Below are 57671 nucleotides of genomic sequence, written 5' to 3'. Positions count from 1 at the left end.
AGCCTGAAGGTAAAAAGGTAAAAGTAACAGGTAAAATTACCGAAAAAGTAAGTAATCTACCCTTAGAATATTCTACAATATCGTTAGTAAATACTACAACAAACAAAATTACTGCCGGTGGAATTACAGATGCAAAAGGTGATTTTAGCTTTGATGCTTCTCCAGGAACTTACAATGTAAAAGTAGAGTTTATTTCATTCAAACCACTCGAAATTAAAGGAAAAGTTATCAAAGAAAACACAAATTTAGGTACAATTTCTCTTGAAGCTGAAGCTACAAAACTAGATGAAGTAGTAATTCGTTCAGAAAAAACATCCGTTGAAATTAAACTAGACAAAAAAGTTTATAATGTCGGACAAGACTTAATGGTAAAAGGTGGAACAGTAAGTGATGTTTTAGACAATATTCCCTCTGTTGCAGTAAGTGCTGAAGGTAATGTAAGTTTAAGAGGAAACGAAAATGTTAGAATTCTTATAGACGGAAAACCTTCTAACGCCATTAATATCAATGATGCTTTAAGAATGATTCCTGCTGATGCCATTGATAAAGTTGAAGTTATTACCAATCCATCAGCAAGATATGACGCTGAAGGTGGTGGAGGTTTATTGAATATCATCCTTAAAAAAGGTAAAACCAATGGATTAAATGGAGTAATCATCGCAACAACAGGTTATCCTGATAACCATGGTTTGAGTGGAAACTTGAATTACAAAACAGGCGAATTCAACTTATTTACAACACAAGGTTATAATTACAGAAATAATCCTGGTAACTCTTTGTTAGAAACTAATTATTTGAATGTTGGTGCATCTTCTCCTAATTTTATTAATGAAACAAGAGATAATGATAGAATAAACAAAGGTTACAACGGAAACTTTGGTGCTGAATGGTTTTTAGACAAAAATACTACTTGGACAAATACTGTTAACTATCGTAAAATATCTGGTGACAACCAAGATAATGTTTTCTTTGATAGACAATATGCTAATTCGAGTTTGAACAACAAACAAACACGTATTAACTTTGAAGATGGGAAAAGTGAAAACATTGAATTTTCATCTAATTTATTGAAAAAATTCAAAAAAGATGGTCATAAATTAACTATAGATACTCAGTTTTCTAAAAACAACGATGACAACATAGCAACAATTATAGATAGTCAAGATGGTACTGATGCAACAGTTAATATTCAAAGACAAAGTCGTAATTTAATTCAAGCAGATTATGTTTTGCCATTAGGTAAGTCAATGCAACTTGAAGCTGGATATCGTGGCGATTTTTTAGAACAAGGTACAGATGTAACTGTTTTTAATGAAGGAGTTGTAAATACTCTTTTCACAAATAATTTAGTTTACAAAGAAAAAGTACATGCACTTTATTCTCAATACGGATTTAAAGTAAAAAAATTATCTGTTTTATTGGGTATGCGTTGGGAAGATTCTGATATTGATGTAAATCAAATTACAACAAGTGATTTTAATAACAAACGATATAATAATTTCTTTCCAAGTGCTTTCTTTACTTATGAAATATCAGATAAAACAAATGCTTCTATCAGCTATAGCAGAAGAATTCAAAGACCAAGAGGAAGACAAATTAATCCTTTTAGTAACTACTCAAGTAACATCAATATCTTTCAAGGAAATCCTGATTTAGATCCAGCTTTTACAGATGCTATAGATTTAGGATTCTTGAAAAGTTGGGAGAAGTTTACATTAAATACTTCTTTATATGTAAATAAAACAACTGATGCATTTCAATTTGTAAGAAAAGAATCTGGTGCTTTTGTAAATGGAATTCCAGTTATCTTAAGTTCACCTATAAACCTTGCTACAGAATATAGAGCTGGTTTTGAATTCACTTTAAATTATTCTCCTTACAAATGGTGGAAATTAAACACTAACTTCAATTTATTTAGAGTAGAAACACAAGGAGATTTTACTTACACTAATTTCTTAAACAATCAGGTAACTCAAAACTTTGATAACGTTGCAACCTCTTGGACAGCAAGACTAACATCTAAAGTAACTTTGCCTAAAAAGATTGATTGGCAAACCAATGCAACCTATAATGGTCCGCAAACCAATGCTCAAGGTAGAAGTTTAGGTGTTTTTGCTATGAATCTAGCTTTCAGCAAAGATGTTCTTAAAGATAAAGGAACACTTTCTTTAAATGTAAGTGACGTTTTTAATTCTAGAAAAAGAATTATGGAAACTAATATTCCTAATTTTATAAACTCTTATGCTGAAATGCAATGGAGAGTGCGTCAAGTAACGCTTTCGTTTACTTACCGTTTCAACAAACCTAAAAATGAAAAAGATAGACAACCTAAGAGAAATCAAGACGAAGGTGGTGGAGATTATCCAGGTTAATAATAACCAAACTGCATAAAAAAAAGTCCCAATTACTTGGGACTTTTTTATTTTTAAAACAAAACAATTAAGCTTGTTCTAATTCTCTGTTAGCTTTTCTTTCTTTCAATAATTCTCTTGTAGCACCAAATATCCAATAGAATACGAAGTGAATTAAGAAAATCATTAACCAAAAACCAATGGTTAAAATGGTTAAGAAAAGTAAGAAGCCTAAATACTGTTGTAAAGTAAACATGTTTTACAGAATTTAATGTATATACAGGTCAAAGGTAATTGATAATTTTCTTATGAGCAATAATTCTCAAATAATTATTAACTACTTTTTAAACAATCAATACCATTTCTTCTTTTTAAAATAATAAATCATTCCCAAAAGCAATAAAAACATAAATCCGAGAATGATAAAATAACCATATTCCCAATGCAATTCTGGCATATTGTCAAAGTTCATTCCATAGATTCCAACTATAAAAGTTAGAGGCATAAAAAACACCGAAACCACAGTTAATGTTTTCATTACTTCATTCAACTTATGATTTTGAGTGGAAAAATAAAAGTTAGAAGCGCTATCTAATGAAGCTGAATCATATTCTATTTGCTCTAAAAGTTCTAAACACTTTTGATGCAAACGATCAAAGAAACTATAATTTTCTAATTCTATACTATTAAAAACATTGTCGTCTTTCATACTTTTTATAGAATACAACGAATCCCTTAAAGGAATAATTGAACGTTTTAGAAAATTAAAGTTGTCTCTATGTTTTTCAATTTGAATTAAAATATCTGGACTTATACTTGTTTTAGAAATATTAATCAACTCTTCTACTCTATCTTCTTCATTTTCTATTGTAATGTAGAAATTTTCCATTACAGCATCTAATAATAAATAAAGTAAATAGTCCGCTTTTTTCTCACGTACAATTCCAGAATGCGTTCGAATACGTTCGCGAATATGAGTAAAAAAATCACTGCGTTTCTCTTGAAAAGATACTAAAATATCATTTTTTAAAAGAAAACTAATTTGCTCGACATTAATATTATCCGAGTTTTCAACTGGCAACAACGATTTGATATTAAAAAACAAAACATCGTGGTATTCGTCTAGTTTGGTTCGTTTTGTGGTGTTTAAAATATCTCCAAGCATAAAATTGTCTACTTTCAAATAGTCTCCAACAGATTTTATAACTTCAATATTATTTAATCCATGAACATTAAGCCAATTTACTTTATTCAAGTCTACATTTGCGCCTATTTCATGAACGTTTAATTCTTCAAATTCCGTAATATCGTTAGTATCATAAACAAACAATTGCAATTCTGTTTTTATTTGCTTGTGAACTCCAGTGTAGTCAAAAAAACTAGGGATTACTTTTCTTCCTTTTTTATATTTAATTTTTCTCACGAATTCAAATTTTGTCTAAATTTAGAAATTATTATTATTTAAAAAGTAATTTTACGGAAATTTAGTTTCATGACAACACTAATCACCAACATTCAAGAGTTACTTCAAATTAGAGACGCATCCATAAGAAAAGTTTCTGGTAGCGAAATGGCTGTTTTACCTTCTATAAAAAACGCTTATTTATTAATAGAAAACGACCTAATTGCCGACTTCGGTTTGATGGAAAATTGCCCAAAGATTAATGCTGATGAAACTATTCATGCTACCGGAAAAGTAGTGCTTCCGGCTTGGTGCGACAGTCATACACATATTGTTTATGCTGGCAATCGCATTCAAGAATTTGTAGATAGAATCAACGGATTGAGTTACGAAGAAATAGCCAATCGTGGTGGTGGCATCTTAAACTCTGCCAAAAAACTAAACGAAACTTCAGAAGAAGAACTTTACAACCAATCGAAAGCACGCCTTGAAGAAGTCATGAAACAAGGAACTGGAGCAGTCGAAATAAAATCAGGTTACGGTTTGACTGTTGATGGCGAAATCAAAATGCTTCGTGTGATTAAGAAACTTGCTCAAAATTATCCTATTGCCATAAAAGCTACTTTTCTTGGCGCTCATGCGTTTCCTGTTGAATACAAAGAAAACCATTCTGGTTATATCGATTTGATTATTAACGAAATGCTTCCAAAAATCGCTCAAGAAAACTTAGCTGATTATATCGATGCTTTCTGCGAAACTGGTTATTTCTCTGTAGAAGAAACCGAAAGAATCATGGAAGCTGGAAAAAAATACGGATTGCGTTCCAAAATTCACGTTAACCAATTCAACGCTATTAACGGAATTGCAGCTTGCGTAAAACACAACGCTCTTTCTGTAGATCATCTTGAAGTAGTTACCGACGAAGACATTGAAGTTCTAAAAAATACCGAAACCATGCCAGTGGCTTTGCCTTCTTGCTCCTATTTTATCAGCATTCCTTACACGCCAGCACGCCGAATGTTGAACGCAGGTTTGCCTTTAGCGTTAGCCACCGATTTTAATCCAGGAACTACACCATCAGGTAATATGAATTTTGTAGTTGCTACAGCTTGTATCAAAATGAAAATGACACCAGAAGAAGCTATAAATGCAGCTACAATAAACGGCGCCTACGCCATGGGATTAGAAAAAACTCACGGAAGTATCACTTTAGGTAAAAAAGCCAACATCATTATAAGTAAAGAAGTTACCTCTTTCTACCAACTACCCTATTGCTTTGGAACCGATTTAATTGATAGCGTGATTATTGAAGGTAAAAAGATGGTGTAGTTTTTAAATTTTTAAAGATAATTATAGAAAAATAGTAATTATATGAAAACCTATCTCTTAGTTATAACATTATGTGTTTTATTTTATAGTTGTTCTGAGAATAAAAAACGTTGTTACTCCAGTTTTACTTATTTCAAAGGAAATATTAGGTATAGTTATTATTTAAAGTTTACATCATCTGATACAGTTTATTTCTATGACAGATATCCTTTTGGTAAAAAAGGAACTCACTACTTTTTACTTGATGAAATTACCAGAAATGAATTAGATAAAATTGTTTGTAAATTTAGATTCCCAAAAGATTCTGTTCAATTTAGTAACAATGTAGAAGATGGGACAACAATAGCATTTGATGTAGACAAAAAAAGAGTAATGTTGCATAGTAACAAAGGACCAAAAGAGTTTTGGAACTTTGAAGAAACTATGAATAGTATTCAATTTTTAGATTTACTGAAGCCATTAAATAGAAATGTGAAGTTTGAAAACTTTGATAAAATGTTACCTGCTCCACCAATTCTTGCCCGAAGTTCTAGTTTAAATTAAAAAAAACTGATTAAATGAACTTATATAATTTATTATTTGGTCTATTTTTATCGATTGTTTCTTTTTGGCTTTTTGTGAGAGAAATGACAAAAATTAAGAAACCAATAGATGGTAATAAAATTCGAATAATTAGAAGTCTATTTGGACTTTTCTATTGGGATTCTATGTTTTACTCTCTGAAGTAACAAAATTATTATGACATATATTTTGGAAGCAACTAAAAGCGAAAAGAAATGGTTGTAAATTATTTTTTACCTCTTTACGGTTTTCCGTAAAATACTATCAAAACACTTTTATATCTTTGAAAAAAATAGGTAGTTCTACGTGGTTTTAGAAATAAAAAAAGAAATACTTTAGCGACCTAATCACTTAGAAAAAATCAGTATATGAATAAAATAATTTACCTTAAAGAAGTACCACTTTTAAAAAAGATTCTGGGTTATAGCATTGTTGTGCTTGGATTATTATCTTTTACAGCCAGCATTGTTTTTGGCGCTATTTTTATTGCCATAGGTATTAATTTCTTGTTAACCGAAGGTTCCGAAATTGATTTAGATAATTCCACTTATAGAAGCATTCATTCCCTATTTGGATTTCATTTTGGCAAATGGAAACCTTGTCCTAAGTTTGAGTACGTATCGGTTTTTAAAACTAGCGAAAACCAAACCGTACGAGTGATAACCGCCGAAACCACCTTACAAAACGACATCATTTTGCTCAACCTATTTTACAACGGTAACAAGCACATTACCTTTTACAAAACACAAGATAAAAACGACGCTTTCAAAGTAGCCGAAAAGTTTAAGTTAATCTTTAATATTGATATTTTGGACGCTACTGAAAGCGAAAAGAAATGGTTGTAAATTATTTTTTACACTTTACGGTTTTCCGTAAAATACTAACAAAACACTTTTTTATCTTTGAAAAAAATAGGTAGTTCTACTTGGTTTTAGTAGTTGAATATTTATTAGATAGCGGAGTTAAATATAGTAATAACTCTAATTATGACTAATTTGGCTATATATGCAATATAAAATCATACATATATATAATAGTTATAGGTAATGCGAGATAAAAAAATATCGTAAAAAAGAAAAATCATGGATTTAAATAAAGTTAATAGTTTTATCGAAAACAAAATTGAAGAAAATCTGAATCTTGATTACAAAGCTTCGGGCTCATTGCAACGGAACGATGCAAAAACAAATGAAATTTCAAAAGATGTTTCCGCATTTGCAAATTCTGATGGTGGAATAATAATCTACGGAATTAAGGAAGACCAAATCAATAGACATTTACCAGAATCAATAGACCCAATTAATCGAAACGAAATATCAAAAGAATGGTTAGAGCAAATTATTCAAAGTAAAATAAGACCGCGAATAAACGGAATAGTAATTCATTCTGTATCTGTTGATGAACAAACTAATAAAGTAGTTTATGTAATTGAAATCCCGAAAAGTAATACTGCACATCAAGCAAATGATAAGAAATACTACAAAAGGTTTAATTTTAATTCGGAACCTATGTATGATTATGAAATCAGAGATATCCTAAACAGAACTAAATCACCAATAATTGATCTCGAATTAGAAATTCAAAAATATACATATGAGGTTAATCAACAAAATTTTGTATTACCTGCATTTACAATAGGATCTAACGGAATGTATCAAAAGGCTGAACCAGCAAAAAAATATAAAACGAATTACACGTTACGAATATTTGCAAAAAATAATGGAAGAGTTTTAGCAAATTACGTTAACGCTTATATTGAAGTTCCTAAAAAATATTTAGATGAAGATGAAGAAGAAGAAAACGGAATTTCTAATATTTTTATGGAGAATACAATTAGAGATGTTGTCGATTCTACATACATTCCGACTATGAATGGTGGTTATTCAAGTCCAAAATACGGACCTTCAAGATATGACCCAATTCTTCCAACAAGAAGTTTTTTATTGAAAAGTATAAAATTATACGAGTCATTTATTGGTTCAACTGACATTTTGGAATGGAACGTTTATTCAGACAATGCAGAACCAAGAAATGGAAATATATGTCTATCTGAAATTAAAATATTTGAAAAATAAGCACTACCTATTACAGCGGTTTCAAGAAATGGAGAGACAAGGAATTTATTAGAAATTGAAAAGGTTTTTAATTTAAAGTTTTGTTATATTTGTGTAGGCTTGATCTTGGTTCATCGCCACTTTATGAAGCCACGACACTCTACAAACAAGCTAATCCGAAATGACAAAACCTTGTGCTAAAAGAAAATAAAAGAAATTAAAAACAAAAACTTAAATTAACAAAATGAAAAAAATTATTTTTTTAGTCCTTTTAGGATTTAGTATTTCAACTTCAGCACAATTAGCAGATACATTATTCGTATCAAAATTAAATGACGCAGAATGGGTAAAATCAATTCAGAATTCTACAAAATTTAAATATTTAAAATTTGCAGATGGCTCAACTTTACAAATTGGAGATAAAATGTTGTTAGGAAAACCAAGTGGAACTAATACATCAAATCAACAAACACCGGGAATTTTTGGTTCGACAAACCAAACTGTAAATAATTTTACTTATTTAATGTTAGGCAGAATGGGAAGTGCAATATTAAGTGGTATAACTTATTTACCCGAAGCTTTTAAAGGAAGAGAAGTAGAAATTGAGGATATAAAATTTGCCAAAAATGGAAAGAAGGCAACAAACGCAAGTGTAATAGTTATATTTAACAATCCCGGAATGGACATTACTGTTTTGAATTTAGACTTTGCACTACAATATGGAGAATTAATAAATCCGAAAGCTTCAATGACAAGCGACCAAGCACTTGCAGAATTACAAAAAGCAAAAACTAAACTCGACTTGGGTGTGATTACTCAAGAAGAATATGAAAATATCAAAAAGGAATTAATGAAAGTTATTAAATAAATAAACCCAAGCAAAGCAAAGTGTTACCAGATTGCGCGGATTTTCAATCCGTGCCAAAAGTACACGATAAGTTCTAATCACAACCAAAGCAAATGTCTCTTGATTTTGCGTTTTTTTATTTCCAAAAACCCACAAATAAATTTCCATTCCAAGCAATGCCAATTCTACAAAAATCACTATTTTAGCGCCTCAAACTACAAACTAAAATAGGTAATGAAAAATACAGCTTTAACGCACATTCACGAAGGATTAGGAGCAAAAATGGTTCCGTTTGCAGGTTACAATATGCCTGTTTCATACGAAGGAGTCAACGCAGAACACGAAACAGTTAGAAATGGTGTTGGTGTTTTTGACGTGTCTCACATGGGTGAATTCCTAATTTCGGGTGAAAATGCTTTGGCTTTAATCCAAAAAGTTACGTCTAACGATGCTTCAACGCTTGAAAACGGTAAAGCACAATATTCGTGTTTACCAAACAACGATGGCGGAATTGTAGATGATTTAATTGTTTACAAAATTAAAGACGAACAATATTTATTAGTAGTAAACGCTTCTAATATCGATAAAGATTGGGATTGGATTTCGTCACACAATACATTTGGTGCTGAAATGAAAAACCTTTCTGATGATTATTCATTACTTGCTATTCAAGGTCCTAAAGCCGTTGAAGCTATGCAAAGTTTGACTTCTATAGATTTATCGGCTATAAAATACTACCATTTTGAAGTAGCTGATTTTGCTGGAATTGAACACGTAATCATTTCTGCAACAGGTTACACTGGTTCAGGTGGATTTGAAATTTATTGCAAAAATTCAGAAGTAGAACAAGTTTGGAACAAAGTTTTTGAAGCTGGTGCAGCATTCGGAATCAAACCAATTGGTTTAGCTGCAAGAGATACATTACGTTTAGAAATGGGATTCTGTTTGTACGGAAACGACATCAACGATACTACTTCTCCATTAGAAGCAGGTTTGGGTTGGATTACAAAATTCACCAAAGATTTCACCAATTCAGAAAACTTAAAAGCTCAAAAAGAAGCTGGAGTTTCTAGAAAATTAGTAGGTTTTGAATTAATCGAAAGAGGAATTCCAAGACACGATTACGAAATTGTAGATGCAGACGGAAACAACATAGGAATTGTAACTTCAGGAACACAAGCACCAAGTTTAGGAAAAGCCATCGGAATGGGTTATGTAAAAACCGAGTTCGCAGCAGCAGATTCTGAAATTTACATCCTAATTAGAGATAAAAAAATTGCAGCAAAAGTGGTGAAAATGCCGTTTTATAAAAAAGCATAGGTCAACTTCAAAAATCAATTGCAATAGCAATTAGAAGATTTGATTTTACTAAACATCAATAGTATTATAGCGTCACTTCGAGTATTTCATAAAATGCGATTAGCTTTTTATGAAATGTATCGAGAACTCGTTTAAGACAAATTTGTAGTTTCAAAAGTTCTCGATACAATTTTTTAAAAATAGCTTATCGCAATTTTTAAAAAATCACTCGAAGTGACGTCGAGATAAATTGTAGCTTTTGAAATTGAAATTGAATTTTGAAATTGATATTGAAAAAAGTACTTTTGCAAATAGTTAAACCGATATATGATTGTTGATTAACGATTTTAGAATTTAGAATTAAAAAAATGGGAAGAGCGTTTGAATTTAGAAAAGGTAGAAAAATGAAACGTTGGGCTGCAATGGCTAAAACGTTTACAAGAATTGGAAAAGATATTGTAATGGCTGTAAAAGAAGGTGGTCCAAATCCGGAAGCCAACTCTCGTTTACGTGCAGTAATGCAAAATGCGAAGGCAGCAAACATGCCAAAAGAAAACGTTGAGCGTGCCATTAAAAAAGCAACTGACAAAGATACTGCCAACTATAAAGAGCAACTTTTTGAAGGTTATGCACCACACGGAATTGCACTTTTAATTGAAACAGCAACTGACAATAATAATAGAACGGTTGCAAACATTAGAAGTTACTTCAACAAATGCAATGGAACTATGGGAACGCAAGGTTCAGTTGAATTTATGTTCGATCATACTTGTAATTTCAGAATTCCGAATAACAATATTGATATTGAAGAAATGGAATTAGAATTCATCGATTTTGGAGCAGAAGAAATCTTTGCTGACGAAGACGGAATTTTAATCTACGCACCTTTTGGAAGTTTTGGAGCCATCCAAAAAGAATTAGAAAACAGAGGAATTGAAATATTATCTTCAGGATTTGAAAGAATTCCACAAGTAACAAAAAAATTAACCGCAGCTGAAATTGCTGATGTTGAGAAACTAATCGAAAAGATTGAAGAAGATGATGACGTAATGAACGTTTATCATACTATGGACGAATCGGAATAGATTTGATTATAGATATTAGATTTTAGATATAAACTTCAGGGAAACTTGGAGTTTTTTTTTATTTATAAAATATTGATAATTAATTTATTATATTTTTTATAAAAATAATTGTATCAAAAATTTGTAACTTTTTAACAAGTACATCGTATAATTAGAGATTTAAAAATAGAACTAGAATGACACAATAAAGTGTTGTAATTCAAAAACTAAATTCAAAACCAACTAGTACTTTGAATTTGTGGTAAGCAAACTACCTGATTTACTATTTATTTCCAAATCGGATTCTATCAAAATCAAAAACCTTTTTTTTATTTATTAAATTTTATAACATGACAACATTTTTTACTTTGTGGTGGTTGATACCTATTGTATTATCTATTATTTTTTACAAATTTGTTTTAAGAGTTTTCTTCGGAATGGTCATCGTTCCTGAAGACAAAATTGGTTTGGTTACTAAGAAATTCGTGCTTTTTGGAACAGACAAATCGTTACCTGATGGAAGAATTATTGCTACCAAAGGTGAAGCTGGTTTTCAAGCACAAACACTAGCTCCAGGTTTATATTGGGGAATGTGGATTTGGCAATATTCTGTTGATATGACAGCGTTTACCATCATTCCAGAAGGGAAAATTGGATTGGTTTTAAGTAAAGACGGAAAAGAAATTCCAACAGGGCGCATCTTAGCAAGAAAAGTGGATAGCGATAACTTTCAAGACGCAACAGCTTTCTTAAACAATGGTGGACAAAAAGGACGTCAATCAGCTTTTATTACTACTGGTTCGTATCGTATTAATACCTTTTTATTTGAAATTGTAATAGCTGACCAAATCAAAATATTTGAAAACATGGTCGGAATTGTAACAGCTCTTGATGGTGATCCAATTCCACAAGGACAAATTGCTGGTAAATATGTTGAAGGCCACAATAATTTTCAAGATTTTGATTACTTCTTAGAACAAGGTGGAAACCGTGGTTTGCAACCTCAAGTGATGTTGGCTGGATCTTATTACATCAATTCTTGGGCAATTCAAATTGAGCAAAACCCAATGACCGATGTGCCAATTGGTTATGTAGGAGTAGTTATTTCATATATTGGTGAAGACGGAAAAGACGTAACAGGAGAAACTTTCAAACACGGAAATATCGTTTCTAAAGGACAACGTGGTGTTTGGATGGAACCTTTTGGACCAGGAAAATATGCCTTGAATAAATACACAACAAAACTTGAACCTGTTCCAACAACAAACTTAGTTTTGAATTGGGCAAATGCTAGAAGTGAATCGCATGATTTAGATAAAAACTTATCTACTATCACAGTACGTTCAAAAGATGGTTTCCCATTTAATTTAGATGTGGCACAAATCATTCACGTTCCAGCAAATGAAGCGCCAAAAGTTATTGCACGTTTTGGAAGCATGACCAATTTAGTTTCACAAGTTTTGGAACCAACTATTGGTAACTATTTTAGAAACTCTGCTCAAGATAGCGATGTGATTTCGTTCTTAAGTACACGTAAAGAGAGACAAGAATCGGCTAAGAATCATATCAAAGCGGTTTTAGATGAATACAACGTAAATGCAGTAGATACTTTGATTGGAGACATTGTTCCACCAGATTCATTGATGAAGACTTTGACCGATAGAAAAATTGCTGAAGAAGAGCAAAAAACGTATCAAACACAAAGAATGGCGCAAGAGCAACGTCAAGGTGTTGAGAAAGAAACTGCGATTGCAGATATGCAAAAAGAAATTGTAAAAGCTTCTCAAAGTGTTGAAATTGCTCAAAGAACTGCGGATGCAACCGTTAAAAAAGCAGAAGGTGATGCAACAAGTTTAAAATTAAACGTAAATGCTGAAGCAGAAGCTACAAAAATGCGTGCAAATGCAGAAGCAGAAGCTACAAAAGCAAGAGCAGGAGCACAAGCAGAAGCTACAAAACTTAATGCAAGCGCAGAAGCTGAGAAAATCTCGAAAACAGGTTTGGCAGAAGCTGAGAAAATTATGGCAATTGGTAAATCAACTGCAGAAGCTTATCAGTTACAAGTTTCAGCAATGGGTGGCGATAACTTTACTAAATATAAAATTACCGAAGAAATTGGTAAAGGAAACATCAAAGTGATTCCAGATGTATTAATTTCAGGTGCAAATGGTTCCGAAGGTGGAATTAGTGGTTTACTTGGAATGAAATTAATGGAAATGATGGATACCAAAAATGATAAAGACGAAACTAAAAAGAAATAAGTAGTTTCTGAGTGAATTCAAATCCGTTTTGTGAAAGCAAAGCGGATTTTTTTTGTTCCTGCAAACTCGGAAAATAAACTAAAACACATAAAAAGAAGCAGACTCTCTCCTACTTCATTTGTTAGAACCACTAAACGAAATATTATCGCTACCGTCACTTCGAGTGATTTTTTGTTTTAAAAACGTTAGTTTTTGAAATAGAAAATTGTATCGAGAACTATAGAAATAATAGTGTTGATGCTACAAAAAACGGATACCAAGTTTTCGATGAAAGTTATTTTTTTTATTCCTATCCCAACCTTTTCAAAAAATTATACCTCTATATAAGAAACCAAACACTATAAAGATGAAAAAAATTAACATTCAAATCGACCAACCATGCGCTGAGGATTTCAAAACCTTTAAAAAAACAGAAGAAGGTGGTTTCTGTAAATCTTGTAAAAAAAACGTAGTAGATTTTACTAAAATGAACGATCAAGAAATTTTTAATTTCTTTAGTAATGAAAAAAATAAAACTTGTGGCATATTTCTAGAATCACAATTAAAAAGCTATTCTAATCCAAGTCTTTCTTCAAATAGAACTAAGTCGACTTCCTTTGCTTCAAGTCTATTTGGGTTGTCTCTTGTATCACTCCTATCTTTAACCAATGTTTACTCGCAAGAGAAAAACAATACGAATACAATCGTAAAAGAGGAAAATAGTGCGACTAAAAAAGATAATAAATCTTCAGAATTAAATGAAAAGTTTACAGTTAGTGGCATTGTTTCAGATGGAAAAGTTCCTTTACCAGGAGCCAATATTTATTTGAAAAATTATAACATCAGCACACAAACTGATATGGATGGAAAATTTACCTTTCCAAAGCAACTAGAAGCTGGAGATGTGTTAGTTGTGAGTTATATTGGTTATAAAGCAAAAGAAATTAAAGTTACACGTGAAAATCAGTCGATAAAAATGGACTATATTATTAAGCTTGATAACTGCCAAATTGTTATGTTGGGAGAAGTTGCAACAAATAAAGTTTATCAATCTAAACGAACACTATTTCAGAAAATAAAATCTTTATTTACCAATGAATAAATGGATATTTTTAATCATTACGCTACTAAGTCAATTAAAAATTGAAGCGCAAATTTCAGATTTTAAAAATGTAAATTTTAAAAATGCTGATGCAATTGCCTATGCTTTTAAAGGTAATGATTTATCCAATTTACCACAACTTGCTCATAACTTGACGAGTAATTTGTCTAATGATGTTGAAAAATTTAGAGCAATATACACTTGGGTTAGCACCAATATCGAAGGTGATTACTATAGTTTTATAAAAAATAAATCCAAAAGGAATAAACACCAAAATGATAGTTTAGAACTTAATAAATGGAACAAATTGTATAGTAATCAAGTTTTTAAAAAACTCGCAAAAGAAAAAAAAACAATTTGCACAGGTTATGCCTATCTAGTTAAAAGTTTAGCCAATTTTGCAAATATTAATTGCGAAATTATTGACGGTTTTGGTCGAAATGAGAGTTCGATTGACTCAAATTTAAAATTCCCTAATCATTCTTGGAACGCTGTACAACTCAATAATAAATGGTACTTGTGTGATGCAACTTGGTCTAGTGGTGCATATAATTTAAATACTTTTACTTTTGAATTTGATTATAATGATGGGTATTTTTTAGCTGATCCAGAATTGTTTGCAAAAGATCATTTTCCTAATGATATCAAATGGTTATTAAAAGATAAAAAAACAAATTTATCGGAGTTTTTGAAAGCACCAGTAGTATATGATTATGCGTTTAAATATACTGTTTTTCCTATCGAACCTTCTCTGATGCATTTAGAAATCGAAAAAAATAAAGAAGCTACGTTTCTTCTAAAAGATTTAAAAGGAATTGATATAAATACCATTTTTCTACAAATCAATTATGGAACTCGAATTGAATACATCAAACCGACAATAGAACGTTTGGAAAATGGTACTATAAAAATAAAATATACTTTTCCCAAAATTGGCTCCTATGATGTCCACATCAATCTAGGAACTCATTCAATCTGTACCTATGTAGTGAAAGTAAAAAAAAAAAAAATCAAATCCGTTTTGTGAAAACAAAGCGGATTTTTTATTTAATATTTAGTTTGTACTTTAGTAAAAAATATCCGCAATGGAAAACCAATTTTCAGTATTCAAAAAATATTCCTCAATTGATCAAGCACAAGAAGTGGTTACTTTATTAAATTCTAATAAAATTGAAACCGAAATTGGAAACAATATTCCGCCAGTAGATAGCTTATTAACAGGAAATAATATAACTCCAGAATTTGAAATAAAAATTAAAATTTCTGATTTTGAGAATGCTAATAAACTATTGCAAAGTATTGCCGAAGATCAAATAAATCAAGTTGACAAAAACTATTATCTTTTCAGTTTTTCCGATGAAGAATTATATGACATTATTTTAAAACAAGATGAATGGAATGAATTTGATTATTCGTTAGCAAAAAAATTATTGTCAGAACGCGGAAAACCTATTAATGAAGAACTAATTAAATCATTAAAAAAAACAACGCTTAAACGATTTGGCAAAACCAGAAGAAAATCAAAAACCATGGATAGTTGCAGGATATATTTTTGCTTTATTAGGTGGTTTTTTCGGAATAATTATTGGTTATGTACTAATGAGATCTAAGAAAAATTTACCAAATGGTCAAAGAGTTTATTCTTATAACACTAATGACAGACAACAAGGAAAAATGATTTTTTATATTGGAATTATATTATTACCGATTTATATAATTTTACGAATTCTATTAGCTGTTTAATTTCACAAAATATTAGCATTTGTAAAAAAAATTGACACAGCAATATTAGTTACTTTTACAAGAAAAAAAATGGCGCGATTTCAAGAAAACGACCTACCAAAAGCCAAACTCAACGCAAGCACATTAAGTAAAGCTCTTTTAATATTCAAATATGCCGACAACCACAAATGGAAATTCTATTTGGGATTATTTTTCCTTTTACTAACTGGCGGAACAGCATTAGCATTTCCAAAACTTATGGGAATTTTAATTGATTGTGTAAAAAACAACGATTTATCAAAAGCCAATTCGATAGCTTTAGGATTAGTCGGAATATTATTTCTACAATCTTTTTTCTCCTTTTTTAGAATCTCATTATTTGTAAATTATACCGAAAATACATTGGCAAATTTACGATTGGCTCTTTACAGTAATTTGATAAAATTGCCTATGCCCTTCTTTACTCAAAAAAGTGCAGGCGAATTAAATAGTAGAATTAGCACTGACATCAATCAAATTTCAGATACTTTGGCAACTACGATTGCTGAATTTTTAAGACAATTTATTCTAATTATCGGAAGTTTTATTTTATTGGCAAGCATCAATTTAAAATTAACTTTAATGATGATTTCCATTGTTCCTTTAGTTGCTGTTGCAGCAGTAATTTTTGGTAGGTTCATCAGAAAATATTCTAAAAACTTACAAGATCAAGTTGCCGATAGTCAAAATATTGTGGTAGAATCTTTGCAAGCAATTACCGTTGTAAAAGCTTTTGCTAACGAATGGTATGAAATTGCACGCTACAAAAACAAGATTTCAGAAGTTGTTAAAGTTGCTATCAAAGGAGGAAACTATCGCGGATATTTCGCTTCATTCATCATCTTTTGCCTATTCGGAACGATAGTTGCCGTAGTTTGGTATGGAGTTACCTTGAGTATTAAAGGCGAAATGACTGTTGGTGATTTAATTTCATTCGTATTATATTCTACTTATGTTGGTGCCTCTTCAGGCGGAATTGCCGAATTGTACACTCAAATTCAAAAAGCCGTTGGAGCAACCGAACGTGTTTTCGAATTATTAGATGAAACTCCAGAGAAAATAAACTCTAATCAAAATCAATCCACTGAAAAAATCAAAGGAAATGTTTCGTTTAAAAATGTTCAATTTAGTTATCCATCACGACCAGAAATTCAAGTGTTGAAAGAGGTAAATTTTACTGCAAACTATGGTCAGAAAATTGCCATTGTTGGTCCGAGTGGTGCTGGAAAATCAACAATCTCTTCACTCTTATTGCGTTTTTATGATATTGATAGCGGACAAATTTTAATTGACGACAAGAATATTTATGATTATGATTTAGAAAATCTTCGTGGCAATATGAGTATAGTTCCACAAGATGTAATTTTATTTGGCGGAAGCATTCGTGAAAACATTGCTTATGGAAAACCAAATGCCACCGAAGAAGAAATTATGATTGCAGCCAAACAAGCCAACGCCTTAGATTTCGTAAACGGATTTCCAGAAAAATTCGATACATTGGTCGGAGAACGTGGTATAAAACTTTCTGGTGGACAACGCCAACGAATTGCAATAGCCAGAGCTTTATTGAAAAATCCAAGTATATTAATTTTGGACGAAGCTACCTCTTCATTAGATAGTGAAAGTGAAAAATTAGTACAAGAAGCTTTAGAAAATTTAATGGAAGGAAGAACGAGTATCATTATTGCACACCGACTTTCAACAATAAGAAGTGCCGATGCAATATTAGTTTTAAATGATGGAAAAATAGCTGAAAAAGGAACGCACAAAGAACTACTCGAAATTGAAAATGGTATTTATAAGAATTTGAGTAATTTGCAGTTTAGTGAGTATTAGTAATAGTTAGTGATTAGTTAATAGTGAAGAGTAATTAGTCTCGATTTACTAATCACTATTTACTAATGACTATTTACTTTTTCTTCTATCTCTTTCCGCTTTCAATAAATTCAATTCTCGACTAGTTTGTCCGGCAACAGATGTATTTTCTTCTGCACGTCGAATTAAGTAAGGCATCACATCACGAACTGGTCCAAATGGTAAATATTTTGCAACATTGTATCCGTGTGAAGCTAAGTTATAACTGATATTATCACTCATTCCGTAAAGTTGTCCAAACCAAATTCTTTGATCTTTTATTTCAATATTGTTTGCTTTCAACATTTCCATCAATTTATAAGAGCTTTCTTCATTGTGCGTTCCTGCGAAGATTGCCATTTTATCAATATGCTTCATCATGTAGTCAACTGCAACATTATAGTTATCATCCGTTGCTTGTTTGGAAGCACAAATTGGTGTTGGATAACCATTTTCCTCGGCACGTTTGTGCTCTTTTTCCATGTAAGCTCCACGAACTAGTTTCATTCCGATATAAAATCCATCAACTTTTGCTCTTTCGTGCAATGCTTTTAGATAATCCATTCTGTCCCAACGGTACATTTGTAAAGTATTGAAAACAATCACTTTTTCTTTGTTGTACTTGCGCATCATGTCTTCTACCAAATCATCTGCTGCATCTTGCATCCAACTTTCTTCAGCATCAATTAATAAGGCAACATCTTTACTATGAGCTGTTTTACATATAATTTCGAAGCGTTCTTTAACTTTATCCCATTCTGCTTGTTCATCTGCAGAAAGTGATTGCTTCTCTCCTACTTTTGTATATAAATCTAATCGTCCTAAACCAGTTGGTTTAAAAACCGCAAACGGAATCGCCTGACGTTCTTTCGCAAACTCAACTGTTTTTAGAGTCATTTCTAAAGCCGCATCAAATTGCGTTTCTTCTTCTTTACCTTCTACTGAATAATCCAAAACCGATGAAACACCTTTGGTATACATTTTATCAACAACTGAAAGGCAATCGATTTCATTTACACCACCACAAAAATGATCGAAAACAGTGGCACGAATTAATCCGTCAACTGGTAAATGTGCTTTTAAAGCAAAGTTGGTAACTGCAGTTCCAATTCTAACCAATGGTTCATTGGCAATCATTTTGAAAAGAAAATAAGCTCTGTCTAATTCAGTATCACTTTTTAATGAGAAAGCAACTTCAGTATTGTTGAAAATTTTGTCCATCGAAATTTTATTAATTATGCAAATATAAATAGAGTTTTAGAATTAATTTTATGATTTTAACCACAAATTCCTATACTTTTTATCTTTATCATAATCAGAGGCTTGTTTTTCAATATTAAAATAACGATTTCCTCTTGGATCGTTTCCAACTCCAGCCAAATAAGCCCAATTTCCCCAATTGCTACAAACATCATAATCAATTAGTTGGTGTTCAAAATACGCTGCACCATAACGCCAATCGAGTTTTAAATCGTTACATAAATAACTAGCCACATTTTGACGACCACGATTGCTCATGAAACCTGTTAACTTTAATTCAATCATATTAGCGTCTACAAAATCGACTCCTGTTTCACCATCAATCCATTCTTGGAGTTGACTTGTGTTATGTTTGTTTACAGGTATTCCTTTGCTTTGAATTCCTGCTTGTTGAAAGAATTTGGCGTTGTATTTTTTCATCATAAATCTAAAATAATCGCGCCACAACAATTCAAAAACCAACCAATAAGTTGAATCATTTGCACCAAATTGTTTTTCATATTTTTTTAATTCATCATGAATAAATCTAGGCGAAATACAACCCAAAGCCAACCAAGCCGAAAACTTTGATGAATAATCAGCTCCAACTAAGCCGTTTCGAGTTTCCTTGTATTCTGAAATGCACTTAGTTTCGAAAAAATAATGATTTAGTCTAGCTATTGCTTCTGTTTCACCACCTTTAAATGGTAAAACTGCTCTTGAATCTATTGGCTGAAAATCCAAACCTAATTCTTCTAATGTTGGTAATTTCAGAGATTCTATATCTGGAGATTTTAACTCTTTTGGTTCTTCAAATGATACTCTGATAAAAGAATCTTTCTCTGTTTTTTTCCTGAAATTGGTAAACACATCTGGAATATCTTTTATTGAAAACGGCAAATCTTCAGCATGATATAAAGTGCTTGTGCTAAATGTTTTAAGCTCACATTTCAATTTGAATAATTCCTCTTGGACTCTAGCTTCTTTTTGTTTTTCTTCATAGGAAACTTCACGTTTTGCAAAAACTTTTGATACTTTGTATTCTTGTACAATTTTCGGAATTTCAACTTCAGGTTTTCCTTTTACAATCAATAATCCTGAACCAATTGATCTTAAGTTTTTATCCAAATCAATTATGGATTCTAATAAAAATTGCGCTCTAAAATTTCCAGTTTTCTTGAAACCAAATTCTGTAGTTTCAAATTGAGAGTCATCAAAACAATATACTGGAATAATTTCATCGCTTTGAGCAATCGCTTTGATAAGTGTTTCATTATCATGTAATCGTAAATCTGTTTTAAACCAAACTATACTCCTTCTCATTTTTTTTATTTTATTGTTTTAGTTTAATGTTACAGGTTTTTAAACTCTTAAACATTTAAACTCTTAAACTCTTAAACTCTTAAACTTATAGTTCATTTATATTTTTCAAATAATAATCCGCTTGTTCTAATAACGCTGTTTTGTCTTCTGGTTTCATTTTTCGCCAAACGTTATACATCATTCCGATTCTTGGATTTTTCCCTAATTTATCTTCATTTCTGTCATAAAAATTCCAATACAAACTATTGAATGGACAAGCTTTATCTCCAGTTTTTAATGCTTTTTTGTAAAAACAACTGCCGCAATAATGACTCATTTTATCAATATAACTGGCAGAACTTACATAAGGTTTTGTGCCTACAATTCCGCCATCGGCAAACTGACTCATGCCGCGAGTATTAGTAATTTCAACCCATTCGAACGCATCGATATAAATTCCGAGATACCATGCATCAACTTCGTCTGGATGAATTCCTGCTAAAAGTGCAAAATTTCCTGTAATCATCAAGCGTTGAATGTGATGCGCATATGCATAATTTAAGGATTGATTTATAGCATCTTTCATACAATTCATTTTGGTTTTTCCGGTCCAAAACCAATTGGGTAATTTTTCTTGATTGTTGAAGAAATTCATTGAGGCAAATTCAGGCATTTTGTTCCAATAAATTCCTCTCATGTACTCACGCCATCCAATTATTTGACGGACAAAACCTTCTAACTGATTGAATTCAATTTCGTTTGGACGCTTTTGCCATTCTTCAATACATCTATCGATAACTTCTTTAGGTGAAATCATTTTTACATTCATAGAAAATGAAATTCGAGAATGATATAAAGACCACTCGTTTGGAGTCATCGCATCTTGATAACTTCCAAACAATTGCAAACATTCTTCTGCAAAAAAATCAAGTAATTCAAGTGATTGCTTTCTATTTATAGGCCAAACAAAGTTTTTAGCATCAATTGTTCCAATGGTTTTGACATCTGTTTTTGTAATCTCATTATAAATTTCAGAAACATCATTATTGAAAACTAAAGGTGCAATTGGCTTGTGATTGTTTGGTAATTTCTTTCGGTTTTCTCCATCATAATTCCATTGACCTGTGAGCGGTTTATCACCTTCCATCATGACGTTGTGCTTTTTTCTCATGGCACGATAAAAGCTTTCCATCAAGTAGATTTTCTTGCCTTCAAAGAAATCTCCGAGTTCATTTCGAGAAGTAAAAAAATGTTCTGAATCAACTGCAGCACTAGAAATTGAAATAGATTTACATAGATTTTTCAAATCCAAATCCACGCGATATTCATCTGGTAATTGGTATTCAAAATGTTTAAAATTATGTTCGGAAATTAAGTGTTTTATATTTTTTTCAAAGGATTGTAAGTTATTATTATCATTTAAATGAATATAGATAACTTTATGATTGTTAACTAGTAAATCATTTTTAAAATTTTGCATTGCGGAAAATATTCCAACTACTTTTTGAATATGATGCTTAGCATAATCGGTTTCGGAACGAATTTCCATCATCACATAAGTAACCGATTCATCGACGGTTTTAAACCAAGAATGATTACTATTTAATTGATCTCCGAGAATTAATCGTAAGGTTTTTGGCATTATCATTTTTATTTGCCACTGATTCACAGATTTTTTTATTTAGTTACTAATCTGTGAATCTGTGGCTATTTTGTTTTATTCATTCTACACTTATCACTACAATACTTTACTTCGTCCCAAACTTTTTCCCACTTTTTGCGCCAAGTGAATGGTTTTTGGCAAACAATACATGTTTTACTTGGAAGGTTTTGCTTTTTTACTCCTCGCATTTTTAGGTTTATTTGGGTTACTAACGTGTTTCTTTAAGATTCGTTTTCCTTCTTCTTTGACAGCATCATTTTTACGGAAACTCCAAACAATATCGCTTGCTTTTTTTCGAGTTTCATCAATATCCACAATAGGAAATGGATAATCTTTTCCGATTTCGCAATTGTAAAATTGTTGTTCAATTTCGTTTAATTTCCACGGTTCGTGAATTAATTCTACTGGAACTTCAGCCAATTCTGGAATCCATTTTTTGATAAAAATCCCTTCTGAATCGTGTTCTTCGGAGTTTTTAATTGGATTATAAATTCTGATTGTATTTATTCCTGTTGTTCCCGATTGCATCTGAATTTGCGGATAATGAATTCCTGGTTCATAATCTAAAAATTGTCTTGCCAAAAAATGTAATTCGCGCCAATCTTGCCATAAATTAAAAGTAAAAAACGAAACCACCATGGCTCGCATTCTGAAATTAATATAACCTGTTTGAACCAAACATCGCATGCAAGCATCTACGATTGGAACTCCGGTTTTGCCTTCTTGCCAAGCTTTTATGTAGATTTCATTTTTAGGTTTAACTAATGAATCATAAGCTCGATTTGCGTTTTCAAATTCCATTCGGCATTCGTCTTCAAATTTTTGTATAAAATGGCAATGCCAATGCAGTCTTGAAACAAAATTCAACATCGCTCTTTTGTTTTTGGATGCTTCATAATGCTGATTGGTGTATTGGTAGACCATTCGCATACTGATGTTTCCATAAGTCAAATAAGGTGACAATCGGCTACAACCTGTTCGACTTAAATTGGGTTTGGAAATGTGTTTACTATAATTCACATGACGTTCTATAACAAAACTATCTAAATAACGCCAAGCCCAATATTCACCGCCTTGTTGAAAGTTTTTATTTCGTGTTGTGATTGCTGTTGGAAGTTCATTTCCTTTTAAATTTTGATACAAATTAGCCTCCAAATTTTCGAATTGAAACGAATTCAAATCAATCATTTTGGGTTCTGGTCGCATAACTTGTTCCCAACGTTTATCCCAATTGCTTCTGGACTTTAACTTGCGAATTACACCATGCATTTGCGATTGTTTCCAAGTAATTTGATTTTCATCAAAAAATGTCTGCATAGCGATATCTCTATCGAAAGTGATTTTATTTCCAATTTCTTGATGTGAAAAAACAGTTTTTATATCATAAATTTTATTCAATTCATTAAAAACTGATTGTACTTCGCTATGAAAAATATAAATACTTGTAGCAATGGAATTTAATTTGACTTGCATTTCCTGCAACGATTCGTATATAAACCGCCAATGACGAACATCAGAATCGTCATAATTCATTACTGATGGTTCAAAGAAATAAATTAATAAAACCGGAATTTCTTCTTGTTGAGCCAAATAAAGTGGTTCGTGATCTGTAAAACGTAAATCACGTTTGAACCAAACAATATTTATAGCTTTTTTATTCAATTTTTAGAGTAATGAGGTAATTTCTTTATCAGGTTTTGCGTAGCTTAATCGGTCTAATTGTATGGTTTTATGATAACTATCTAAACCCGAACAGGTGATAGTATTGGCTTTTTCTAAATCGATAAAACCATCATCAAGTAAACAATTTTCTGGAATATAAATTTGAGTGATTTCTCCTATAATCATAGTTGTGCTATTTATAGAAATATCGATTTTTTCTTTAAATTCTACTCCTAATTGAATGTTACTTTCTGCTACAAAAGGTGCGTGAAAACCATTTTTATATTCTGATTTTAAACCAGTTACATGAAATTCAGAAATTCCTTTTTCATATCTAGCAGAAGTTTGATGTGCATGCTTGTAAATGGATTCATTAATATGATTGACTGTAAAAAATCCTGTATCCAAAATATTTCGCATCGTGTCGCGCTCTGGTGGACTTGGACGAAAAATCAATCCAATTAATGGTGGATTGGCTCCAATATGAAAAAATGAACTAAAAATAGCTAGATTCTCGTTTCCATTTTCATCGGAAGTTCCAACTAAACTAACACTCTTAAAACCTCCTAAACTATTTATTAGATGAACTCTTTTCTGTTTTTCAAGTTCTTCTATTTGATTTTTATTAATAAAAGTTTTTATCATTTTTAAATTTTTAAGCAAGATGAACCCATTTTCTTTCACTATTCAATTTGAAAGTTCCAATATGTTCTTTATTCCACTCGTTTGGCGCAATTAAAGAAAGAGAATTTGTTCCGTCATTATTAGCATACAAATGATAAATTTCACCTATAACTGGTTCAAATGAGAACTTGGAGTTGTAAACCAATTCGTTCCATTCAAATTCTTGCATTAATTTTTCATATTGAATTTTAAGTTCGTTAAACTTATTTTCAAACTCTTTATTTACATTGTTTATTCCTCTACTTTTCCACGAAACAACATCGTCCATTTTGATAACTGGAGCGCCAACACTTGTAGAATAAGACAACAAACTCGCATTGTAACCTTCTTCTTCTGAAAAAACTACATTATCTGGTTTCTTACTATCCATTTTTTAACGTTTAGAAATTTTATTATTTGAAATTGAACGTTGCAAATTGCATTTAAATCGGTCAATGCCTTCAACACGTTTCGCCACATGTTTAGTTTTGCAATTTTCAACTCTTTCACGCCACAATTTATAGCTGCTAAATTTCAATTCTTTTTTCATTAAAGCCTTTACTTCGGCTTCTGTTAAGCCAAACTGAAACTTAATAGCATCGAATGGTGTTCGGTCTTCCCAAGCCATTTCAATGATTCTATCAATCTGAATATCAGTTAAATTTTCTTTTTCTGAGGTTGCAATTATCGGTTTCAAACTGTGTTTTGTTTAACTTTTATAAATTTTAATTAAACAAAAGTAATCATTTTACACTGAGCTAAGAGAATTTTAACTAAAAAATAAGTTATCGCTAAAGTTTAAATGGATAAAATAATATCTCTATTTTTGTTCAAAATAAAATTTGTATGCAATCTATCGAAGCCAACGGTTACCAAATATTTTTCAATGAAACTGGATATGAAAAAATAAACCTCTTTATATCTGAAAATAATTATTCCTCTATTTTCATTTTAGTTGATGAGCATACTAATGAATATTGTCTTCCAAAATTTTTACCAAATTTGGCTACAGAAATTCCGATTGAAATAATTGAAATTGAAGCAGGTGAAGAAATCAAAAATATTACAACTTGTGTAGAAATTTGGTCAATTTTATCTGAACTTGGAGCTGACAGAAAAAGTTTGATAATTAATCTAGGTGGTGGCGTTATTACAGATATTGGCGGATTTATTGCTTCTACTTTCAAAAGAGGAATTGATTTTATAAACGTTCCAACTACGCTATTAGGAATGGTTGATGCCTCAATTGGTGGAAAAAATGGAGTTGATTTAGGAAATTTAAAAAACCAAATCGGTGTAATTAATGTTCCGAAAATGTTGTTGATTTCTACCGATTTTCTTGAAACTTTGTCTCAAAGAGAAATGCGTTCTGGATTAGCAGAAATGCTAAAGCATGGTTTGATTTATGATAAAAATTATTGGGAACAATTTTTAGATTTAACTAAAGTTGATTTTGCCGATTTTGATGCTTTAATTTATCGTTCTATTGAAATTAAAAACGAAATTGTAAAGCAAGATCCTACAGAAAATGGAATTCGAAAAGCATTGAATTTTGGTCATACTCTAGGTCACGCAATTGAAAGTCATTTTTTAGAATCGGAAACACCCCTTTTACATGGTGAAGCCATTGCTATTGGAATGATTTTAGAAAGTTACCTTTCAAAAGAAAAAGGATTACTTTCTAACGAAGAATTTCATCAAATTAAATATATTATTTCTAACATTTATGAACCTCATAATTTTAGTGATGAAGACATTATTTCTATCCAAAATTTACTCATTCACGATAAGAAAAACGAGTACGGAAAAGTTCAATTTGCATTAATAAATGGTATTGGAAAAATCATCATAAATCAATCTGTTGAAAATGAATTAATTATTAATAGTTTTAACGATTACAAATCATAAGATATTTTTATAAAAATTATTGCAATTCGGTAATTTTATTTTTTACATTTGTCCTGATGAAAAACAATACTAACACTACTACCAATAGCACTTTCACGCTAAAAACCAATTCTGGTTTTCAAGTACTATGTGTTGCGTTTTTAACATCTATTCGGACTATTTTAGGCTTGTTTTTAGAATTATTCAAATCTGAAACTGAAAAACTTCCTATTGTTTACGCTAATATTAGGGTTTGAGAAAATTAGATTAACTGTTCTTTAAATAATCTAATTAATTTTCAAAATCAAATGAATACAAAATATTTCGACCTAATTAATCAAACTTATTATTTTCCTCAAGAAGAATTTACATTAAATAAAGATAGTGAACTCCTTTTTCATAACATCGATTTAATGAAATTGGTTGAGCAATATGGTACTCCATTAAAATTTACTTATTTACCTCAAATTTCTAATAACATTAAAAGAGCTAAAAATTGGTTCCGAAATGCAATGGAAAAAAATAATTATGAAGGTAAATATTACTATTGTTATTGCACTAAGAGCTCTCATTTCGAATACATCATGAGTGAAGCTTTCAAGAATAATATTCACGTTGAAACTTCATCAGCATTTGACATCAACATTGTTGAAAATTTATTAGAGAATGGTAAAATCAACAAAAGCACTTATGTAATTTGCAATGGTTTTAAAAGAGATCAATATGTTACCAATATTGCAAGATTAATTAATAATGGTCACAAAAATACTATTCCAATTATTGATAATTATGAGGAATTAGATTTGCTTCAAGCAGAAATTAAAGGAAAGTTCAAAATTGGAATTAGAATTGCTGCCGAAGAAGAACCAAAATTTGAGTTTTATACATCTCGTCTAGGAATTGGATATAAAAACATAGTTCAATTTTATAAAAAACAAATTCAAGAAAATGATAGATTAGAGCTCAAAATGCTTCACTTTTTTATCAATACTGGAATAAACGATACTGCTTACTATTGGAATGAATTAGTAAAATGTATTAAAGTTTATATTCAACTTAAAAAGGAATGTCCTACTTTAGATGGATTAAATATTGGTGGAGGTTTTCCAATCAAAAACTCTCTTGCATTTGAATATGATTATCAGTACATGATTGACGAAATCATAAATCAAATAAAAATTGCTTGTGAAGAAGCCGAAGTTGATGTGCCAAATATTTTTACTGAATTTGGTTCGTTTACCGTTGGTGAATCTGGTGGAGCAATTTATCAAGTTTTATATCAAAAACAACAAAATGATAGAGAGGCTTGGAACATGATTGACTCTTCATTCATCACTACTTTACCAGATACTTGGGCAATCAACAAACGATTTATTATGCTTGCTGTAAATAGATGGAATGATACTTATGAAAGAGTTTTACTTGGTGGAATGACTTGTGATAGTGATGATTATTACAACTCTGAACAAAACATGAATGCCATTTATTTGCCAAAATACAATAAAGAAAAACCATTATATATTGGATTTTTCAATACTGGTGCCTATCAAGAAACTATTGGTGGTTTTGGAGGATTGCATCACTGTTTAATTCCGCAACCAAAACATATATTAATAGACCGTGATAAAAACGGAATAATAGCCACAGAAGTATTTTCTGAACAGCAAACTGCTGACGATGTGTTAAAAATTTTAGGATACAATAAATAATAATAAATAAAACAGTTTGAAGTTTTCAAAAAAAAGTTTTTCTTTGATGACCAAACTACGAACATAAACATTAAATACACAAAATGAGCAAAGGACCAATAAGTCAGTTTATTGAGAAGAATTATCTTCACTTCAATGCAGCTGCTTTAGTAGATGCTGCCAAAGGATATGAGCAACATTTACTAGAAAATGGAAAAATGATGATAACTTTAGCTGGTGCTATGAGTACTGCTGAGTTAGGGAAATCGCTAGCAGAAATGATTCGTCAAGATAAAGTACACATTATTTCATGTACTGGAGCAAATCTTGAAGAAGATATTATGAATTTAGTTGCTCACAATTCATACAAAAGAGTTCCAAACTACAGAGATTTATCTCCGCAAGAAGAATGGGATTTATTAGAAAACCATTACAATAGAGTTACCGATACTTGTATCCCTGAAGAAGAAGCTTTCAGAAGATTACAATCACACTTATATGATATTTGGAATAATGCCGATTCAAAAGGCGAGCGTTATTTTCCACATGAATTTATGTATCAAATGATTAATTCTGGTGTTTTAGAACAATACTACGAAATTGATCCGAAAGATTCTTGGATGGTTGCTGCTGCAGAAAAAAACCTTCCTATTGTAGTTCCAGGTTGGGAAGACAGTACAATGGGTAATATTTTTGCTTCTTATTGTATTAAAGGTGAATTCAAACCTACTACAATGAAAAGTGGAATTGAATACATGATGTGGTTAGCAGATTGGTATCCTAAAAATTCAAGTGGTAAAGGTGTAGGTTTCTTCCAAATTGGTGGTGGAATTGCAGGAGATTTTCCTATTTGTGTGGTTCCAATGTTGTACCAAGATATGGAAATGCATGATATTCCTTTCTGGAGTTATTTCTGTCAGATTTCAGATTCAACCACTAGTTATGGTTCGTACTCAGGTGCGGTTCCAAATGAAAAAATCACTTGGGGTAAATTGGATATTCATACTCCAAAGTTCATCATTGAGTCGGATGCAACCATTGTTGCTCCATTAATTTTTGCATATTTATTAGACCAATAAAATACATTTATGAGAAGAGTTATTGTTGATTATGCTAAGCTAACTGGCGATATTTTAAACTTATTAGTAGAGAAATTTCCTGAAGGATATGACGATAGTGATATCATCCGTTTCAGAAATGCTCAAAACGAACTTGTTGAAGCTGTTGAAGTGAGAACTGAAGACACTATTTATTTAGTAAAAGTAAGTACAAAATTGGCGAGCAGAATGGAGAAATTTGATGAAGAAGACGATTTGGATTCAGTAATTGAACCTATTTCTCCAGTAAAAGGTCTAGACTTGGACGACGATGACATTCCAAGCGATGATGACGATGAAGAAGAAGATTTACTAAAAGACAAAGGCGGTTCTGACGATGGTGACGACGACGATGATGATGACAATGACGACGAACCTTCAGACAACTTTGACGACGATGACGACGAAGAATAAGTATTAAATTCCAATATTTTAAATCCCAAATTCCAATATTTAGTTAAGGAATTTGGGATTTTTTATAAACTAATTTTTGAAATTTGGAATTTCTCTTTTGGAATTTTTTCTAAAGATATCTTTCTTCAAAAACTCTTTGGTGATGATTTTGATGACCAATAATTATGAAACCGAGTGCTCTAACCGACATTGGATTGTTATTTGCATAACCAACTCTCAGAAGTTGCTCTTCATTAAACGATTTGAATAACAACAGTGTTGCATGACGAACAGCCGAAAACTCTGTTAGCAATTCCATGATGCTTCTTTTGTTTCCGTTGGCTTCATTGGCAAAATCATTCTCTTCATATCCAGGCAATTCGGTTTTGTCATTTCTAGCAAAACGTAAAGCTCTGTAAGCAAAAACTCTTTCGGCATCAATCGTATGCTGAATAATATCCTTAATAGTCCATTTTCCTTCAGCATAACTGTAGTCAAATTTATCCATCGGAATATCTTGCACAAATTTGATATACCGATGCAAAGAAATTTCTAATTCCTCAACAAGTGTATATTCATCAGAAACTTGTGCGACGTAGTTTGCATAGAATGGTTCGTATTCGCTGGATTTAATATCTTTTATAGTCATAATTTTATTTTTAAATATTGTTATTCCTTTATACTCATCCATTGCCAAGCTGGAATAACATTTATTATTAAATTGTCTTTTGTATAAGTATCTCTTTGATTTTGAGTTATTATAGTTGAATTATTTATTTTAAAATAATCCATTGCTTCAAACAAGCCATTCGTTTCTCTATCTATATTCATACTATTAATTTCAAAACAGACCTGATACAACTCTTTTGGAACACCATTTTTTGCTACAACAAAATCACACTCTCCTTTATTTTGATAGTAATATATCTCTTTACTTTTTCTTCTTAAATGTAAATAAACCGCATTTTCTAAAATATGACCATCATTTGGAGAAAATGTAATTTTGTTTTGATGGTAAATTCCCAAATCAATACAATATATTTTTTGAGGATTACGTATTTGTTTTTTTATAGAATAGTCAAATTTGGGTACAAAATCGATTAAATATACATCTTTAAAATAGGAAAAATAATCTAAAAAGGTTGTACTGGATTTGATTCCAAACATTCCGGATAATGAGTTTCCAGATACTAAAGTTCCTATATTTGATATTAAATAAACCGCCAATTGACGTAAGGAATTTACATCACGCAAACCAAAGCGTATAGCAACATCTCTGATTAATATATCATCAAGTAAATTATTTAAGTAGGTATCAATTCCCGTACGCAAATAATCAGGCATTCCACCTTTTTTGAGGTATTCGCAAAAAGAGTTTTCATTATTTTCAAACTCCATAAAAGTCAAAAACTCCGAATAAGAAAAAGGAAACAACTCAGTTGAAAAATGTCTTCCTGTTAAATGTGTTCCTAATTCCTTACTTAATAAAGAAGCATTTGAACCTGTTATTATTACAAAATAATCTTCTCTTAATAACTTATTTACAAATATTTCCCAACCTTTTACAATTTGTATTTCATCAAAAAAAAGAACTTTGGATTTTCTTTCTACAATTTCGTTATGCAAACGTTCAAAATCTTTTATCTCAATTCCTGCAAATCTTGGATCTTCAAAATTCAAAAATAATCCTTCATTTGGAAAATACTCCTTTTTGAATTGGAGCTGGATGGTACTTTTTCCGCTTCTTCGCAAACCTGTAATTATACTTGCAAAACCACTAGCCTTTGGTATCTTGTTAAGAATTTCTCTATGAACACCAACTTGTTTTTTCTCAAAAATGTTTTTTTGTGATTCTATTACAGTCGAAAATATTTGTTGTGCTATCATGATTTTAGTTTAACATTACAAATGTACAATATTAACCATTATAAATAATAAAAATAAAACATTTTAAATGATAGATATTAATCATTACTAATGAAAGATATTAATCATTACTAATGATAGAATATAAATAATCAGTAAATACAACTTTTAGAAATGTAATGCTTTCATTAAAAAATCCTTAAAAAAATATTTTAAGCCGAATTCCGACTAGCATTAGTATTTCCAAAAAGCGATCGCATTACTAATTTTTCATAAACTTCTAAAAGTTTTGAATCACTTCTACCCTTTTTGATTTCGTTGATTTTCATCAAGGCATATTGCTGAATGGTCAATAATGGCAAGACAATATCTTCGCGCATTTTGATAGAAGCTTTTCCGTCTGGATAGTTTTCCATTAGTTCTTTGTGTCCTGCAATTTTTAGTAGTAATCGCTTGGTTTCTTGAAATTCATCGAAGATTATTTGCCAAAAATCACCAAATTCAGCATCATTTTTCATGTACTGCGTTAGCGGAAAAAATGATTTTGCTAACGACATCATACTATTTTCTAATAAAGTTCTAAAAAACAAAGACGTATCAAATAACGTTTGTACTTTTTCCCATTGGTTGGTGGTTTCAAAATGTTTTAAAGCTGAACCAACTCCAAAAAATCCAGGTACATTTTGTTTCATTTGACTCCACGAACCTACAAACGGAATTGCTCGCAAATCTGCAAAATCAAGACTTTCGCTTGCATTTCTTTTTGATGGACGACTTCCAATATTAGTTTTGGAATAATAATTCAACGTACTCATTTGCTCCAAATAAGGAATAAACTTTGGATGATTTTTGAAACTCAAATATTTTTGATACCCAATTTCAGAAAGTTCGTCAATGATTTCCTTATCAGAATCAGACAAATTGATGCTTTCATTTTTGTAAATCTGATTGGCGACTCCAGCACTTAAAAGATTTTCTAAATTATAACGACACGATTCAGTTGTTCCAAAATTAGAACTAATAGTCTGCCCTTGAATTGTCAACTGAATTTCTTGATTTTCAATTTCTGAACCTAATGATGCATAAAATTTATGCGTTTTTCCACCACCACGCGCTGGCGGACCACCTCGACCATCGAAGAAAACAACTTTAATTCCGTATTTTCTTGATATGGTTGTTATGGTTTGTTTGGCTTTATAAATTCCCCAATTTGCCATCAAATAACCGCCATCTTTGGTTCCGTCGGAGAAACCTAGCATTACGGTTTGTTTGTTGTTTCTATTTTTTAAATGTGATGCATACTCTTTATTGGTGTACAATTGCTCCATAATTTTGTCAGCATCTTTCAAATCTTCAATCGATTCAAATAGTGGAACAATATCTACCGATGGATTTTCCCAATTGCATAATTTGAATAATGCATAAGTTTCCATAACATTCAAAGCACTTTCATTATTGGAAATTATGTAACGATTAGCTCCTAGTTCGCCATTATTTTCTTGAATTGTTTTGATAGCAAAAATAGAATCTAATGTTTGTTTTGTCATTTCATCGTTAAACAAGTCGGAAGAAATGTTTCCGGAGATTGTTGCTAGCAATTCCATTCGCTTTTCATTTGAATACGAAAAGTAATTTTTAAAATCTTCGTTACCAGTTCCGAATGAATCAAACATAGTTTTAATCACTTTATTGTGAATTTTACTATTCTGACGTATGTCTAAAGAAGCAAAATGAAATCCGAATAAATTAACTTTATTTATCAAATCATTGATGTCATCTAAATACAACGATTGGTGTTTTTCAATGCAAAGCAACTTGATTTCTTTTAGTCTATCTTTTAGTTCCGATAAGGTTATGTAAATAGTTCCTGTTGAATAAAATACAGAACGATATAGTTTATTTTCAATATCTGCAATTATGGTGTCAATTCCAGAAAATGTTAGTTTTCTTTTAAGTTTTCTAACATCCAAATAATATGATTTTAGAATTGAAGTTCTTAATCTATCAGCAACTTTTAAAGTGATTTCAGTGGTCACAAATGGATTTCCATCTCTATCACCACCAGGCCAAAATCCTAAATTTATAATCGAATTTGAAATAGGTTTATCTTTAAAAATATTCTTCTGAATGTACTGCAACATTTCACCAGAAGTTTGGTAAAAAACATTTTCAAGATACCAAATCAAACTCACGGCTTCATCAAAAGGTGTTGGCTTTTCTTTTTTGATAAAAGGTGTTTTTCCTAATTGTGCTAATAATTCTTTGATTTTATTCAAATCATTTTCACGAATGGCGTCAGTTAAATCGGTTATGATTCCTAAAACAGAACCTGGATAAAATTGGGTTGGATGTGCTGTTAAAACTGTTCGAACATTAAAATCTTCTAAAAATGAAATCAATTCTTGTTTTAACTCTTTCGTATCAGCACGTTCTTTTACATCACGAAGCGAACCTTTTCCTTCCATATTATTAACTACCGGAAAAGCTGCGTCTTCAATAGCATCAAAAAGAACAATTTGACGTTCAACATATTGAATGAAACGAAACATCAAACCAATTTTTTCTTCTTCGGAAACGTTATCTAAATATTTTTGCGCAAATGAATTTACAATTTCAATTGGCGAAAGATTATTCTTGAATCCATTATCACAAACTTCTGTAAAAAGTGGTAATAAAACTCCAGTATTATCAATAGCATCAAAAGGTAAAGTTATAAATACACTATTGTAAATGTGGTATTTAGATAATACATTTTGATTGAAACGTTCTATTTTTGGTAGTGTGTACATAGTTTATTTTTTAGACACGAATTTCACAAATTTGCACGAAAACATATTAACGAATTATTTCACAAATTACTAAATAAATTTGTATTGACGAAATAAGTTAGTTTGAAAATTAAACCATTAAGAAATTAAGAAAATTAAGATTTTAGATCCTTAATAAACTTTAATAATAAATATATTTGATTAATCTATAAAACAAAAAACCTCAAGCAAAAAACTTGAGGTTTGTATAAATTGATTTTCATTAGAAAATTAAATGTCTTTGAAAATGGTGTGCATCAAACGTTTTTTGTCGTTGATACTTTCCTCAAGTGAAATCATTGTTTCTGTTCTGTAAACACCTTCGATATCGTCAATCATGAAGATTACATCTTTAGCATGTTTAGTATCTTTTGCTCTTATTTTACAGAAAATATTGAATTTTCCTGTAGTTACATGAGCAACGGTTACGAAAGGAATTTCGTTAATTCTTTCTAAAACAAATTTAGTTTGTGAAGTGTTATTCAAGAAAACACCAACGTAAGCGATGAACGAATATCCTAATTTTTCATAATCTAAAGTCAATGAAGAACCCATAATGATTCCTGCATCTTCCATTTTCTTAACTCTTACGTGAACTGTTCCTGCAGAAATTAATAATTTTTTTGCGATATCAGTAAATGGAACTCTTGTGTTATCAATTAACATATCAAGGATTTGGTGATCTACTTCATCTAAACGAAACTTACTCATAATTACTAATTTATATTATTGTTTTGATTTACGAATACAAATTAATGCATTTTATTTAGTAAAAAACAAAAAAAGATGTTATTTTTTTAAACCATTAACAAATTTTATGCTATTTCCTAAATAAAAATTAGCTTTTTGATTTAATTTCGGAATATTCTCTTCATCATCTGAATACAACATTTTGTGTGCGTTGTACAAAACATGACCAAATTTTCCTTTCAACTCACCAATTTCAGCTATGTAAGCGTTTAATTGGATTGTTCCATCAATAAGCTCTTCTTTGTATTGAGCAGCAAAATTCGTAATTATTTCTTTACCATCATAATTTATTTTGATGTTTTTATAAAGAAAATCATAAAAAACGATATTATTTTGAGAAATTGACAAATATTTTGCGATTTCATTATCAACTACATCGTTTTCGTAAATATGCTTCAATCCAGAAATTAAAGCAATGAAAATCATTTTACGAGTATATTCTCTATAATAATCCTCTTGATAATGTCCAGCTTCAAATAAAATAGTAGGAACATTTAATGAGGTAAACATATCTCCAATGCAATTGATATTAAATCCGTCATCAAAACGTCCAACTTGATTTGGAATGTGATTTTGAAGTTCTTCATTCATTGCGACAATAACATTCATAGCTTTTGCTCGAACTTCGTTTATTTCACGACTTTCGTTAAAAGCTGGAGCTAGAAAAGAAACTGTTGCTACTTTACCTGCATTTCCTGCGCCAAAAATAGTTCGTTGATCGTGAAGATTATAACAAAAATCGGGTTTAAAATCCTCAAATGTTTTACGAAGTAATTGACTTTCTGGTTGAGACAAATCAGCAGAATCTCTGTTTAAATCAACTTTATTTGCATTTTCACGAGTATACAATTCGGCACCATCCGGATTCACCATTGGAAGAAAGCAAAAAGTGAATTCTTGAAGTAACTTCACTCCTATTTCCTCTTGCGAATGAATTACGTTAAAAAAATCAAACAAAGCTTTGGTTGTGGTACTTTCGTTTCCATGCATTTGCGACCACATGAAAATTCTGATTTTACCTGTTCCAATTTCGTATTTGTATATTGGTTTTCCTAAAACTGATTTACCAATGACTTCTGTTTGAAATTTAGACAAAAGCGGTTCGATATCTTTTAAAGTAATGTATCTTCCGAAAAGTGAATTGGCTTTGTACTCTTTATGTAATTCGATATAATCCATAAACTAAATTTGACACAAAGGTAATCAACTAGAATTATTTGAAAACAAAAAAACCTCCAATAAAACTATTGAAGGTTTCTAACAAAACTATAACAAATCAAACTAACTATTTTCTAATTAGATACACACTACTAATTCCAGGTTCTGGTCTAGACATTGTTGGAGCTGCATCACCATTTACAGTTGGTAAATTGAACGTTAATAACTTTCCACCAGCATTTAATCGTTCAGCAACAAAAACTTGTTCAGTTACATCGTCATAACTCACATCTACTGGATTTCCTAGGGTTGAATTTGGACCATAAAGTCTTATTTGACTTGATGTTGCAATTGTTCCCATATTTGGCGTAGCAGCTAAAACACTTGAAAAATTGTTGATGATTATCAAACCACCATCAGAATCTGAAGCAGCTGAACCAACATCTGTTAGTATCATTCTATTGTCGACAGCAGAAAATGCAATTCCGTGAGTTCTAACTAAACCTTGAATTGTAACTCTTTTTGTTGGCGTAATTGTTCCACTAGGGTTTGAAAAGAAATTTTCAAAAACAACAATATCACCAGTCAAATCTGCAGTTGCATACAAAGTAGTTCCGTTTACGAAGATTCCCCAATTTTTGAAGTTTACAGTATATACGTTTAATAAATTTAATCCAGTAGCCGTTTTTTGATAAACTAACAACTTATTAGTATTGCCATTTGAAGCAGCTTGATCTTGAGTTACAACAACTTTATCACCATAAACTGCTGTTTCTCTTGGGTTGGTGAATTCAGATGCACTTGAAAATTTCGTTGAAAGTGAAGTTAAATTATTAGTTATTGCCGATTGCAATCCTCCATAAACTTCTAATTTATTGTTAGTTCTTGATGCTAAAATTACTTCATCTGTTGTTGAATCATAATAAATACCATCTGTATCTAACGAACTAATAGTAAAACTTTTTACTGTTGGTGATGCGACAGATAAATCGCTAAAAGTTACTTTACCAGAATTATTACTAGAAGTAACAATCTTAAATTCTGAAGTTGTCATTGGTGTAGCTGGCGAATCATCATCACTACAAGAAGTAAAAGCAATTGCTAAAGTAGCAAGGAATAGAAAATTTGTTTTCATAAGTACTATTTTTTTTGTTTATAATAGTATTTACGAAAAATAAGTTGTGTTGGTTTTTTTATACTTTAAATCCGTTTTCCGGAATCTTACCTTTTACACCTTTAAAAAAAGGAAGTAGCCCTTTTAAATCTTCATCATAGTTAGCAGTTGGGAAGAAAGATTTACCTATGGTAACCTCTTTTTTACCAAAATCAAAAGCAACTGGAAGTATTGGTACATTGGCTTTTACAGCAATGTAATAAAACCCAGTTTTGAGTTCTGATACATATTTTCGTGTGCCTTCTGGTGCTATTGCTAATCGTAATTCGTCATAATCATCAAAAGTTTTTGCAATGGCATCTACCTTATTAAGACCTCCTGTTCGGTCTAGTGGTTTTCCGCCCATCCATTTAAAATACCAACCAAAAGGGAATTTGAATAATTCTTTTTTACCAACAAAATGCATTGGTACTTCGGTAATACCTCTTGTAAATAATCCTAAATAGAAATCGTGCCAACTTGTGTGAGGCAAAACCATAAAAACGCATTTATTTACATTTAGATTGCTAGCGCCAATTATTTTCCAACCCATTAATCGGAAGAAAATAAATTCATAAAGTCGTTTCTTCATCTCAAATATTTTGCGTAAATTTAGCATTAATCTATTATTTTTCAGAAAATATTTTTATTTATGCTATCAAAATTCTTAAGCTACTTCATTCCTATAAACGTTATTAAGAAAAACTCCTCTATAAGTAAAACTTTGGAGGTTACTTGGAACAATGGCGAGTTGGTTTTAGATTCAAAAAACACCAATTATTCTTATGGAAGTTTGCAACGAATTTTAAAAAAAGGATTAAAATATATTGGTTTTGAAAGAATAAGAAAATTTGAAAACATATTAATTCTTGGTGTTGCCGGTGGAAGCGTCATTAAAACTTTAGTTGACGAAGTAAAATTTAAAGGAAAAATAACCGGAGTTGAAATCGATAAAGATGTAGTTGAAATTGCCAACAAGTATTTCAAATTAAACGAAATTAAAAACTTAGAATTGATTGTTGATGATGCTTTTGAATTTGTATTAAAGACCAAAGACAAATATGATTTAATCATTATTGATATTTTTCAAGATACAACAATGCCAAATTTTTTGTTTGAAGATTTTTTTATAAATAGAATTAACTTTTTGCTAAATGTTGAAGGTTTCATACTTTTTAACACGATGGTTATCAACGAAAAAAATCGAATTAGAAATTTGGATTATAAAAAGAAATTCGATGCCAATTACTCCATACGAATGTATCCAAAAGTAGAAACTCATAATGAATTATTTACTATTAAAAAGCTAATAGAATGAGATCTTTCTTATATAAATTATTTGTTGGAAAAGTATCTATTGACTATAAACCAAAATACGATCCAATACAAAAACGTATTTTAAACATTAAATCTATTTGGAATAATGACCATCAAGATGATAATGGTATTGAGAAGATAGTTAGATTATTACTTTCAATATCACAATTACTTTTTCCTGGTGTTTATATAAAATATATAGCTTGTAAAATTGGTCATGAATTTCAAGACTTAGCTATGGATGTTTACATTTTATTGAAAGTTGCTTTTCCAATTCTAATATTAATAAATGGATGGCAATCTAATTTATTCTTAATTTATTTGATGATTTATGTTCTGGCAGAAACGTTATTGTATATTCCGACTTTGATATTTGCTTCCGATTTATTTACTCGTCCGCGTTCTTACAAACGTTCAATGTTGTTACTTTTCTTTAATTACATAGAAATTGTAGTCGCGTTTGGAGTTCTTTATACTTTAGGAGAAAATATGAACAAACCTTTTTCACATTGGTTTGATTCCATCTATTTTAGTTTGGTAAGTTCTAATTCTATTGGATTTGGAGATTATTATCCAATCACAACTTATGGTAAAGTTTTAGTTAGCATGCAAGCCATTTTTTTCTTATCATTTGTGATTTTGTTTTTGAATTTCTTCTCTACAAAAGTGAAAGGAAAAGGGTATTTTGATAATGATGAAATAGCGTAGAAAGAAAGTACGAAGTTTGATATACGAAGTACGAAGTTTATAACATCTTTCTAGCCTTATCCAAATCTTCTGGTGTATCAATTCCGATTCCGACGTGAGTTGTTTCTACCATTTTGATTCGTTTTCCGAACTCTAAATAGCGAAGTTGTTCTAGTTTTTCAGAAGCTTCCAATGATTTCATAGGTAAGGAATAGAAATCTAAAAGTGCTTGTTTGCGGAAAGCATAAATTCCGATGTGTTGAAAATAACGAACACCAACATTCTTCTCTCTTGGATACGGAATTACAGAACGTGAAAAGTACAAAGCAAAACCATTTTGATCAACAACAACTTTTACATTATTTGGGTTATTGATATCTTCTTCATTAGTTATTTCTCTCATTAAAGAAGCTAAATCTACTTTTTTATCAGCATCATTTTTAAAGACTTCTATTACTTTTTCTAAAGGTTCTTTGTTGATAAATGGTTCGTCACCTTGAACATTTACTACAATATCAACATCTAAATTAGCAACTGCTTCAGCAATTCTATCGCTTCCGCTTTCGTGTTCTTTTATTGACATAATGGCTTTTCCACCATTAGAAACTATTTCGTCGAAAATCAAATTGGAATCAGTAACCACAAAAACATCGTCAAATAAATTGGTGTTTTTTGCAGCTTCATACGTTCGAAGGATTACAGTTTTACCACCTAAATCTTGCATCAATTTAGCAGGAAAACGTGTAGAAGCATAACGAGCTGGAATTACGGCGATTACTTTCATACTTTTTAGTTGTCGGTTGTCGGTTTTCTGTTGTCAGTTTATAAACTGATAATTGACAACTTTATTTTTTTAATTTTTTAAATATCCAATAAATCACACCAAAGATAATAACAACGAGGATAACTGCAACTATTGGAAGGAAAATTGCTAAGGAACTTAAAGTAATTGCAGTTCCGGTTTCGGCGGTGGAAACTACTGGATTTCCTAAACCTGCTGTTTTTACAGATGATGCTAATCGAGTTGTAGTTGTTAATCCTTGAAAAGCGGTTGCCGAACCACTTCCAGCGATTATGGATAAAATTGTGGTCATTGTTGGAGAAATATCTACCATGGTGGAAGCCATAACTACAAATCCGGAGATGGCAGCTAATGGCGTTGCGATAGTATCCAATAAATTATCAATAAACGGAATGTAGTAACCAAATATCTCAAAAACCATGGCTACACCAAAGCTTATCAATGCTGGTAAACCTCCAATCCAAGCCCAACTTTCATTTAGCGGAATTACATTAAAATAAGAGGCCAAACTCAATGCAAAAACAGGCAGAAAAACTCTAAATCCTGATGCTGAAGCCAGTCCGATTCCGAGGCAAATTGATAAAATGGTTTCTAGATTCATTTGTTATTTTTTTCTTATGTTTTCAAAAGTTGTGCCGTTCTTTGTAATTACAAATGTATTTAATTTTAAGTTACACTCTCAAAGAACCACGAAAACCTCTTACTGCATAATACGATTGTGCACCATTATGATAAACAAAAACCGTTTCATAACGAAAATCGGCAAAAAGTGCTCCGCCTAATTTTCTGATTTCTAAAGGAGTTTTTATCCAACTTGAGGTTTTTAAATCAAATTTTCCTAATGTTTGTAAAAATCGATATTCGTCTTCTGATAAAAGTTCAATTCCCATAGAAGTTGCCATATCAATGACGTTATTCTCTGGTTTGAATTCCTTTCGTGCCTCTAATGCTTCTTTGTCGTAACACAAACTTCTTCTACCTTTTGGTGTTTCTGTTGAACAATCGTAGAAAATATATTCGTCCATTTCCTTGCAATAACCTACAACGTCTGGTTCGCCTTCGGTTCGTTCCATTTCGTTTAGTGACCAAAGTTTGTTTGGATTGGCTTCTAACTTTTCTTGAATTTTTGACCATTCCAAGCCAAGATGACGGTTTGGATATTTCTCAAAACGCTTTTTTAGAATGGCTAAAAGTTCGGTTTGTTGACTTGGTGAAAGTTGATTTTTTGACATTTGATAACATTATTAGTTAATGATGATAGTATCATTTGATAGTATCAAAGGTCGTAATTTTTATTATTTTCTTAAACTATTGTATAAAAAAAAACCGCAAAGTCAGGAGACATTTGCGGAACTTTTATAGGTCTCTTTGCTTTGCATGTATTTATCTTTTTAAATTTTTTAATGTATTTAAAATTTCATCTTCTTTACTTTTTAATTCGTCGCAAAGTAACTTTAAGTTGTTATATTGACTATCCAAACTAACTATATAATCTTCAACAGCATTTTCATGGATTTCAACTATTTTTATAGCTTTACATTGATTTTCTGAATATTCCTCATCAGATATTTTTTTTTAAGTTTCATAATATTGTCTATTTGTCATATTAGAATCTCCAAAAGCAGGTTTATTCCAAGTATCACTTATGTCACAGTAACATTCATATGTCAATTTAAAATCTTCAATTAAATCTAAATTCCTAAAGAATTTTTTTGTTAATAATTCTCGTCTTGGCAAAATACTCTCCAAATTATTTTCTTTCTTTAGAATTCCATTTTGGTTTGAATCATTTTTAAATAATTTTTTTATAAAATTTATCATAATTTTTGAAATAAAAAATTAAATCTATTTGTTTTGTTGGTATGAAGTTACAACTTTATTTTCTATATAAATATAGAGTTTGCTGCCATAAACAAATTGTTCATGAACACCCCATTTTCCAACACTTTTATTTATACTATCTGGTTGTCCCAAGCTATCTATTAAAGCATTTCTACTCATACCAACCCAAAAATATCCATCATAAATATCTTGCCCTCTTTTACCATATTTCTTCTTCAACAATGCCAATCTTTTTGAATTTTCTAAAGCTATCTCATCTTCAATTTGCTTCTTAATTCTTTCATCTTCAGCAATCAATTTTTCTTCTTCCTCTTTCTCTTTTATTTCTTTTTGTTTTTCAATTTCAATTTTCTTTTTCCAATTTGATTGCATCAACGAAACTTCTTCATCAGAAAGATGTTTACACCATGCTTCAGAAACCCAAAATAATTCATCATTAATTTTGATTTTATAAGAGTTTTCTCGTTTTCCAAAATATGTTTCTAATATTTCATATGGATAATCATCATCAGTCATATAAAGTTCTCCAACTTCTAACTTATAATCTGTTTTCAAATAAGTTTCCTTTTTAATTTTAATGTATTCCTTATTAATATCTTGTGAATATGATTTAACACATGATAATATTGTAATTAAAATAAATAGATATTTTTTCATAAAACTTTATTTGTTAATTCTTAACTAATAATTATTCCTAATATAGTAAATAGAAAAGTAATGATTACTAATCCCAAATATAACAATTTTCTCACAAACTACTCCAAAAAACTCTCATCCTTAAACCCAATCAAATACAATCTGTCTTTGGCTCTTGTGATTGCTGTGTAAAGCCAACGAATGTAATCTCTGTCGATGCCTTCGGGTAAATACGGTTGTTCTATGAAAACGGTGTTCCATTGTCCGCCTTGGCTTTTATGGCAGGTTATGGCGTAAGAGAATTTTACTTGCAATCCGTTGAAGTATTCGTTTTCTTTTACTTTTTGGAATTTGGCGTATTTGGTGGTTAAATGTTCGTAATCTTTCATCACTTCTTCATACAATTGATTGGATTGCTCGTAGGTTAATGATGGTGATTCACTTTTAATTGTATCTAAAATCAAAACGGTTTCAAACGGAATTTGGTTAGGATAATCGACCATTCGTATTTTGACTTTGGCAAATTTGAATCCGTATAATTCTTTGAAACTATAAATCTCTAAAACCTCGATGATGTCACCATTGGCAATGAAACCTGCTTCGTCTTTTTCTTTCAACCAAAAATAATTGTTCTTCACAACCATTAAGAAATCGCCTGTCGATAAATCGCTTTCTTTGTCGAGGATTTTGGTTCTAATTTGTTCGTTGTATTGGTTGGCTCTTTTGTTGGAACGCACAATAAACGCAGTATCTTCAATAGAATAATTGCTGTAGGCTTGGTTGATGGCATCTTGAATATCATAACCATCAGTAAGGCGAACAATATCTTTGAAACCTCGTAATTTAAATTTGAATTCGGTGATAAAACTGTCTTTTAATAATTCTCGTAATTCGGTAGCATTGTAGAGAATTCCCGAGTTTAGTTCTTGACGCATTACTTCGTCGAGTTCGATCCAATCTACTTTTTTGTCGTAATTTAATTCTAAAGTATCTGTGTTTAAAGCTGGCGAAATATCTAAATTCACTGGCGGAAGTTGTGCCGTATCACCAAGTAAAATCATTTTGCAATTTTCTCCACTATAGATGTAGGAGATTAAATCGTCTAACAAACTTCCGTTTTCGTACATTTTGCTTTCGGCGGCAACATCCGAAATCATTGACGCTTCATCGACTATGAAAATGGTGTTTTTGTGTTTGTTTTGTTGCATTGTAAAAGCCACTCCGCCACCACTCGACTTCTTCGGAAAATAGATTTTCTTATGAATAGTAAAAGCTGGTTTGTTGGAATAATTGGCAATGACTTTGGCTGCGCGACCTGTTGGCGCCAACAAAACATATTTTTTATTGACTTCAATTAGGTTGTTTACAATGGTAGATATTACTGTGGTTTTTCCTGTTCCGGCGTATCCTTTTAGTACAAAAATGCTGTCATTGTTGACATTGGTGATGAAAACGGCAATTTTTTGAAAGAAGGCATCTTGCTTAATCGTGGGATTAAACGGGAAGTTTTGGGATAGAATGGAATAGAAGTTTTTGGTTGCCACAGGTTTTTATTTAACCGCAAAGTACAGAAATATGTTTAGAAGTTTGAATGTTTAGGAGTTTTGTTTATTAACATTTTTTGGAACACAGATTTAAGAAATTGGAATAATTTTCACTGATTTTATAAATTTCTCAAATTTCTCTAATCTGTGTTGCTAAACTTAATGTTGTTTTGGAAATCTGATTTTGTGAAAATGGATGGCTTTTTAGCCCTGATTGGATCAGTTACCTTGTAACGCGGAAAGCAGGAATAAGGTTTGTAGAAATGCCCGAACCATTCGCTGCTAATATTCATCAACATAAATTCTACTAAAAAAAACATATCTTTAAATAAGACGAGATACTGAAAATAGTTCTTGAGACACTGAAACAAGTTCTTGAGATACTGAAACAAGTTCAGTATAAAATTCGTAAGTTTGCGGTGTTAAAAATGGAATTTCAAAATGAGTATTACGGACAAAACTTATAAAAAACTAGCTATTCAAGTTTCTTTGAATGGGTTGTCGTTTTGTGTATTTGATACTTTGAGTGGCAAACCTGTGGTGTTGCACAACATTCATTTTGATAGTTTTCAACGTAGTGCTAAGATTGAAGATTTGTTTGCTTCGGTTTTTAGAGAACATCCTGAATTGAGTCATAAGTATGATGAAATTGAAATTATTCACAGTAATAATTTATCGACTTTTGTGCCAATAGCCTTGTTTGACGAGGAGTTTTTGGGAAGTTATTTGCAATACAATACTAAGGTTTTTGAAACTGATTTTTTCACTTTTGATGCTTTAGATAAATATGAAATTAATAATGTTTACATTCCGTATGTGAATATGAATAACTTTTTTATTGACCAATATGGTTCGTTTGAATACAAACATGCGAATAGTGTTTTGGTTTCAAAATTGTTGGATTTATCTAAGAATAATGAAGAGCGCAAGATGTTTGTTCACGTAAGTGAAAGTCATTTTGAGATTATTGTGGTTCAGAATCAGAAGTTGCATTTGTTTAATTCGTTTGAATACAAAACGCCTGAAGATTTTATTTACTACATTCTTTTTACTGCCGAACAATTGCAGTTGAATCCTGAGAATTTCAAATTGGAATTGCTTGGAGCGATTGTTGAAACCGATGCTTTTTATCAAATTGCCTACAAATACATTAGAAACATCAGTTTATTTAATGTTTCTGATTTTACAAATAACTTCACGGAAAAAGAAAACCGCGAACACTTTATACTACTTCACTCGTGAGAATCATTTCTGGAAAATACAAAGGAAGACGCATTACAGCTCCAAAAAACTTACCAGTTCGACCAACGACTGACATGAGTAAAGAGGCGTTGTTTAATGTACTGAACAATCATTTCAATTTTTCGGGATTGAAGGTTTTGGATTTATTTGCTGGAACTGGGAACATTAGTTACGAATTTGGTTCGCGTGGTTGTGACAATATTACTTGTATCGATGGCGATATGGGTTGCGTGAATTTCATTAAGAAAACTGCCAAAGAATTTGACTTGAATATCACGGCAATAAAAAGTGATGTGTTCAAATTTTTAGAAAAACACAAAGGAAGTTATGATATTATTTTTGCCGATCCGCCTTATGGAATTGCGCAAAAAGAATTTGAAAAACTAATCGAAATGGTCTTCGAAAACGAATTATTAGACGAAGAAGGCATGATGATTATGGAACATTCTAAACATACTAAACTCGACCATATGATGCATTTTTCTTTTCAGAAGAATTATGGTGGTTCTGTATTTTCTTTTTATGAGTTTGAGGTAGATGATGAGGAAGATGAAAGTGAGGAAGAGTAATTAATAAAATTCTATAGCTTCAATTTCATCTTTAACAAATTCTACAGAAATCATTATTTCAGAATCATTTGAGTAATATTCAAATTCATATTCCACTGAATTGGTTTCCTCTTCAAGGTAAATGTAAAGATCTTCTAAATTAAAATCTCTTTTTAAATCAATTTTCTTTTCAGGGAATTGCGAATCAATTTTAGTTTGTATTTTAGATTGCAATTCAGCAATTGAATCCAATATTTGATAGGTTTTCTGTAATGTATTTGAAAATGGACCATTAGTATCACCGTCAATACTAATTGAAATTGGTTCACCATTATTATTATTGAACTTGTATTCGGTATCCCAAGTAAAATATGTATCTTCCTTTTTATAGGTACATGTTAATTTTCCTAATTTTGAATCAATTAAAGTTTTTTCTAAAGATTTTTTAGAAAACAAACTACCAAACAATAATTTTAATACCTGTATCATAATAAAAAATAAAAAAAAGCAGACCTATAAGCCGGATTCTGTTCTCGTCCCAAAAGACGATACCTTATCATTTATCTAGTCGCGTTGTTACCAACGAGATCAATCTTTCTACCCTTCGACAACGGACGAGTAATCCTTAAATGTCGATATACTTGAAATTTCACCGCATAGAGTTTACCTGGTTTCACTACAGCCGAACTGTACATACTTTCTGTTGCACTTGTCCTAATCCAATTTCTTGAATTGACGGATGTTATCCGCTATGCTACTCTTTGGTGTCCGGACTTTCCTCTTATTATTACTAACAAGCGATAAGGAGGTCTGCGGTGCAAAGGTAGAATTTAATATTAGATTTTAGATATAAGATTTTAGATATGTACATAATTTGATATTTGATTTAATTCTGTACTTTTATTAAAATTATTTTTATGAAAATTAGATTTTTTGTTTTTATAATATTATTTGGAATTAGCAATTGCTTTGCTTGTAAATGTTATGAATATACTTTAGATGAAAACATTAAAATAGGTCTTAAAAAAGCTGATATTATCTTTTATGGCGAATTGATAAAATTAGATACTATAAACAATAGTTATTCTTTTAGAATTTTTGAATTATTCAAAGGCAATTATAAATCAAAAACAATAACTTCTCATTCTGAATCAAATTGTGATTTCTATTTTAACGAAAAAGGATTATGCATTGTTTATGGTAATTTCAATAAAGATAAAACTTTGATAAATGTTAGTGCTTGTTCTCCTTCTCAATCACAAAATTTTGGACCAGGTTTTCCTCCAATCCCATTTGAATTTGATTCTAAAGGAAAAATTATATCAAAAAATAAAACCGAATTGAATTTATTTAATTTAGAAAATAAAAACAAATCACTACAATCCTTTATTTACCAATTAGAAAAACTAAGACAATACAAACAAAATCAGAACACTATTTCTGAAAATAACAAAAGTGATTTTTATCAAAAAATACTAATTGTATCTTTAATAGTAAATGCAATACTATTTTTAGGCTTTATTATTACTATTCAAAAAAAGAAGTATAGTTCGTTAAAGTCTTGAATATTTTAATGTTTTATTTTTTCCCAAACTTTTAAACTTTTAAACTTTTAAACTTTTAAACTTTTACCTACATTTGTAATCCAATAAAATTCTATGGAACAATTTGTAGTATCAGCTCGTAAGTATCGTCCGCAAACGTTTAAAGACGTTGTTGGTCAGCAAGCTATTACGAATACTTTGTTGAATGCTATAGAAACCAATCATTTGGCTTCTGCCCTATTATTTACTGGACCAAGAGGTGTTGGAAAAACAACTTGTGCTAGAATTTTGGCTCGAAAAATCAACCAACCTGGTTATGATGATCCGAATGAAGATTTTGCTTTTAATGTTTTCGAATTGGATGCTGCTTCTAACAATTCAGTTGATGATATTCGAAATTTAATTGACCAAGTTAGAATACCGCCACAAACAGGACAATATAAAGTTTATATTATTGACGAGGTTCATATGTTGTCTTCAGCTGCTTTTAATGCGTTTTTGAAAACATTGGAAGAACCGCCAAAACACGCTATTTTTATTTTAGCGACTACAGAAAAACACAAAATTATTCCGACGATATTATCTCGTTGTCAGATATTTGACTTCAAACGAATTACAGTTAAAGACGCTAAAGAACATTTGGCAGAAGTAGCAACAAGCCAAGGAGTTCAATTTGAAGACGATGCTTTGCACATTATTGCTCAAAAAGCTGATGGCGCGATGCGTGATGCTTTGTCGATTTTTGATAGAGTTGTTTCGTATTGTGGAAACAATTTAACGAGACAAGCTGTAACTGAAAATTTGAATGTTTTAGATTTTGAAACCTATATTAAAGTAACCGATTTGATTTTGGAAAACAACATTCCAAGCATCTTGCTTTCTTATAATGATATTTTATCGAAAGGTTTTGACGGACATCATTTTGTATCTGGATTGGCATCTCATTTTAGAGATTTATTGGTTTGTAAAAATCCTGCAACTCTTGTTTTATTAGAAGCTGGTGAACAAGCACAACAACTTTATGGTCAACAAGCACATAAATGCCAATCGGATTTTCTTTTAAAAGCGATTGAAATTGCCAATGATTGTGATTTAAAATACAAGGTTTCTCAAAACCAACGTTTGTTAGTTGAACTAACATTAATGCAACTTTGCTCTATCAACTTTGATGGAGAAAAAAAAAAGTTGACTTTATAATTCCACCGACTTATTTCAGAAACAATAGTTATTCGATTACAGAAGTTGTAAGTTTAAAAACAACAGTTGCAAATGCTGTTGAAAACCCTATTTCAGAAACAACTGCAAAAATTGAAGTTGAAGTACCTAAATCAGAAACTTTAAAAGAACCTGAGACTTTAATTGAAACTTCTGTTGAATCATCAAAATCTGAAATTGATGTAAAACCTGAATCTGTTTCAGCAAGTTCAGTTGAAGTACCAAAACTTGAAACAGATTTTAAACCGGAAACCGGAAAAATTTCAGCATTATCTTTAGGTAGTATTCGTGCCAAAAAAGAGTTGATGGAAGCTCAAAAAGGTGTTGTAAAAGTAGAAGAACACTTACCAAGTGAAGCTTTTACAGAAACCGAAATGTTGGAACTTTGGTATAGATTTGCCGATAGATTGGGAGATAAAGGTTCGAAAATCATGGAGTCACTATTAAGAATAAGTGATCCTAAACTTGATGGTACAATTATTATTTACGAACTTCCGAATGAAGGTTCTAAAATTGATTTTGAAAAAGCAAAACCAGAATTATTAGGTTATTTGAGAGGACATTTACACAATCATGATATTACAATTGAAGTTATTGTAAATGAAGAAGTAAAAGTAAAAAATGCCTTTACTCCACAAGACAAGTACAATCGATTGAATGAAATCAATCCGAATTTGGAGTTATTGAAAAAGACTTTTGATTTGGATTTATAAAAAAAAACGCTTCAGTAATTAGAAGCGTTTTTTTTATTCTATTTCTTCAAAAACTTAATCAATCCTTTCATGTATGTTTCTTGGTCGTCATACATACTCATATGACTTCCGTTGGCGCAATATAAGTAAGTTCCTTTTGGAAATTGCGTTGCCATCCATTTCATATATTCTGGATCCATTGTATCATATTTTGCTCCTATTACTAGTGTTGGAACTTTTATGTTTTTCAATTCTTTAGAAACATCCCAATTGGTTAATTTTCCTGAAATTCCTAATTCGCTTGGGCCTTGCATAGTGATATAAAGTGACTGATTTAATCTTCCCATTGAGCGATTTACTGGTTCTGGCCATTCATTTACAGGTTTTCTTAAAATGTGTTGATTGTAAAAATTAGCCATCAATAATTCCATATATTTTGGATTGTTATAATCTTTTTTGGCCTCTAAATCTTTGATGGTTTTCAAGATTTCTGGATTCATTTGCTTGGCTAAAACTTTAGAATACTCACCATATTTAGGACAACTTGCCATCATATTGGAAACTATTAATCCTTTTAAATTGTCTTGATATTTTAGAGCATATTGCATTCCAAGAATTCCGCCCCAAGAATGACCTAATAAATAGAAATTATCTTTGTTTAAATTTAGAGCTACACGAACTTGTTCTACTTCTTCAACATATCTAGGCAAATCCCACATTGTGGTATCGTTTGGATTTTCTGAAAAACCAGTTCCTAACTGATCATAATAGATAAATTCAATTCCTTCTTTGGGAAGAAAACTTTCCATACACTCAAAATATTCATGCGACATTCCTGGACCGCCATTTAACAACAATAACTTGATTTTTGGATTGTTTCCGATGCGTTTTGTCCAAACATTGAACTTTCCTTTTGGAGTTTCGATGGTAACCATTTTGACACCACCAATTTTAATTCCATTTTCTTCAGAATTAAAATAAGAGCTCGATGAAGTTTCTTGCTTACAAGAAATTAAAAGTAAGACAGTTATTAATCCGAAAAGGCATTTTAAGTTTTTCATATTTTTAAATTTTATATTTTATCATAATACATTGCCTTTACAATTCCATCCGATAATCCAATTTTTGGTACATAAATTTGTCTTGCACCACTCCATTTCATTGCATTAAGATAAATTCTAGTTGCTGGTATGATTACATCGGCACGGTCTGTGTTTAATCCTAATTCAGCAATTCTTTGTTCGTATGTTAAAGAACTTAAATATTGATATTGTGAATTCAAATACAAGAAAGACAATGGCTTATCTTGTTGTTTTCCAGAAAGTTTGAAAAGTTTATTAATATTTCCACCTGAGCCAATCAAAGTAATATTTTCAAAAGGTTCACAATTAGTTTTAATCCATTTTTCGATTTCTTGCCAAACGACATCATTTACCATATCATTTAATAATCTAACAGTACCATTTTTAAATGATTTTGAATTAATCATTTTTCCATCAGAAAACAATGAAAATTCGGTGCTTCCACCTCCAACATCTACATATAAGTAAGTTTTATCAGTAGCAAGAAAGCTATGCAAATCTGAAGAAGCGATAATGGCAGCTTCTACTTTACCATCAATAATATCAATTTCAACATTTGATTTATTCTTAATAATCTCAACAACTTCTTTACCATTATATGCCTCACGCATTGCAGATGTAGCGCAAGCTTTGTACTTTTCTACTTTATAAACTTTCATTAAAAGTCGAAAAGCTTCCATTGCATCAACCATTCTATCAATATTTTCACTGATAATTTCACCAACAGTGAAAGCGTCTTGTCCTAAACGAATTGGCACACGAATTAAAGCCGATTTATTAAATTGAGTTTCCTTTCCATCTTGTTCAACTATGTTGGTTATTAGCAATCTCATGGCATTAGATCCAATATCAATTGCTGCATATTTTTTTATTGAAATCATTTATTATCTTGGGTTGTATTTTAAAAAATATTATTGTCTTCTTGCTGATTTTTATAATAGTTATAGGTTTCGTGTTGTGCTCGGAAAACAGATTCGCCTTCTTTTCTAACACGATATTTATTGTCTAATTTTTCTGAGTGCAAACGCGCTTTAACGTTTCCTTTCCAACCCACTTCAAAGGTTTCTATTAATTGCTTTTTAATGTCATCTTGATATATTGGACAAGTTACTTCAACTCGTCCGTCAAGATTTCTTGTCATAAAATCAGCCGAAGAAATAAATACTTCAGGATTATTATCATTACCAAAAATAAAAACTCTTGAATGTTCAAGGAAATTATCAACGATACTTATTGCTTCTATATTTTCGCTCATTCCTTTTACACCAGGAATTAACGAACATATACCTCTAATTTGAAGTTTAATTTTCACTCCAGCATTACTTGCTTCATACAATTTATCAATCATTTGAAAATCTGACAAACTGTTCATTTTTAAATTAATATAAGCTGGTTTTCCAACTTGAGCATTAAGAATTTCTCTATCAATTAATTTATTAAATTTTGAACGCGAATAATGAGGTGAAACTATTAAATGTTTGTATCTGTGTAATCTATAATTGATGTCAAAAAACTCAAAGATTTTGGTCACATCTTTCAGAATTTGATTGTGGCTTGTAAACAAAGTTACATCCGTGTAAAATTTAGCCGTAGTCTCATTGAAATTTCCAGTTGAAATAAATCCGTAACGTTTGACTTTACCTTCTTCCAGCCTATCAATAACACATATTTTACTATGTACTTTTAGTCCTTTGATACCAAATATCAATTCAATTCCTTCTTGTTGCATTTGCTCGGCGTAGGAAATATTGTTGGCTTCATCAAATCGTGCTTGAAGTTCAATTTGAACCACAACACGCTTACCATTTTTAGCCGCATTTATCAAAGAGCTAATGATTTGTGAGTTTTTTGCTAATCGATATAAAGTTATTTTAATAGAAGTAACTTTAGGATCAAGAGCTGCTTCTCTCAAAAATTTAATTAAATAAGAATAGGATTGATAAGGAGCAAAAATCAAATAGTCTTTTTTGGCAATTCTATTTAGTATGCTTCCTTCAAGAGACAATCCTTCTACTGGTAATGGAGGTTTTTGTTGATATAATAAATCAAAACGCCCAAGATTTGGAAAATCCATATAATCACGACGATTGTGGTATCTTCCTCCAGGAATTATACTATCTGTAGATTCAATTCCCATTCTATCTAAGAAAAATGAAAGGGTATCTTTATCAATTTTTTTGTCGTAAACAAAACGAACTGGCTCACCAATTCTTCTGTCTTTAACAGAAGTAGCTATTTTTTGTAACATACTCTTACTCATATCACTATCAATATCTAATTGAGCATCACGAGTAATTTTAATCATATGTGCAGAAATGCTTTCGTATTCGAAAATATTAAAAATGCTACTTAAATTATAACGAATTACATCATCTAATAGCATTATGTATTGTTTTTCTCCAATTGAAGGAAGCACAACTATTCTATTGAATGTTTTAGGAATTTCAATAATTGCGTAACGAACCTCTTTTTTAGGTTTTACAAGACCTAATACTTTAGCTTTTTCAGAAGTTTTCATTACAAGTTTTATGGCTAAATATCCCACAGTATCCTTAAGCAAAGGGAATTCTGCCAAATCATTCAAGATAATTGTAACCAGTTCTGGACTTACTTTTTGAATAAAAAAATCGTGAACAAAATTTTGATGCTCTTGACATAACTCATTTTCATTAACGATTATAATGTTTTGCTTTTCTAATTGTTCTTCAATTATTTCAAGGATTCTCAAACTCTCCGATTGTTGCTTTATTACGATATCTGTAATATCCTTTACTAATTGTTGAGCCGTAATTCCGCCTAAAATTTTTTCACCAGTTTGCCCAGAAAGACTTAATCTTCTAATAGCAGCAAAACGTACCCTAAAAAACTCGTCAAGATTATTTGAGAAAATACCCAAAAAACGAAGTCTATCTAATAATGGGACTGTTTCATCTGCAGCTTCTTGCAAAACCCTTGCGTTGAAAGTAAGCCAACTCTTTTCTCTATCAATATATCGGAAATTATTCTCTGAACTCATAGTTAAATATCTCTTGGAAATATAATTTTATCTGTTTTACCTTTACTTATTTTATTCCAATCATCACCCTCGAAATTAATCGAAACATAACCTGATGTTGGCACATTATCAATAAAAATATCCCCAAATTTATTAACAAAATCTGTAATGGCACTATTATGTCCAAAAAGAATTAAGTTTTTATAAACATTTGGACAAGATTTAACAATTTTTTCAAATTGATTTAAATCGAAAGTATATAAATCATCTTTAAACTGAATTTGCATTTCGCTATTTTCATCCCAAATTGACAAAAATAGTTTTGCTGTTTGTTTAGTTCTTTCAGCCGAGCTTACCCAAATTAAAGATTTATCGTTAAATAAACTCTTAGTTTCTGTGGCTACTTTAATTGTTTTTTGAATTCCTTCTTCAATAATTGGTCTATTAAAATCATTAATTGGATTATTCCAAGAAGATTTTGCGTGACGGATCAGTGTTATCGTTTTCATAAAAATGCAATTAATAGTTATTAACAATCATCAAAAAGTAATTTTTTGTAAGATTTTACATTTTTTTTAATCGATAAAATGCCTTTTATCCGTTATTTTATGCATTTAATCGATTTTTTTCTTGTAAAATTAAAAAATGCTTTCTAATTTCGACAAAAATTTTAGGATTGAAAAAAAATGTTCTCATACAAAATAAAAAGCATACAAAGTTAATTAAAAAACAATAAAAAAAGTAGAATTAAAACTACGAAAAAAACATTACAAGCACAATGAATATAATGGTTTGCGCCATAAAAAAGAATCAGAAACAGCATTTAATCGAGTATTAATGTAATTCATAGATAAAATAGTTTTAATAGCAAGTTGATAACTATTTTTGGTCCGTGAAAAAATACGCCTCATTGTTAATAACTATATTTCAGTGATGTGTCCCAAACAAAAAAACAAATAAAAGCATGAAAAAATTTATGCAAAAAAGCAAGCTTATGAAAACAATAAACTACAAATCGTTTATCCTTTCATTATTATTAATTTTATTTTCAACAACTGTTTTTGCTGAAGGTACACCAACTCTTTCTCCAAACGCTGCAAATATCACTGCAGTGTTGAGTGCGCCAGATTTACAAAGTGGGTCCTTCTTCAATTGTGGTGAAGATAATAGAATTTATTTTAATATCGCTAATGCAGGAACTGAAAGAATGTATTTTGGTTTTGATTGGAGAGGATATTCTGTTGGAGTTCCAGGAAGATTAACAAATTTATATTACAGGATAAAAAACCCAAGTGGTACTGTAGTTATGTCTGGTTTGTGGAATAGTACTTTAGGTTCTGCTGGAAGTATTGATACACATGCTCAAGCACTTGTAGGTCCAAACATAGGAGCAACTACAACTGGTTATAATCCATTAGTATTTAACCCTGCTGTGGCTGGTGAGCACTGGATAGAATTTTACAGAAGTAATGATGGTGGAGTTACTCCATTACTAACTGCTGCTGATAGAGCAGTTGGAGCCTTGTTTGATATGACTGTTGCTACAACTGCAGGAGTAAAAAGAAATGGTCGTTTACATTCTGATAAATGGGGATTTGTGGCTGTAGATAGTAATTATGGTAATTTAGTTACTGCAAGCTCTGAGCCAAATTTTTATGTCTACACTGCAGATCAGGTAGTTTTATTTGTAGATTTTCGTCCAGGTTTTCAACCAATTGCCTATAATCTTGCTGTAAATAGTTATGGGGTAAATCCAGTTGGAGCATTTACTACAACTAGAAGATCTATTAATACCGCTACAATTCCAGCTCTAACGAATGGATATAAAATCTTTTTAAACAATCCCGATGTATTATTATATCCTACAGCAGCTATTCCAGCTGCTCCTACTTTTTTAAATCCTTCTATTACAAATTGCGGACCCTATTTGATAAACTATAACATATCAAGGTCAGGTGACGTTAGATTAGTAATCGACTTAAATGGTGTTCCCGGTTATCAAGCTGCAAGTGCTGACGTCATCCTTGAATCTTATGGAGTTGCTGCTGGAAATAACACATTTTCATGGAATGGTTTAAATGGATTTGGTGTTGCAGTTCCTGATGGAGCTCAAATGACATTAACACTTAACTATTTGGCTGGTAGATTTAATTTACCAATATATGATGCTGAGCTAAATAAAAATGGATTTAACGTTCAATCGATTGCACCTACAGCCATTGCTAACTCACAAATGTATTGGGACGATAGTTTATTGACCAATGTAGGAACAGATTGTTCAGATGGAAATAACAATACAACTGGAACTGGTTTAAATAATTCATTGAATGGTACACCTAGTCCAACTAGAGCTTGGAGTGGAGATGGAAACTTTTTAAATGCTGTTCCAGCTCCTGCTATAGGAGCAAACGAAACTGATGGTGTAACCTGTAATGATTACGGAAATGGTCGTTTATTAAATACTTGGGGCTGGGGTTTAACTAGTGCAAGTGTAAGTACAACAGTTTTTAAAGGATGTTCTGATTTAAAAGTTGTTAAAACTGTAAGTAATTCAACTCCAAATGTGGGTAGTAATGTAACTTTTACGATTACTGCTTCAAATCTTGGAATTAGCAATGATACAAATGTAGTTGTAAACGATGTTTTGCCTTCTGGATATACTCTTGTTAGTGCAACGCCTTCTGTTGGAACTTGGACAGCTCCAAACTGGACTATCGGAAACTTTGCTAATGGTGTAAATGCAACTTTAACTATAGTTACCACTGTATTAAGTTCAGGAAATTATGCAAATACTGCATGTATTTCCGGTACTAATACGGAAACAGCTCCATTAAACAATTGTTCTACAGTTACTCCTGTACCAGTTCCTATTACAGATTTATCTGTTACAAAAACTGCTAGTAATTTAGCTCCAAATGTTGGAAGCAATATAACTTTTACAATTACTGCAGCTAATAATGGACCAAATAATGCCACTGGTGTAATTGTTAATGATGCAATACCTTCTGGATATACAGTAGTTATTGTTACACCTTCATCTGGATCTTGGACATCTCCTAACTGGACTATTGGCAATTTAGCGAATGGTTCTAATGCAACTTTAACTGTTGTTGCAACTGTTAGAGCAACAGGAAATTATGCTAATACTGCTACAATTACTGGAAATCAAACAGATCCAAACTTAAGTAACAATACATCAACTGCTACACCAATTCCTGTTCCGGTTGCTGATTTGGCTGTTATAAAAGTAGCAAGTAATATGGCTCCTATAATTGGAACAAATATTACTTTTACAATTACTGCTTCAAATAATGGACCAAGCAATGCAACTGGTGTAACATTAAATGATGTAATACCAAGTGGATATACATTGGTAAGTGTAACTCCATCTGTTGGAAGTTGGACTGCACCAAATTGGACAATAGGTAACTTAAATAATGGATCAAATGCAACATTAACAGTTGTAGCAAGAGTAAATTCTGCAGGTCCTTATGCAAATACTGCAACAATTTCTGGAAGTCAAACAGATCCAAATACATCTAATAATACTTCTACTTCTACTCCAGTACCAGTAAATGCAGTAATTGATGCTGTAAATGATAATGGAACAAGTATTAATGGAACCATTGGAGGAACTACTTTAGCAAACGTATTATTGAATGATACCGTAAATAGTAGTCCTGCAACATTATCAAATGTTATTCTTACTCAAGTTAGTACTACTAATCCGGGTATAACATTAAATACTTCAACTGGTGCTGTAATTGTAGCTCCAGGTACACCTGCTGGTTCTTATACTTTAACATACCAAATTTGTGAAGTACTTAATCCAAATAATTGTGATACTGCAATTGTTACTGTTCCAGTTGGAGCAACTGCAATTGTAGCTAATGATGATGCTGGTACTTCTGTAAATGGATTTGTTGGTGGAACTGCTTTCACTAATGTTCTTACTAACGATACTTTAAATGGTGTAGCGGTAGTGCCTTCTCAGGTAACTACTACTTTCGTGTCTTCAACTAATCCTGGTGTTACTTTATCAGGTACTAATGTTGTGGTTGCGCCTGGTACACCTGCTGGTTCTTATACTTTAACTTACCAAATTTGTGAAGTACTTAATCCAAATAATTGTGATACTGCTATTGTTACTGTTCCAGTTGGAGCAACTGCAATTGTAGCTAATGATGATGCTGGTACTTCTGTTAATGGTTACACTGGTGGAACTGCTTTCACTAACGTGCTTACTAACGATACTTTAAATGGTGTAGCGGTAGTGCCTTCTCAAGTAACTACTACTTTCGTGTCTTCAACTAATCCTGGTGTTACTTTATCA

Annotated in this window: 53 protein-coding genes, 1 other RNA gene and 1 pseudogene (1 of these 55 cut by a window edge); 25 read left to right on the top strand and 30 right to left on the bottom strand. The window is 31.0% G+C overall.

Annotated elements, in window-relative coordinates; all coding sequences use genetic code 11:
• Positions 1-2372, top strand: partial view of a TonB-dependent receptor gene (locus tag ABD766_RS08645; protein WP_344816300.1) — the 3' portion only. Its footprint begins 70 nt before the window's first position; only the last 2372 of its 2442 coding nucleotides appear in the window; the start codon falls outside the window, past its left edge; its stop codon occupies positions 2370-2372.
• 67 nt (positions 2373-2439) lie between these two features.
• Here ABD766_RS08645 and ABD766_RS08640 read toward each other — a convergent pair whose 3' ends face one another.
• Complete coding sequence (locus ABD766_RS08640) at positions 2440-2607, bottom strand: hypothetical protein (protein WP_344816299.1); 168 nt, start codon at positions 2605-2607, stop codon at positions 2440-2442.
• 96 nt (positions 2608-2703) lie between these two features.
• Positions 2704-3774, bottom strand: a complete 1071-nt coding sequence (gene corA, locus ABD766_RS08635) for a magnesium/cobalt transporter CorA (RefSeq protein ID WP_344816298.1) — start codon at positions 3772-3774, stop codon at positions 2704-2706.
• A 69-nt stretch (positions 3775-3843) separates the two neighbouring features.
• Here corA and hutI point away from each other — a divergent pair, with 69 nt between their 5' ends.
• From hutI to ABD766_RS08575, 12 genes are all read left to right on the top strand, one after another.
• A complete protein-coding gene (gene hutI / locus ABD766_RS08630) occupies positions 3844-5082 on the top strand; it encodes an imidazolonepropionase (RefSeq protein ID WP_344816297.1) in 1239 nt (412 codons plus the stop codon).
• A gap of 42 nt (positions 5083-5124) precedes the next feature.
• Positions 5125-5625: a hypothetical protein gene (locus ABD766_RS08625; RefSeq protein ID WP_344816296.1), complete on the top strand. Its 501-nt coding sequence runs from the start codon at positions 5125-5127 to the stop codon at positions 5623-5625.
• A 386-nt stretch (positions 5626-6011) separates the two neighbouring features.
• The gene (locus ABD766_RS08620; RefSeq protein WP_344816295.1) at positions 6012-6488 is read left to right on the top strand and encodes a hypothetical protein; all 477 of its coding nucleotides are present in this window, start codon (positions 6012-6014) and stop codon (positions 6486-6488) included.
• A gap of 237 nt (positions 6489-6725) precedes the next feature.
• Positions 6726-7718, top strand: a complete 993-nt coding sequence (locus ABD766_RS08615; protein WP_344816294.1) for an AlbA family DNA-binding domain-containing protein — start codon at positions 6726-6728, stop codon at positions 7716-7718.
• 223 nt (positions 7719-7941) lie between these two features.
• Positions 7942-8565, top strand: a complete 624-nt coding sequence (locus tag ABD766_RS08610; protein ID WP_344816293.1) for an SHOCT domain-containing protein — start codon at positions 7942-7944, stop codon at positions 8563-8565.
• 213 nt (positions 8566-8778) lie between these two features.
• Positions 8779-9864: a glycine cleavage system aminomethyltransferase GcvT gene (gene gcvT / locus ABD766_RS08605; protein WP_344816292.1), complete on the top strand. Its 1086-nt coding sequence runs from the start codon at positions 8779-8781 to the stop codon at positions 9862-9864.
• A gap of 347 nt (positions 9865-10211) precedes the next feature.
• Positions 10212-10928 (top strand): YebC/PmpR family DNA-binding transcriptional regulator, encoded by a 717-nt coding sequence (locus ABD766_RS08600; RefSeq protein ID WP_344816291.1) that lies wholly within the window; start codon positions 10212-10214, stop codon positions 10926-10928.
• Between the two features lie 329 nt (positions 10929-11257).
• On the top strand, positions 11258-13168 hold the full coding sequence (locus tag ABD766_RS08595; RefSeq protein ID WP_298307504.1) for an SPFH domain-containing protein: 1911 nt from the start codon (positions 11258-11260) through the stop codon (positions 13166-13168).
• Between the two features lie 346 nt (positions 13169-13514).
• Positions 13515-14249, top strand: a complete 735-nt coding sequence (locus ABD766_RS08590; protein ID WP_344816290.1) for a carboxypeptidase-like regulatory domain-containing protein — start codon at positions 13515-13517, stop codon at positions 14247-14249.
• Positions 14242-15276 (top strand): transglutaminase domain-containing protein, encoded by a 1035-nt coding sequence (locus ABD766_RS08585; protein ID WP_344816289.1) that lies wholly within the window; start codon positions 14242-14244, stop codon positions 15274-15276. Before ABD766_RS08590 ends, ABD766_RS08585 begins: the two co-directional genes overlap by 8 nt.
• 58 nt (positions 15277-15334) lie before the next feature.
• Entirely contained in the window at positions 15335-15859 is a 525-nt protein-coding gene (locus ABD766_RS08580) for a hypothetical protein (RefSeq protein WP_344816288.1), read from the top strand.
• 202 nt (positions 15860-16061) lie between these two features.
• Positions 16062-17846, top strand: a complete 1785-nt coding sequence (locus tag ABD766_RS08575) for an ABC transporter ATP-binding protein (RefSeq protein ID WP_344816287.1) — start codon at positions 16062-16064, stop codon at positions 17844-17846.
• A 69-nt stretch (positions 17847-17915) separates the two neighbouring features.
• Here the strand turns inward: ABD766_RS08575 and ABD766_RS08570 are convergent, their stop codons facing one another.
• From ABD766_RS08570 to ABD766_RS08535, 8 genes are all read right to left on the bottom strand, one after another.
• Positions 17916-19085: a proline dehydrogenase family protein gene (locus tag ABD766_RS08570; protein ID WP_344816286.1), complete on the bottom strand. Its 1170-nt coding sequence runs from the start codon at positions 19083-19085 to the stop codon at positions 17916-17918.
• A gap of 48 nt (positions 19086-19133) precedes the next feature.
• Positions 19134-20426, bottom strand: coding sequence for a DASH family cryptochrome (locus ABD766_RS08565; protein ID WP_344816285.1), 1293 nt, complete (start codon positions 20424-20426; stop codon positions 19134-19136).
• Between the two features lie 85 nt (positions 20427-20511).
• Positions 20512-22047, bottom strand: coding sequence for a cryptochrome/photolyase family protein (locus tag ABD766_RS08560; protein ID WP_344816284.1), 1536 nt, complete (start codon positions 22045-22047; stop codon positions 20512-20514).
• Between the two features lie 65 nt (positions 22048-22112).
• The gene (locus tag ABD766_RS08555; RefSeq protein ID WP_298180305.1) at positions 22113-22256 is read right to left on the bottom strand and encodes a DUF2256 domain-containing protein; all 144 of its coding nucleotides are present in this window, start codon (positions 22254-22256) and stop codon (positions 22113-22115) included.
• The gene (locus ABD766_RS08550) at positions 22222-23730 is read right to left on the bottom strand and encodes a cryptochrome/deoxyribodipyrimidine photo-lyase family protein (RefSeq protein ID WP_344816282.1); all 1509 of its coding nucleotides are present in this window, start codon (positions 23728-23730) and stop codon (positions 22222-22224) included. Before ABD766_RS08550 ends, ABD766_RS08555 begins: the two co-directional genes overlap by 35 nt.
• A gap of 3 nt (positions 23731-23733) precedes the next feature.
• Positions 23734-24375 carry a flavin reductase family protein gene (locus tag ABD766_RS08545; protein ID WP_344816281.1) on the bottom strand — a complete coding sequence of 214 codons (642 nt, stop codon included), beginning with the start codon at positions 24373-24375 and terminating at the stop codon, positions 23734-23736.
• Between the two features lie 10 nt (positions 24376-24385).
• Positions 24386-24784, bottom strand: coding sequence for a DUF2452 domain-containing protein (locus ABD766_RS08540; protein ID WP_298307475.1), 399 nt, complete (start codon positions 24782-24784; stop codon positions 24386-24388).
• A gap of 3 nt (positions 24785-24787) precedes the next feature.
• On the bottom strand, positions 24788-25090 hold the full coding sequence (locus ABD766_RS08535) for a TIGR03643 family protein (RefSeq protein ID WP_344816280.1): 303 nt from the start codon (positions 25088-25090) through the stop codon (positions 24788-24790).
• Positions 25091-25239: 149 nt separating this feature from the next.
• Between ABD766_RS08535 and aroB the strand changes: the two genes are divergently transcribed.
• The 4 genes from aroB (at position 25240) to ABD766_RS08515 (ending at position 29479) form a co-directional block, all read left to right on the top strand.
• Positions 25240-26301 (top strand): 3-dehydroquinate synthase, encoded by a 1062-nt coding sequence (gene aroB, locus ABD766_RS08530; RefSeq protein WP_344816279.1) that lies wholly within the window; start codon positions 25240-25242, stop codon positions 26299-26301.
• Between the two features lie 287 nt (positions 26302-26588).
• The gene (locus tag ABD766_RS08525; protein ID WP_298307463.1) at positions 26589-27989 is read left to right on the top strand and encodes a type III PLP-dependent enzyme domain-containing protein; all 1401 of its coding nucleotides are present in this window, start codon (positions 26589-26591) and stop codon (positions 27987-27989) included.
• 83 nt (positions 27990-28072) lie between these two features.
• Positions 28073-29047 (top strand): deoxyhypusine synthase family protein, encoded by a 975-nt coding sequence (locus ABD766_RS08520; protein ID WP_344816278.1) that lies wholly within the window; start codon positions 28073-28075, stop codon positions 29045-29047.
• 9 nt (positions 29048-29056) lie between these two features.
• On the top strand, positions 29057-29479 hold the full coding sequence (locus ABD766_RS08515; protein ID WP_298309149.1) for a DNA primase: 423 nt from the start codon (positions 29057-29059) through the stop codon (positions 29477-29479).
• Positions 29480-29588: 109 nt separating this feature from the next.
• Here the strand turns inward: ABD766_RS08515 and ABD766_RS08510 are convergent, their stop codons facing one another.
• The 7 genes from ABD766_RS08510 to ABD766_RS08480 form a co-directional block, all read right to left on the bottom strand.
• On the bottom strand, positions 29589-30107 hold the full coding sequence (locus tag ABD766_RS08510) for a DinB family protein (RefSeq protein WP_344816275.1): 519 nt from the start codon (positions 30105-30107) through the stop codon (positions 29589-29591).
• 20 nt (positions 30108-30127) lie between these two features.
• Positions 30128-31345, bottom strand: coding sequence for an ATP-binding protein (locus tag ABD766_RS08505; protein ID WP_344816274.1), 1218 nt, complete (start codon positions 31343-31345; stop codon positions 30128-30130).
• 191 nt (positions 31346-31536) lie between these two features.
• Complete coding sequence (locus tag ABD766_RS08500; RefSeq protein WP_344816273.1) at positions 31537-34113, bottom strand: phosphoenolpyruvate carboxylase; 2577 nt, start codon at positions 34111-34113, stop codon at positions 31537-31539.
• A gap of 249 nt (positions 34114-34362) precedes the next feature.
• Positions 34363-34842 (bottom strand): Lrp/AsnC family transcriptional regulator, encoded by a 480-nt coding sequence (locus ABD766_RS08495; protein ID WP_035127172.1) that lies wholly within the window; start codon positions 34840-34842, stop codon positions 34363-34365.
• Positions 34843-34920: 78 nt separating this feature from the next.
• Entirely contained in the window at positions 34921-36060 is a 1140-nt protein-coding gene (locus ABD766_RS08490; RefSeq protein ID WP_344816272.1) for a M14 family metallopeptidase, read from the bottom strand.
• A 106-nt stretch (positions 36061-36166) separates the two neighbouring features.
• Complete coding sequence (locus ABD766_RS08485; RefSeq protein ID WP_344816271.1) at positions 36167-37174, bottom strand: hypothetical protein; 1008 nt, start codon at positions 37172-37174, stop codon at positions 36167-36169.
• A 58-nt stretch (positions 37175-37232) separates the two neighbouring features.
• Entirely contained in the window at positions 37233-37784 is a 552-nt protein-coding gene (locus ABD766_RS08480) for a 1-acyl-sn-glycerol-3-phosphate acyltransferase (RefSeq protein ID WP_344816270.1), read from the bottom strand.
• A 60-nt stretch (positions 37785-37844) separates the two neighbouring features.
• Here ABD766_RS08480 and ABD766_RS08475 point away from each other — a divergent pair, with 60 nt between their 5' ends.
• Both ABD766_RS08475 and ABD766_RS08470 read left to right on the top strand, forming a co-directional pair.
• Positions 37845-38510 carry a spermidine synthase gene (locus tag ABD766_RS08475; RefSeq protein WP_344816269.1) on the top strand — a complete coding sequence of 222 codons (666 nt, stop codon included), beginning with the start codon at positions 37845-37847 and terminating at the stop codon, positions 38508-38510.
• Positions 38507-39217: a potassium channel family protein gene (locus ABD766_RS08470; RefSeq protein ID WP_344816268.1), complete on the top strand. Its 711-nt coding sequence runs from the start codon at positions 38507-38509 to the stop codon at positions 39215-39217. The genes ABD766_RS08475 and ABD766_RS08470 overlap by 4 nt, the downstream gene beginning before the upstream one ends.
• Before the next feature lie 37 nt (positions 39218-39254).
• Here the strand turns inward: ABD766_RS08470 and kdsB are convergent, their stop codons facing one another.
• From kdsB to ABD766_RS08440, 6 genes are all read right to left on the bottom strand, one after another.
• Positions 39255-39980, bottom strand: coding sequence for a 3-deoxy-manno-octulosonate cytidylyltransferase (kdsB, locus tag ABD766_RS08465; protein ID WP_344816267.1), 726 nt, complete (start codon positions 39978-39980; stop codon positions 39255-39257).
• Between the two features lie 61 nt (positions 39981-40041).
• Positions 40042-40599: a DUF4126 domain-containing protein gene (locus tag ABD766_RS08460; RefSeq protein WP_344816266.1), complete on the bottom strand. Its 558-nt coding sequence runs from the start codon at positions 40597-40599 to the stop codon at positions 40042-40044.
• Positions 40600-40669: 70 nt separating this feature from the next.
• Positions 40670-41230: a DUF4256 domain-containing protein gene (locus tag ABD766_RS08455; RefSeq protein ID WP_344816265.1), complete on the bottom strand. Its 561-nt coding sequence runs from the start codon at positions 41228-41230 to the stop codon at positions 40670-40672.
• Between the two features lie 343 nt (positions 41231-41573).
• Entirely contained in the window at positions 41574-41819 is a 246-nt protein-coding gene (locus ABD766_RS08450; protein ID WP_344816264.1) for a hypothetical protein, read from the bottom strand.
• 24 nt (positions 41820-41843) lie between these two features.
• Positions 41844-42497, bottom strand: coding sequence for a hypothetical protein (locus ABD766_RS08445; RefSeq protein ID WP_344816263.1), 654 nt, complete (start codon positions 42495-42497; stop codon positions 41844-41846).
• A gap of 98 nt (positions 42498-42595) precedes the next feature.
• The gene (locus ABD766_RS08440; RefSeq protein WP_290831658.1) at positions 42596-44020 is read right to left on the bottom strand and encodes an ATP-dependent DNA helicase; all 1425 of its coding nucleotides are present in this window, start codon (positions 44018-44020) and stop codon (positions 42596-42598) included.
• Between the two features lie 441 nt (positions 44021-44461).
• On the opposite strand from ABD766_RS08440, the gene ABD766_RS08435 reads away from it, so the two are divergent.
• Complete coding sequence (locus ABD766_RS08435) at positions 44462-45262, top strand: DUF3822 family protein (RefSeq protein ID WP_344816262.1); 801 nt, start codon at positions 44462-44464, stop codon at positions 45260-45262.
• The gene (rsmD, locus tag ABD766_RS08430) at positions 45259-45831 is read left to right on the top strand and encodes a 16S rRNA (guanine(966)-N(2))-methyltransferase RsmD (protein ID WP_344816261.1); all 573 of its coding nucleotides are present in this window, start codon (positions 45259-45261) and stop codon (positions 45829-45831) included. Before ABD766_RS08435 ends, rsmD begins: the two co-directional genes overlap by 4 nt.
• Here the strand turns inward: rsmD and ABD766_RS08425 are convergent, their stop codons facing one another.
• On the bottom strand, positions 45832-46299 hold the full coding sequence (locus tag ABD766_RS08425) for a hypothetical protein (RefSeq protein ID WP_344816260.1): 468 nt from the start codon (positions 46297-46299) through the stop codon (positions 45832-45834).
• An 11-nt stretch (positions 46300-46310) separates the two neighbouring features.
• Positions 46311-46627, bottom strand: an RNA gene (rnpB, locus tag ABD766_RS08420) — RNase P RNA component class A.
• 100 nt (positions 46628-46727) lie between these two features.
• On the opposite strand from rnpB, the gene ABD766_RS08415 reads away from it, so the two are divergent.
• Together ABD766_RS08415 and dnaX are read left to right on the top strand one after the other, a co-directional pair.
• The gene (locus ABD766_RS08415) at positions 46728-47375 is read left to right on the top strand and encodes a hypothetical protein (protein ID WP_344816259.1); all 648 of its coding nucleotides are present in this window, start codon (positions 46728-46730) and stop codon (positions 47373-47375) included.
• 93 nt (positions 47376-47468) lie between these two features.
• Positions 47469-48551 carry a DNA polymerase III subunit gamma/tau gene (gene dnaX / locus ABD766_RS08410; protein WP_344816258.1) on the top strand — a complete coding sequence of 361 codons (1083 nt, stop codon included), beginning with the start codon at positions 47469-47471 and terminating at the stop codon, positions 48549-48551.
• Between the two features lie 28 nt (positions 48552-48579).
• Here dnaX and ABD766_RS08405 read toward each other — a convergent pair whose 3' ends face one another.
• Positions 48580-48864 (bottom strand): hypothetical protein, encoded by a 285-nt coding sequence (locus ABD766_RS08405; protein ID WP_344816256.1) that lies wholly within the window; start codon positions 48862-48864, stop codon positions 48580-48582.
• Between the two features lie 10 nt (positions 48865-48874).
• Between ABD766_RS08405 and ABD766_RS08400 the strand changes: the two genes are divergently transcribed.
• Positions 48875-49282, top strand: a complete 408-nt coding sequence (locus ABD766_RS08400) for a DNA polymerase III subunit gamma/tau (protein WP_344816255.1) — start codon at positions 48875-48877, stop codon at positions 49280-49282.
• A gap of 38 nt (positions 49283-49320) precedes the next feature.
• Here the strand turns inward: ABD766_RS08400 and ABD766_RS08395 are convergent, their stop codons facing one another.
• The 4 genes from ABD766_RS08395 to ABD766_RS08380 are packed head-to-tail and all read right to left on the bottom strand — an operon-like array spanning position 49321 to position 53847.
• Positions 49321-50322 carry a proline iminopeptidase-family hydrolase gene (locus ABD766_RS08395; protein ID WP_344816254.1) on the bottom strand — a complete coding sequence of 334 codons (1002 nt, stop codon included), beginning with the start codon at positions 50320-50322 and terminating at the stop codon, positions 49321-49323.
• Positions 50323-50333: 11 nt separating this feature from the next.
• Complete coding sequence (locus tag ABD766_RS08390) at positions 50334-51224, bottom strand: Ppx/GppA phosphatase family protein (RefSeq protein WP_344816253.1); 891 nt, start codon at positions 51222-51224, stop codon at positions 50334-50336.
• A 20-nt stretch (positions 51225-51244) separates the two neighbouring features.
• Positions 51245-53359 (bottom strand): polyphosphate kinase 1, encoded by a 2115-nt coding sequence (gene ppk1, locus ABD766_RS08385; RefSeq protein WP_298304288.1) that lies wholly within the window; start codon positions 53357-53359, stop codon positions 51245-51247.
• Positions 53360-53361: 2 nt separating this feature from the next.
• Positions 53362-53847 (bottom strand): SixA phosphatase family protein, encoded by a 486-nt coding sequence (locus ABD766_RS08380; RefSeq protein ID WP_344816251.1) that lies wholly within the window; start codon positions 53845-53847, stop codon positions 53362-53364.
• A 485-nt stretch (positions 53848-54332) separates the two neighbouring features.
• Here ABD766_RS08380 and ABD766_RS08375 point away from each other — a divergent pair.
• Positions 54333-57671 (top strand): annotated as a pseudogene (locus ABD766_RS08375) (DUF11 domain-containing protein); the annotation flags it as partial.

This window comes from Flavobacterium cheonanense, assembly GCF_039539185.1.
GTDB classification, from domain to species: Bacteria; Bacteroidota; Bacteroidia; order Flavobacteriales; family Flavobacteriaceae; genus Flavobacterium; species Flavobacterium cheonanense.
The sequence above is the reverse complement of the archived record's forward strand: the minus strand, read 5'-3'. Positions and strand labels throughout refer to the sequence as shown.

Excerpts from the sequence above, each read along its gene's own strand:
- ABD766_RS08560 (WP_344816284.1), bottom strand. The coding sequence starts at position 22,047 with ATGCCAAAAACCTTACGATTAATTCTCGGAGATCAATTAAATAGTAAT.
- ABD766_RS08480 (WP_344816270.1), bottom strand. The coding sequence starts at position 37,784 with ATGAAGAAACGACTTTATGAATTTATTTTCTTCCGATTAATGGGTTGG.
- ppk1 (WP_298304288.1), bottom strand. The coding sequence starts at position 53,359 with ATGAGTTCAGAGAATAATTTCCGATATATTGATAGAGAAAAGAGTTGG.
- ABD766_RS08525 (WP_298307463.1), top strand. The coding sequence starts at position 26,589 with ATGAATACAAAATATTTCGACCTAATTAATCAAACTTATTATTTTCCT.
- ABD766_RS08615 (WP_344816294.1), top strand. The coding sequence starts at position 6,726 with ATGGATTTAAATAAAGTTAATAGTTTTATCGAAAACAAAATTGAAGAA.
- ABD766_RS08540 (WP_298307475.1), bottom strand. The coding sequence starts at position 24,784 with ATGGATAGTAAGAAACCAGATAATGTAGTTTTTTCAGAAGAAGAAGGT.
- ABD766_RS08445 (WP_344816263.1), bottom strand. The coding sequence starts at position 42,497 with ATGAAAAAATATCTATTTATTTTAATTACAATATTATCATGTGTTAAA.
- ABD766_RS08470 (WP_344816268.1), top strand. The coding sequence starts at position 38,507 with ATGAGATCTTTCTTATATAAATTATTTGTTGGAAAAGTATCTATTGAC.
- ABD766_RS08455 (WP_344816265.1), bottom strand. The coding sequence starts at position 41,230 with ATGTCAAAAAATCAACTTTCACCAAGTCAACAAACCGAACTTTTAGCC.
- ABD766_RS08415 (WP_344816259.1), top strand. The coding sequence starts at position 46,728 with ATGAAAATTAGATTTTTTGTTTTTATAATATTATTTGGAATTAGCAAT.
- ABD766_RS08585 (WP_344816289.1), top strand. The coding sequence starts at position 14,242 with ATGAATAAATGGATATTTTTAATCATTACGCTACTAAGTCAATTAAAA.
- aroB (WP_344816279.1), top strand. The coding sequence starts at position 25,240 with ATGCAATCTATCGAAGCCAACGGTTACCAAATATTTTTCAATGAAACT.
- ABD766_RS08500 (WP_344816273.1), bottom strand. The coding sequence starts at position 34,113 with ATGTACACACTACCAAAAATAGAACGTTTCAATCAAAATGTATTATCT.
- ABD766_RS08595 (WP_298307504.1), top strand. The coding sequence starts at position 11,258 with ATGACAACATTTTTTACTTTGTGGTGGTTGATACCTATTGTATTATCT.
- ABD766_RS08495 (WP_035127172.1), bottom strand. The coding sequence starts at position 34,842 with ATGAGTAAGTTTCGTTTAGATGAAGTAGATCACCAAATCCTTGATATG.
- ABD766_RS08485 (WP_344816271.1), bottom strand. The coding sequence starts at position 37,174 with ATGAAAACAAATTTTCTATTCCTTGCTACTTTAGCAATTGCTTTTACT.
- ABD766_RS08490 (WP_344816272.1), bottom strand. The coding sequence starts at position 36,060 with ATGGATTATATCGAATTACATAAAGAGTACAAAGCCAATTCACTTTTC.
- ABD766_RS08520 (WP_344816278.1), top strand. The coding sequence starts at position 28,073 with ATGAGCAAAGGACCAATAAGTCAGTTTATTGAGAAGAATTATCTTCAC.
- ABD766_RS08505 (WP_344816274.1), bottom strand. The coding sequence starts at position 31,345 with ATGATAGCACAACAAATATTTTCGACTGTAATAGAATCACAAAAAAAC.
- ABD766_RS08460 (WP_344816266.1), bottom strand. The coding sequence starts at position 40,599 with ATGAATCTAGAAACCATTTTATCAATTTGCCTCGGAATCGGACTGGCT.
- ABD766_RS08640 (WP_344816299.1), bottom strand. The coding sequence starts at position 2,607 with ATGTTTACTTTACAACAGTATTTAGGCTTCTTACTTTTCTTAACCATT.
- ABD766_RS08580 (WP_344816288.1), top strand. The coding sequence starts at position 15,335 with ATGGAAAACCAATTTTCAGTATTCAAAAAATATTCCTCAATTGATCAA.
- ABD766_RS08575 (WP_344816287.1), top strand. The coding sequence starts at position 16,062 with ATGGCGCGATTTCAAGAAAACGACCTACCAAAAGCCAAACTCAACGCA.
- ABD766_RS08395 (WP_344816254.1), bottom strand. The coding sequence starts at position 50,322 with ATGAAAAACTTAAAATGCCTTTTCGGATTAATAACTGTCTTACTTTTA.
- gcvT (WP_344816292.1), top strand. The coding sequence starts at position 8,779 with ATGAAAAATACAGCTTTAACGCACATTCACGAAGGATTAGGAGCAAAA.
- ABD766_RS08555 (WP_298180305.1), bottom strand. The coding sequence starts at position 22,256 with ATGCGAGGAGTAAAAAAGCAAAACCTTCCAAGTAAAACATGTATTGTT.
- ABD766_RS08590 (WP_344816290.1), top strand. The coding sequence starts at position 13,515 with ATGAAAAAAATTAACATTCAAATCGACCAACCATGCGCTGAGGATTTC.
- ABD766_RS08400 (WP_344816255.1), top strand. The coding sequence starts at position 48,875 with ATGGAAGCTCAAAAAGGTGTTGTAAAAGTAGAAGAACACTTACCAAGT.
- ABD766_RS08510 (WP_344816275.1), bottom strand. The coding sequence starts at position 30,107 with ATGACTATAAAAGATATTAAATCCAGCGAATACGAACCATTCTATGCA.
- ABD766_RS08610 (WP_344816293.1), top strand. The coding sequence starts at position 7,942 with ATGAAAAAAATTATTTTTTTAGTCCTTTTAGGATTTAGTATTTCAACT.
- ABD766_RS08565 (WP_344816285.1), bottom strand. The coding sequence starts at position 20,426 with ATGAGAAGGAGTATAGTTTGGTTTAAAACAGATTTACGATTACATGAT.
- ABD766_RS08390 (WP_344816253.1), bottom strand. The coding sequence starts at position 51,224 with ATGATTTCAATAAAAAAATATGCAGCAATTGATATTGGATCTAATGCC.
- ABD766_RS08545 (WP_344816281.1), bottom strand. The coding sequence starts at position 24,375 with ATGATAAAAACTTTTATTAATAAAAATCAAATAGAAGAACTTGAAAAA.
- ABD766_RS08380 (WP_344816251.1), bottom strand. The coding sequence starts at position 53,847 with ATGAAAACGATAACACTGATCCGTCACGCAAAATCTTCTTGGAATAAT.
- ABD766_RS08515 (WP_298309149.1), top strand. The coding sequence starts at position 29,057 with ATGAGAAGAGTTATTGTTGATTATGCTAAGCTAACTGGCGATATTTTA.
- ABD766_RS08425 (WP_344816260.1), bottom strand. The coding sequence starts at position 46,299 with ATGATACAGGTATTAAAATTATTGTTTGGTAGTTTGTTTTCTAAAAAA.
- ABD766_RS08435 (WP_344816262.1), top strand. The coding sequence starts at position 44,462 with ATGAGTATTACGGACAAAACTTATAAAAAACTAGCTATTCAAGTTTCT.
- dnaX (WP_344816258.1), top strand. The coding sequence starts at position 47,469 with ATGGAACAATTTGTAGTATCAGCTCGTAAGTATCGTCCGCAAACGTTT.
- ABD766_RS08600 (WP_344816291.1), top strand. The coding sequence starts at position 10,212 with ATGGGAAGAGCGTTTGAATTTAGAAAAGGTAGAAAAATGAAACGTTGG.
- ABD766_RS08570 (WP_344816286.1), bottom strand. The coding sequence starts at position 19,085 with ATGGACAAAATTTTCAACAATACTGAAGTTGCTTTCTCATTAAAAAGT.
- ABD766_RS08620 (WP_344816295.1), top strand. The coding sequence starts at position 6,012 with ATGAATAAAATAATTTACCTTAAAGAAGTACCACTTTTAAAAAAGATT.
- ABD766_RS08475 (WP_344816269.1), top strand. The coding sequence starts at position 37,845 with ATGCTATCAAAATTCTTAAGCTACTTCATTCCTATAAACGTTATTAAG.
- ABD766_RS08450 (WP_344816264.1), bottom strand. The coding sequence starts at position 41,819 with ATGATAAATTTTATAAAAAAATTATTTAAAAATGATTCAAACCAAAAT.
- hutI (WP_344816297.1), top strand. The coding sequence starts at position 3,844 with ATGACAACACTAATCACCAACATTCAAGAGTTACTTCAAATTAGAGAC.
- ABD766_RS08625 (WP_344816296.1), top strand. The coding sequence starts at position 5,125 with ATGAAAACCTATCTCTTAGTTATAACATTATGTGTTTTATTTTATAGT.
- kdsB (WP_344816267.1), bottom strand. The coding sequence starts at position 39,980 with ATGAAAGTAATCGCCGTAATTCCAGCTCGTTATGCTTCTACACGTTTT.